At 71.5% G+C, this 57,671-nt stretch carries 37 protein-coding genes, 1 tRNA gene, 2 pseudogenes and 1 riboswitch (2 of these 41 running past the window's edge); of the genes and pseudogenes, 28 read left to right on the top strand and 12 right to left on the bottom strand.

Features of this window, described 5'->3' with window-relative positions; all coding sequences use genetic code 11:
- The 5 genes and pseudogenes from glmU to ACZ5PB_RS16515 all read right to left on the bottom strand — a co-directional run.
- Positions 1-140, bottom strand: partial view of a bifunctional UDP-N-acetylglucosamine diphosphorylase/glucosamine-1-phosphate N-acetyltransferase GlmU gene (gene glmU / locus ACZ5PB_RS16535; RefSeq protein ID WP_468691701.1) — the 5' end (the start) only. 1,309 nt of this gene lie to the left of the window's left edge; the window shows 140 of its 1,449 coding nt (coding positions 1-140); the start codon lies at positions 138-140; its stop codon lies beyond the left edge, outside the window.
- A gap of 112 nt (positions 141-252) precedes the next feature.
- Positions 253-324, bottom strand: a tRNA-Gln gene (locus tag ACZ5PB_RS16530).
- A gap of 108 nt (positions 325-432) precedes the next feature.
- On the bottom strand, positions 433-1,815 hold the full coding sequence (locus ACZ5PB_RS16525; RefSeq protein WP_468691700.1) for a sensor histidine kinase: 1,383 nt from the start codon (positions 1,813-1,815) through the stop codon (positions 433-435).
- 88 nt (positions 1,816-1,903) lie between these two features.
- A complete protein-coding gene (locus ACZ5PB_RS16520; protein WP_468691698.1) occupies positions 1,904-2,422 on the bottom strand; it encodes an SUKH-3 domain-containing protein in 519 nt (172 codons plus the stop codon).
- Between the two features lie 10 nt (positions 2,423-2,432).
- Positions 2,433-2,918: pseudogene (locus ACZ5PB_RS16515) on the bottom strand (YwqJ-related putative deaminase); the annotation flags it as partial.
- 606 nt (positions 2,919-3,524) lie between these two features.
- On the opposite strand from ACZ5PB_RS16515, the gene ACZ5PB_RS16510 reads away from it, so the two are divergent.
- The 3 genes from ACZ5PB_RS16510 to ACZ5PB_RS16500 all read left to right on the top strand — a co-directional run bounded on the left by ACZ5PB_RS16510 (position 3,525) and on the right by ACZ5PB_RS16500 (position 8,398).
- The gene (locus tag ACZ5PB_RS16510) at positions 3,525-4,511 is read left to right on the top strand and encodes an SMI1/KNR4 family protein (RefSeq protein WP_468691696.1); all 987 of its coding nucleotides are present in this window, start codon (positions 3,525-3,527) and stop codon (positions 4,509-4,511) included.
- Between the two features lie 7 nt (positions 4,512-4,518).
- Complete coding sequence (locus ACZ5PB_RS16505) at positions 4,519-7,326, top strand: SUKH-4 family immunity protein (protein WP_468691694.1); 2,808 nt, start codon at positions 4,519-4,521, stop codon at positions 7,324-7,326.
- Between the two features lie 184 nt (positions 7,327-7,510).
- Complete coding sequence (locus tag ACZ5PB_RS16500; RefSeq protein WP_468691693.1) at positions 7,511-8,398, top strand: cellulose-binding protein; 888 nt, start codon at positions 7,511-7,513, stop codon at positions 8,396-8,398.
- Between the two features lie 321 nt (positions 8,399-8,719).
- Here ACZ5PB_RS16500 and ACZ5PB_RS16495 read toward each other — a convergent pair whose 3' ends face one another.
- Positions 8,720-10,330 carry an MDR family MFS transporter gene (locus ACZ5PB_RS16495; protein ID WP_468692097.1) on the bottom strand — a complete coding sequence of 537 codons (1,611 nt, stop codon included), beginning with the start codon at positions 10,328-10,330 and terminating at the stop codon, positions 8,720-8,722.
- Positions 10,331-10,640: 310 nt separating this feature from the next.
- On the opposite strand from ACZ5PB_RS16495, the gene ACZ5PB_RS16490 reads away from it, so the two are divergent.
- The 4 genes from ACZ5PB_RS16490 to ACZ5PB_RS16475 all read left to right on the top strand — a co-directional run bounded on the left by ACZ5PB_RS16490 (position 10,641) and on the right by ACZ5PB_RS16475 (position 19,928).
- A complete protein-coding gene (locus tag ACZ5PB_RS16490; RefSeq protein ID WP_468691691.1) occupies positions 10,641-11,459 on the top strand; it encodes an ABC transporter ATP-binding protein in 819 nt (272 codons plus the stop codon).
- The gene (locus ACZ5PB_RS16485) at positions 11,456-14,056 is read left to right on the top strand and encodes an ABC transporter permease (protein WP_468691689.1); all 2,601 of its coding nucleotides are present in this window, start codon (positions 11,456-11,458) and stop codon (positions 14,054-14,056) included. The genes ACZ5PB_RS16490 and ACZ5PB_RS16485 overlap by 4 nt, the downstream gene beginning before the upstream one ends.
- A gap of 223 nt (positions 14,057-14,279) precedes the next feature.
- Positions 14,280-17,810 carry a transcription-repair coupling factor gene (gene mfd / locus ACZ5PB_RS16480; protein ID WP_468691687.1) on the top strand — a complete coding sequence of 1,177 codons (3,531 nt, stop codon included), beginning with the start codon at positions 14,280-14,282 and terminating at the stop codon, positions 17,808-17,810.
- Positions 17,811-17,939: 129 nt separating this feature from the next.
- Entirely contained in the window at positions 17,940-19,928 is a 1,989-nt protein-coding gene (locus tag ACZ5PB_RS16475) for an NACHT domain-containing protein (RefSeq protein ID WP_468691685.1), read from the top strand.
- A 127-nt stretch (positions 19,929-20,055) separates the two neighbouring features.
- Here ACZ5PB_RS16475 and ACZ5PB_RS16470 read toward each other — a convergent pair whose 3' ends face one another.
- Positions 20,056-20,238, bottom strand: a complete 183-nt coding sequence (locus tag ACZ5PB_RS16470; protein WP_468691684.1) for an antitoxin — start codon at positions 20,236-20,238, stop codon at positions 20,056-20,058.
- A 263-nt stretch (positions 20,239-20,501) separates the two neighbouring features.
- On the opposite strand from ACZ5PB_RS16470, the gene ACZ5PB_RS16465 reads away from it, so the two are divergent.
- Positions 20,502-21,191 carry an HNH endonuclease family protein gene (locus ACZ5PB_RS16465; protein WP_468692095.1) on the top strand — a complete coding sequence of 230 codons (690 nt, stop codon included), beginning with the start codon at positions 20,502-20,504 and terminating at the stop codon, positions 21,189-21,191.
- Between the two features lie 80 nt (positions 21,192-21,271).
- Here ACZ5PB_RS16465 and ACZ5PB_RS16460 read toward each other — a convergent pair whose 3' ends face one another.
- Positions 21,272-22,150, bottom strand: coding sequence for a DUF4190 domain-containing protein (locus ACZ5PB_RS16460; protein ID WP_468691683.1), 879 nt, complete (start codon positions 22,148-22,150; stop codon positions 21,272-21,274).
- Positions 22,151-22,394: 244 nt separating this feature from the next.
- Here ACZ5PB_RS16460 and ACZ5PB_RS16455 point away from each other — a divergent pair, with 244 nt between their 5' ends.
- The 6 genes and pseudogenes from ACZ5PB_RS16455 to ACZ5PB_RS16430 all read left to right on the top strand — a co-directional run.
- Complete coding sequence (locus tag ACZ5PB_RS16455; RefSeq protein ID WP_468692094.1) at positions 22,395-24,437, top strand: N-6 DNA methylase; 2,043 nt, start codon at positions 22,395-22,397, stop codon at positions 24,435-24,437.
- Between the two features lie 107 nt (positions 24,438-24,544).
- Positions 24,545-25,168, top strand: a complete 624-nt coding sequence (locus ACZ5PB_RS16450) for a hypothetical protein (protein WP_468691681.1) — start codon at positions 24,545-24,547, stop codon at positions 25,166-25,168.
- Positions 25,165-26,727, top strand: a complete 1,563-nt coding sequence (locus tag ACZ5PB_RS16445) for a protein kinase domain-containing protein (protein WP_468691679.1) — start codon at positions 25,165-25,167, stop codon at positions 26,725-26,727. Before ACZ5PB_RS16450 ends, ACZ5PB_RS16445 begins: the two co-directional genes overlap by 4 nt.
- Positions 26,728-26,890: 163 nt before the next feature.
- Positions 26,891-27,820 carry a class I SAM-dependent methyltransferase gene (locus tag ACZ5PB_RS16440; protein ID WP_468691677.1) on the top strand — a complete coding sequence of 310 codons (930 nt, stop codon included), beginning with the start codon at positions 26,891-26,893 and terminating at the stop codon, positions 27,818-27,820.
- A gap of 113 nt (positions 27,821-27,933) precedes the next feature.
- Entirely contained in the window at positions 27,934-28,962 is a 1,029-nt protein-coding gene (locus ACZ5PB_RS16435; RefSeq protein ID WP_468691675.1) for a glycosyltransferase family 2 protein, read from the top strand.
- Positions 28,959-31,832, top strand: a pseudogene (locus tag ACZ5PB_RS16430) (YfhO family protein); the annotation flags it as partial. The gene ACZ5PB_RS16435 and the pseudogene ACZ5PB_RS16430, both read left to right, overlap by 4 nt.
- A gap of 32 nt (positions 31,833-31,864) precedes the next feature.
- On the opposite strand, the gene ACZ5PB_RS16425 reads toward ACZ5PB_RS16430, so the two are convergent.
- Positions 31,865-34,567, bottom strand: a complete 2,703-nt coding sequence (locus ACZ5PB_RS16425) for a YfhO family protein (protein ID WP_468691674.1) — start codon at positions 34,565-34,567, stop codon at positions 31,865-31,867.
- Positions 34,568-34,690: 123 nt separating this feature from the next.
- Between ACZ5PB_RS16425 and ACZ5PB_RS16420 the strand changes: the two genes are divergently transcribed.
- From ACZ5PB_RS16420 to ACZ5PB_RS16400, 5 genes are all read left to right on the top strand, one after another.
- Positions 34,691-35,695 (top strand): glycosyltransferase family 2 protein, encoded by a 1,005-nt coding sequence (locus ACZ5PB_RS16420; RefSeq protein WP_468691673.1) that lies wholly within the window; start codon positions 34,691-34,693, stop codon positions 35,693-35,695.
- Between the two features lie 98 nt (positions 35,696-35,793).
- Positions 35,794-36,474 (top strand): SurA N-terminal domain-containing protein, encoded by a 681-nt coding sequence (locus ACZ5PB_RS16415; RefSeq protein WP_468691671.1) that lies wholly within the window; start codon positions 35,794-35,796, stop codon positions 36,472-36,474.
- Between the two features lie 66 nt (positions 36,475-36,540).
- A complete protein-coding gene (locus ACZ5PB_RS16410) occupies positions 36,541-37,581 on the top strand; it encodes a nucleoside triphosphate pyrophosphohydrolase (RefSeq protein WP_468691670.1) in 1,041 nt (346 codons plus the stop codon).
- Positions 37,582-37,619: 38 nt separating this feature from the next.
- The gene (locus tag ACZ5PB_RS16405; RefSeq protein ID WP_468691668.1) at positions 37,620-39,545 is read left to right on the top strand and encodes a tetratricopeptide repeat protein; all 1,926 of its coding nucleotides are present in this window, start codon (positions 37,620-37,622) and stop codon (positions 39,543-39,545) included.
- 39 nt (positions 39,546-39,584) lie between these two features.
- Entirely contained in the window at positions 39,585-41,954 is a 2,370-nt protein-coding gene (locus ACZ5PB_RS16400) for a tetratricopeptide repeat protein (RefSeq protein ID WP_468691667.1), read from the top strand.
- On the opposite strand, the gene ACZ5PB_RS16395 is transcribed toward ACZ5PB_RS16400, so the two are convergent.
- Entirely contained in the window at positions 41,941-43,194 is a 1,254-nt protein-coding gene (locus ACZ5PB_RS16395; RefSeq protein WP_468691665.1) for a cytochrome P450 family protein, read from the bottom strand. The two genes, ACZ5PB_RS16400 and ACZ5PB_RS16395, sit on opposite strands and share 14 nt — an antisense overlap.
- A 311-nt stretch (positions 43,195-43,505) precedes the next feature.
- On the opposite strand from ACZ5PB_RS16395, the gene ACZ5PB_RS16390 reads away from it, so the two are divergent.
- From ACZ5PB_RS16390 to ACZ5PB_RS16350, 9 genes are all read left to right on the top strand, one after another.
- Positions 43,506-44,639 (top strand): transglycosylase family protein, encoded by a 1,134-nt coding sequence (locus ACZ5PB_RS16390; protein WP_468691663.1) that lies wholly within the window; start codon positions 43,506-43,508, stop codon positions 44,637-44,639.
- 299 nt (positions 44,640-44,938) lie between these two features.
- Positions 44,939-45,135, top strand: a riboswitch (cyclic di-AMP (ydaO/yuaA leader).
- Between the two features lie 2 nt (positions 45,136-45,137).
- Positions 45,138-45,836, top strand: a complete 699-nt coding sequence (locus ACZ5PB_RS16385) for a transglycosylase family protein (protein ID WP_468691661.1) — start codon at positions 45,138-45,140, stop codon at positions 45,834-45,836.
- Positions 45,837-46,178: 342 nt separating this feature from the next.
- Positions 46,179-47,465, top strand: coding sequence for a phosphopyruvate hydratase (gene eno / locus ACZ5PB_RS16380; RefSeq protein ID WP_362418002.1), 1,287 nt, complete (start codon positions 46,179-46,181; stop codon positions 47,463-47,465).
- Between the two features lie 164 nt (positions 47,466-47,629).
- Positions 47,630-48,106: an FtsB family cell division protein gene (locus ACZ5PB_RS16375; protein WP_468691658.1), complete on the top strand. Its 477-nt coding sequence runs from the start codon at positions 47,630-47,632 to the stop codon at positions 48,104-48,106.
- Positions 48,107-48,210: 104 nt separating this feature from the next.
- Entirely contained in the window at positions 48,211-48,747 is a 537-nt protein-coding gene (locus tag ACZ5PB_RS16370; RefSeq protein ID WP_468691656.1) for a DUF501 domain-containing protein, read from the top strand.
- Complete coding sequence (locus ACZ5PB_RS16365) at positions 48,744-49,664, top strand: Ppx/GppA phosphatase family protein (RefSeq protein ID WP_468691654.1); 921 nt, start codon at positions 48,744-48,746, stop codon at positions 49,662-49,664. Before ACZ5PB_RS16370 ends, ACZ5PB_RS16365 begins: the two co-directional genes overlap by 4 nt.
- Positions 49,665-50,012: 348 nt before the next feature.
- Positions 50,013-51,419 (top strand): NAD(P)/FAD-dependent oxidoreductase, encoded by a 1,407-nt coding sequence (locus ACZ5PB_RS16360; RefSeq protein WP_468691652.1) that lies wholly within the window; start codon positions 50,013-50,015, stop codon positions 51,417-51,419.
- Between the two features lie 201 nt (positions 51,420-51,620).
- Positions 51,621-52,919, top strand: coding sequence for a class I SAM-dependent methyltransferase (locus ACZ5PB_RS16355; RefSeq protein WP_468691650.1), 1,299 nt, complete (start codon positions 51,621-51,623; stop codon positions 52,917-52,919).
- A gap of 159 nt (positions 52,920-53,078) precedes the next feature.
- On the top strand, positions 53,079-54,293 hold the full coding sequence (locus tag ACZ5PB_RS16350; protein WP_468691648.1) for a phospholipase D-like domain-containing protein: 1,215 nt from the start codon (positions 53,079-53,081) through the stop codon (positions 54,291-54,293).
- 126 nt (positions 54,294-54,419) lie between these two features.
- Here the strand turns inward: ACZ5PB_RS16350 and ACZ5PB_RS16345 are convergent, their stop codons facing one another.
- Positions 54,420-56,957, bottom strand: a complete 2,538-nt coding sequence (locus ACZ5PB_RS16345; protein WP_468691647.1) for an ABC transporter permease — start codon at positions 56,955-56,957, stop codon at positions 54,420-54,422.
- Positions 56,958-57,048: 91 nt separating this feature from the next.
- Positions 57,049-57,671 carry the 3' portion of an ABC transporter ATP-binding protein gene (locus tag ACZ5PB_RS16340; RefSeq protein ID WP_468692092.1) on the bottom strand. It continues 136 nt past the right edge of the window, so the window shows 623 of its 759 coding nt (coding positions 137-759); its start codon lies off the right edge, out of view — the gene reads right to left on this strand; it ends in the stop codon at positions 57,049-57,051.

The raw sequence follows: 57,671 nt of genomic DNA, 5'->3' as shown, positions 1-57,671 counted from the left end.
AGCTCGCGCGCAGCGGTGGTGACGTGGCCGACGAGCGAGCGCCCGCTGATCTCGTGCAGGACCTTCGGGGTGGCCGACTTCATGCGGGTGCCCTCACCCGCTGCGAGGACGACGACGGCTGCCGGGCTATTGGCGCTCACGGTGGTGCCCTTCGGCTTCTTCGGGGGTGGACCTCCGCAGGATACCGGGGGGTTACGGGACGGAAACGAGCGCGGGTCCCGACCGGTTGGTCAGGACCCGTTGTGCGCTGAGCTCCCCCGTCAGGACTCGAACCCGAACAGATGGCACCAAAAGCCACAGTGCTGCCAATTACACCACGGGGGACTATCACGGCTAACCGGACATCACGTCCGCCTGCCGGATGGGCACCCAACACTATGCCGTACGGAACCCCCTGGAAGCGACGTCAAAGATCGGCTCTTTCGGCGGGATTCACCCCTCGGCTCCGGTATCCCGCACCGCAACCGCCTCCGGTGCCGTGGCCACCTCCCGCACCGGAATCACCGCCGAGACGCGGAAGCCGTCCGCGTCGGTCGCCGCCGCGACGAAGACCCCGCCGAGGGACTGGACGCGTTCGCGCATGCCGATCAGGCCGTTCCCGCCGCTGGGCAGGCCGGGTTCGGCGGCGGTGGTGTCGGAGGGGCCGTTCTCGACCTGCATGGCGATCTCGCTGCCGCGATGGGCGATGCGCACCCAGGTCTTGGCGCCGGGGGCGTGCTTGTGGACGTTGGTGAGGGCTTCCTGGATCACCCGGTACGCGGTCTGCTCGACCAGGGCGCCGCAGGGGACCGGGTCGCCGTCGACGGAGAGTTCGACGGTCATGCCGGCCGCCCGGGACTGCTCGACCAGGGTGTCCACGTCGTCGAGGCAGGGGCCGCCCTCGGCCGCTTCGGCGGCAGCCGCCGCGGCGGCGCCGACCGCCGCCAGCGGGACCGGCGCCGGATCCGGCCGGAGGGTGCCGGCGACGGTGCTGGTGACGGGCTCCGGGGAGCGCAGGACGCCGAGCATCTCCCGGAGTTCGGTGAGGGCCTGGCGGCCCATGTCGCCGACCAGGGCGGCGTTCTTGACCGCCTTCTGGGGGTCCTTGAGGGCGACCGCCTGGAGGGCGGCGGCGTGTACGACCATCAGGCTGACGCGGTGCGCGACGACGTCGTGCATCTCCCGGGCGATCCGGGTCCGCTCTTCCGTACGGGCCCACTCGGCCCGCTCCTCCGCGCGGTCGGCCAGCAGCGAGAGCTCCCGCTCCAGGGAGTCCGCCCGCTCGCGCAGGCTCTCCATCAGCCGGCGGCGGGCCCCCACGTACAGCCCGAGCAGCACCGGCGGGGCGGTCATGCCGAGGGCGAGCACGAAGGAGAGGAGCATCGTGTAGCTGGTGCCGGGGTCGAACTCGCCGTCCGCCTCGCCCGCCAGCGAGCGCATCCGCACCAGCGAGACGATCAGCGTCCCGGTGAACGACATCCCCGCCAGCGCGGTCGTGATGCGGCGCGGCACGTCGGACGCGGCCAGCGAGTAGAGGCCCACCAGGCTCATCAGGAAGCCCATCTCGGCCGGTGTCACCGCCAGCGACACCAGCACCACCGCGATCGGCCAGCGGCGTCGTACGAGAAGGCTCGAACCCACCAGCAGCCCCAGGAGTATCCCCAGCGCCACCGGTATCCGCGTCTTCTCGGCGAAGCTCACGCCCTCCACCGCGCACTCGACGGCCGAGACCGCCGCCAGTCCTGCGTCGAGCACGACAGCGCGTCGTCGCTCCCACCACCAGAAGCGCGGACTGGTCAGGTCCGCGTCGTTCCGGTCTGCCCCCGTAACGGTCATACGGACCAGCCTACGGGCGGTGCCGGGGCTTTTTCCTGCGACTTCTCCGACCTGTCCGCACGGGCCGCGCACAGCCGGCGGCGCGCGGTCAGGCCGTGGTGAGGCGGTGCGGCCCGGCGCCGGTGATGAGGGTGGCCAGGGCCTGGTCGAGGGTGTGGCCGAGGAACCAGTCGCCGGTGTGGTCGAGGCTGTACACGCGGCCCTCGGTGTCGACGGCGAGGGTGGCGTGGGGCTCGTTGGTGGCGTGGTTCTCCTGGCCGAGGGGGCAGACCTCGGTGCCCAGCGCACGGCCCAGGTCGGCGAAGGTGCGGGCCAGGTGCAGCCCGTGCAGCGGGTCCAGGAGCACCGGGGTGGGGGCGATCTGGCGGCCGTGCCCCGGCGGGTTGATGTACAGGCCGCCGAACTCGGCCCAGGCCTCGACCGCCGCCGGGAAGACGCTGTGCCGGTGCCCCGCCGGGGAGACGTGGTCGCGCAGGACGTCCGCCCAGTGCTCCGCCTGCTTTATGTCCCAGCGGCCCGGCTGCCAGCCCGCCTCGCGCAGGGCGGCGTCGACCGCGACGGGGAAGCGGGTGGTGCTGGTGTTGGGCTGGTGGTGCGTGGGGGACATGAGGAGCGGGTCAGCCCTTCTCGGTGGTGGGGTCCACCGGGCGTACGCCGAAGTGGGCGAGCAGTGGTGCGCAGGAACGGCACGGCGGGGCGTAGCTGCCGTGCAGCGGGTCGCCGTCCTCGCGGATGCGGCGGGCGGTGAGCTTGGAGTGCTTGAGGGAGCGGCGGGCCTCGTTGGCGGTGAGCGGCTTGCGGGCGGCGCGCTTGGAGCGGCCGTGCTCGGCGGCGGCGAGGTGCCGGGACAGCAGGATGGCCTCGGGGCAGCGGCCGGTGAACCGGGTGCGCTGACCGCTGGGGAGGGTGTCCAGGAAGTCCTGCACCAGCGGATGCAGTACGGGCGGCCGGTCGCCCCTGCCCGCGGTGCAGGTGAGGGTGTCGGCGCCGCGCACCGAGAGGGCGGCGGCGACGGCGGGAAGTATGCCGTCGCGGCGGTGCAGGAGGGTGGGCGGCGGGGCGTCGGTGTGGTTGCTGCTCCAGGTGAGGCGGGGATCGCCGGATGGGGCGGGGGAAGCGGCGGCCGGGGATGCGGCTGCGGATCCGGGTGTGGATCCGGATGTGGATCCGGGCCCGGACCTGGGTACGGCTGTGGAGCCGGCGTCGGTGCGTGCCGGCGGGGTGCCCGACGGGTCCGCCGCTCCGGCGGTCGCGGTCGCCGTCGCTGTGGTCGTGGCTGTCGCTGTTCCCGTGGCTCCCGCTGATCCTGTGATGTTCGTCGTCCCCGTTGTCCGCATTGTCGCCAGTGCGGGTGCTTTTCCTGTTTGTGCAGTGCGCATGGTGGTGCGTTCCCTCCCTGCAATCCCCCGAGTTGCGGGGACAGCCTGCCAAATGTGCCCGGTGGTGCGGAAGCTGGGGCACTGGTTCGGGCGCGTCCCCCGCAAGAGGAGGGATGCGGAACGGGGTGCGGATGGCGTGCGCCGGGGGTGTGGATGAGGTGTGGGTGAGGTGCTGGGGCGGGTGCGGGTGACCGCCCGTGGACCGGCGGTGGACCGCCCGTTACGGGGGCGTCGTACAGGCATCGGAGCGGCCGTCCAGGGGCAGGACCCCCTGTTGCACCACCGCATAGGCTGTGGTGAATCAGCCAGACGCAGCAGGGGGCAACCGCCATGACGACAGGTCGGCTCGGGCAGTCCGCGCCACCGAACGCGGCCTACGCCGGGCAGCTCGTGAACTTCCCGGACCCCGTCCGGGCCGCCCGCCACCCCAAGGGTGTGCGGGTGGACGGGGACGGCTACCCGGTGTTCACGCCGTACGCGCGTGCCGCCGCCGAGATCGCCGAACCCCCCGAGGGCTTCGGCGTCGACGAGCTGCGGCTGACCGACTACGTGTCGGCCAACGCCGCGCTGCACGCCGAGGGCCACGAGCTGTGGGAGACCCTCGACCCGGTGGCCACCCCGCACGGCTGGACCTGGCACCACGTGCCGTACACCCGTCGCATGGAACTCGTACCGGTGGAGGTGAAGGCGCTGCTTCGCCATCACGCCGGGCTCGCGACGACCGCCGTGGACCAGGACAAGCGCGGCACGCGCCCGCTCCAGGAGACCCGTCCCGTCCACTTCGGACTGCCGAAGGGGACCGTCGCCGTCTCCGAGAGCCAGGTGCTCGGCGTGGAGGAGGACCTGGGTTACCGGCTGCCCGGTGCGTACCGGACCTTCCTGAAGGCGGCGGGCGGGTGCGCGCCCGCGGGGGCGGCGCTCGACCCGGAGCTGGGGCTGCTGGTGGACCAGCCGTTCTTCACCGTGCGGGACGAGGCCGGGGTCAACGACCTCGTGTACGTCAACAAGTGTCTGCGCGACCACCTCACCAAGGACTACCTCGGCGTCACCTTCGTACAGGGCGGGATCCTCGCCGTGAAGGTGCGGGGCGAGGGCGTCGGTTCGGTGTGGTTCTGCGCGTACGACGACGCGCGTGACCAGGACGGATGGTCGGTGCAGGAGCGGGTGGAGCGGTTGCTGCTGCCCTGCGGCGACGATTTCGACGACTTCCTGCAGCGGCTGGCGGGCAACCCGCCGGAACTGCAGACAGTGGCGGATCTGATGGTGGACGGCGGCTTCGCGCGCGCCGTCGCCGTATCGGTCTCGGACGAGGGGTGATTGTCCGATGGTGACTTTCGCGCAGGCGCAGGAACGTGCGGACGAGTGGGTCAACGGGGACGTGCCCGCGTACCAGCACCGGGAGGTGCGGGTACGGGAGTTCGACCTCGGCTTCGTGGTGTGGGCGGAGGACCGGGAGAACGGTCCGGTCTCCGACGGCGGCAGGCAGCGGCTGGTCATCGCCCGCGACAGCGGGGAGGCCACGCTGTGGCCGGAGATGCCGGTGGGTGAGGTGATCCGCCGGTACGAGGAGGAGTACGGAAGCTCCTCGGACGAACCGGAGGCGCCTGCTCCGGCGCCGCAACGGGTCGATCTGCAGCAGACGTCGTTCCTGCTGACGCCGCCGGAGTGGTTGCAGGAGGCGGCGGACAAGATGGGGATCCCGGACCGGAGGGCGGGGGGCTCGGAGGGTTCCGGTGCGGGTGCGGGTGCGGGTTCGGGCTCTGGGGCTGGTTCCGGCTCCGGTCCTGGGGCCGATGCCGGGGTGACGCCCTGGCCCGCCGCGGCGGGCGGGGACGCTTCCGCCGAGTACGAGCCGACGGCCTCCGACGGGGTGCCGGTGACGGGGTCGGATTCCAGCCACGGTTCCGCCGGTGCGGCAGGTGCGACGGGTGCGCCGTCGGCCGGGGCGACGCCGTGGGCCGGTACGGACACCAACTCCGACGCGGGCGGTGTTCCGCTGCCCGCCACGATGTTCGCGCCGCCGCTCGTCGGGGCGGACGACGACGACACGCCGCCGCCGGGGATCGGCCCGGAGGCCAAGACCTCGCTGCTGCAGGGCGGCAGCCAGCTGCCGAGCACGGCGGTGGCGCCCGCGTTGCCGGAATCGGCGGTTCCGCAGGGGCAGGGACAGGGGCAGCCGCAGCCGTTGCCGGGGAGCGGCGTGGGTGGTGCCTCCGGTGCTCCTGGTGCTCCCGGTACTTCGGGTGCGCAGCAGCCGTCGGCTCCCGGTGCGCCCGGAGCCCCGCACCGGCCCGGGCTTTCCGCCGGTGCCGAGGACATCGCCGATGCCGCGACCAGCAAGGCCACCCTGCCGCCCGGCGCCCGCCGGGGCGGTGGCTCGACGACTCCGCCGCCGCCCGGTGCTCCCGGCACGCCGGGTGCACGGCACGGTGTGGGTACGCCGTCGTCCGGCCCGGGTGCCCCTGGGGCGCCGGCCGGGGGCTACGTACCGACGGCGATGGTTCCGCACCTCGGGAACGAGGGGGCTCCTGGTGGCCCGGCGGCTCCTGGTGCGCCCGGTGGTCCCGGTGCGCCGCAGCCGCCCGGCCCGCCCGGCCCGCCCGGTGCCACTCCGCCTCCCGGCGGGGGAGTTCACCATGCCGCGACGATGCTGTCCCCGCCGAGCCACGGCGGCCAGGGTGTGCCCGGTGCTCCGCAGCCTCCCGGCCCGCCCGGCGCTCCTGGTGCCCCCGGCGGCGGCGTACACCAAGCGGCGACCATGCTGTCCCCGCCGAGCCATGGCGGTCAGGGTGGTCCCGGTGCGCCGCAGCCTCCCGGCCCGCCCGGGGCTCCTGGTGCTCCCGGTGCGCCTGGTGCGCCTGCCGGTCCCGGTGCCACTCCGCCCCCCGGCGGGGGAGTTCACCATGCCGCGACCATGCTCGCCTCGCCGAGCCACGGCGGTCAGGGCATTCCGGGTGCTCCCCAGCCCCCCGGCCCGCCCGGCGCCCCCGGGGCTCCCGGCGCGCCTGGTGCCATGCCGCCGCCGCACGCGCAGCAGGCACCGCCGCCGCACATGCCCCCGCCCCAGCCGCACCAGGCACACCAGCCGCCCCCGGGGCACCAGCAGCCCCCCGCGTACGGCTATCCGCCGCAGCAGCCGTCCGGGCTGCCGACGGTCGGTCCCGGCTACCAGGCCGTCCTGCGCTACCGCGCGCAGGACGGTTCCGAGCAGCAGCTGATCCGCCGCTCGGCGCCCGGTACCCCGCACCCGGAGTGGCAGATGCTGCACGAGTTGCGGGCGATGCAGGTGCCGCCGCAGCAAGTGCTTGAGCTGCACACGGAGTTGGGTTCCTGCGAGCTGCCCGGTGGCTACTGTGCGCGCATGATCCGGGAGACCTGGCCGCAGGTGCGGATCACCAGCGTTGCCCCGTACGGCACCGATCACGCCTCGCGCCAGCAGGGCATGCAGCACCTGCTGACCCATCAGGGCGAGCTGCACCAGGTCGCGGACGGGCCCGCGCGGCCCGCCCCGGTGCGGGCGCCGCTGCCGCACCCCAGTCAGCTGCCGCAGATCCCGCCGGTTCCGCCGGAGGGTGTCGCACACGAGCTGGCCTCGGCGTTCGGCCCGCAGGCGATCTTCCGCTTCGACCAGGGCGCGGTGTCGCGCCAGGGTGTGCCCGAGGCGGTCGCGGTGACGCTGATGTGGGCCGGGCTGCCGGTCGACTTCGGTCCGTTCTTCTGGGCGCAGGCGGTGCCGGGACAGCCGGTGCCGACGCTGGCGGAGCTCGCGCAGCAGCGCGGGGTGCAGCCGGCCTCGGACGCGGGTTCGTACCTCGTGATGGGTTCGGACTTCGGGCGGGCGATCTGCGTCCAGTACGGCACGGCGAACATCGTGGCCGTACCGGTGGAGGCGGGTCCCGGCGGGCAGCCGGTGCCGCCGCAGTTCGTGAACACGGGCCTGCCCGAGTTCGTACGCTCCCTGGCACTGCTGGGACGGATGTGGCGGCTGCGCTTCGGGCTCAACCCCGAGCAGGCGGGCCGCTGGACCGTCGACTTCCAGGCGCAGCTGGCCGCGCTGGACCCGGCGGCACTGGCGTCGCCGGAGAGCTGGTGGTCGGTGCTGCTGGAGCAGATGTGGGACGGACTGCTGTAGTGACGAGGTGATCGTCCGGTACGAGGCCGGGGCGCGCGATCCCTTCACGGGGTCGGGCGCCCCGGCTTTTTGCGTGCCGGGGCAGGGCCGGTTATCTGGTGGAGTGTCGCGTTATGGACACTGGAGTGCGATCCATCAGGATGTGCCGGAGTTCTTACGGAGACCGGAGTAAGGGGAAAACAGGATGAACGCATCGACGTCACCCCACGGCTTCACCACGGTGCGGGGCCGCGGCTACCGCCCCGAACAGGTGGACCGCCGGATCGCCGGCCTCTCCCGGGACCGCGACGACGCTTGGGAACGGGCGGCCCGGCTGACCGTCCTGGCCAAGCAGCTGGACGCGGAGGCGGACACCCTGCGGGAGCAGGTGGCGCAGCTGGCCCCACAGACGTACGAGTCGCTGGGCGAGCGGGCGCGCTCGATCCTGCTGCTCGCGGAGGAACAGGCGCAGGAGCTGCTGGACTCGGCCGCGGAGGAGGCGACGTCGGTACGTGACGCCGCCGGGACGGCCGCGCGCCGCGCACGGGACGAGGCCAGGGCGGCGTCCGACGCGGTGCGTGCGCAGGCGGAGGAGGCGGCCGGCCGGGTGCTGGCGGCGGCCCGCGCGGAGTCCGACGAGTCGCGGTCCGCGTCGCGCGCGGACGCCGAGCTGTGGCGGGCGGAGGCGACGGCCGCATGGAAGGAGATGCGCCGCCGCACCGACGGCATCCTCGCCGACCTCCAGAAGGACCAGGCGGAACGGTGGGACGAGGCGGAGCGGCAGATCGCGGAACGCGAAGCCGCCGCCGACGAGCACTTCGCCGCCCTGACGGCCAAGGCGGAAGCGGCCGTCGCCGCCGCGACGAAGGCCCTGGCGGAGACGGGCGAGGCGGCCCGCCACGGCCAGGAGGACGCGGAGGCGCGGGGTGCGGAACTGGTCGCGGCGGCCAGGGTCCAGGAGGAACGCGTCGTCCGCGAGACGGAACGCGTCCTGCGGGAGCACACGGAGACCCGCGAGGAAATGCAGGCGCACATGTCCCACATCCGCAACAGCCTGTCGACCCTCACCGGCCGCACCCCGGCAGAAGGCTGACCACCCGCGCCTGCGGCGGGCGATGCCCCTCCCCACCCCTTCCCGCTGTGCTGGATTTGCGGCTGGCGCCGCGCGGCGCTGGAAGCGTTGGGCGGTGTCGCGCCTGCGGCGGGCAAGTGCCCCTCCCCGCCCCTTCCCTAGACCGCTGGCCGCGGGGCCAGGGGTTGCTTACGCGCGGGCCGGTGGGTGGTTGCTCGCGCAGTTCCCCGCGCCCCTAGGTGCCTAGGGGCGCGGGGAACTGCGCGGCCAGCCAAGAACACACCCGCACATGACCACCGGCCGTGGCCGGGCCCGCCACCTCCCCGCCCACCCACGCAGAGCTCAGGCTTTGTGGGGTTTGAGGAGGGAGGGGCCCGGCGGGGTGTCCTCCGTGGGTGGGGTTTCCAGGTCCGGGAGGACCGGGAAGCGGCGGGGGGCCAGGAACAGCAGGGCAAGCAGGGCCAGGACTCCCGCCCCCGCCGCGCCCAGGTACACGTGGTCCACCGCCGTGTCCACGGCCCGCCGCAGGTAGTCCGCCGCCGCACCCGGCAGCGTCGACCCCGGGTCGGTCAGTGCGTGCGAGACTGAGTCGAGGTCTCCCGGCAGGCCGTCCCTGATCCCCTCCGGCGCCTGCGCCAACCGCCCCGCCAGCGTCGCGTTCGCCACCGCCCCGAACAGTGCCGCCCCCACGCTCTGCCCCAGCTGCCGGTAGAAGAGGATCGACGCCGTCGCCGTCCCGCGCTCCGACCAGCCGACCGTCGACTGCACCCCCACGATCAGCGGCAGCTGGAAGAGCCCGAGCGCGGCCCCCAGCAGCAGCATGATCAGGGCGGGCTGCCACGCCTCCCCGGGGAAGGGGAGCAGTGGGAAGGCCAGCAGGATCAGGGTGGCCAGCGAAATCCCGATGACCGCGGTCTGGCGGAACCCGATCCTCCGGTACACGTGCTGGCTCAGTGCCGCGGAGACCGGCCAGCTCAGGGTCATGATCGACAGCACGAACCCGGCCGCCGTCGGGTCCAGCCCGAGCACCGACTGCGCGTACGTCGGCAGGAAGACGGTCGGGGCGACCATCAGCAGTCCGAGCGCGCCCAGCGCGATGTTCACCGCGGCGATCGTGCGCCGCCGCCACACCCAGCCGGGGAGGATGGGCTCGGCGGCCCGCCGTTCGACCACCACGACGACCACGACCAGCACCGCGCTCGCCGCGAACAGCGCCAGCGACGGGGCGGAGAACCACGGCCAGACCACTCCGCCCTGCACCAGCGCCGTCAACAGCAGCCCGCCGCAGGCGAATACGGCGAGTGCACCGGGCCAGTCGATACGTGAACGTACGGGCGCACCGGTCCGTTCCCGGCGCCGGTCGTGCTCCGGTTCACGCAGGTACTTCGCGATCAGCCACATCGCGAGCGCCCCGACCGGCAGGTTGATGAGGAAGATCCAGCGCCAGTCCGCGTACCCGGCCAGCAGTCCGCCCACCGCGGGCCCGGCGACCGCCGAGACCGCCCAGACCGTGGACAGCCTGGCCTGGATCCTGGGGCGTTCCTTCAGCGGATAGAGGTCGGCGGCGATCGTCTGGACGGTGCCCTGGATGGCGCCGCCGCCCAGGCCCTGCACGATGCGGAAGGCGATCAGGGCCGGCATGTTCCAGGCGACGGCACAGAGCACCGAGCCGAGGAGGAAGAGCGCGATGCCGGTGATCAGGACCGGCTTGCGGCCGAAGGTGTCGGACAGCTTGCCGTACACCGGGAGGGTGACCGTGACGGCGAGCAGATAGCCGGAGAAGAGCCAGGAGAAAACGGTGAACCCGCCGAGGTCGCCGACGATCTGGGGCACCGCGGTGGAGACGATCGTGCCGTCGAGGGCGGCCAGCGCCATGCCCAGCATGAGGGCCGCGACGACCGGGCCGCGGCGGATGTCCCGTACGGGAGGGGCGGTTGGTTCCGGGGGTGTCAGAGGGGTGGGAGGTGTCGGAGGTATGTCGTCCGGGCTTCCCTTGTCTCCGCCGCTGCTGCCGTCCACCGAAGTCCCTTCCCTCTGCACGTACTTGTTCGGCCCAGCGTCTCATCCGCAGGTCGGGCGGGGGAGGGTGCAGAGCGGGTGGAGGACGCCCCGGGGTGCGCTCCACCCACGGGTTGAGGGGCATGTGGGGGGTTACCCCTACAGGGGTGGAGACCGGCTTCGTACCCCAGGCCGAGGTGTTCGCGAGGGTTTTTCCTTAGCTTGGTCATACGGGTAAGTACGGGATCGGATAAGGGGACTTCGTATGACAACGGCAGTGGGCGTAACCCAGTACGGGGGCACGGGTGGGCGTACGGCCGTTGCCGCCCGGGCGCGGCAGGTCGTCAAGGCTTACGGGGCGGGGGAGACCCGGGTCGTCGCGCTCGACCGCGTCGACGTCGACATGGCGCGCGGGGAGTACACCGCGATCATGGGTCCCTCCGGGTCCGGCAAGTCGACGCTGATGCACTGCCTGGCCGGGCTCGACTCGGTGACCGAGGGGGAGATCTTCCTCGCGGACACCGAGCTCACCGGACTCAAGGACAAGCAGCTCACCCAACTGCGCAGGGACCGGGTCGGGTTCATCTTCCAGGCCTTCAACCTGCTCCCGACGCTCAACGCGATCGAGAACATCACCCTGCCGATGGACATAGCGGGCCGCCGCCCCGACCCCGAGTGGCTGGCCCAGGTGGTGGAGACCGTCGGGCTCGCCGACCGGCTGAAGCACCGGCCGACCGAGCTCTCCGGCGGCCAGCAGCAACGGGTGGCGGTGGCGCGGGCGTTGGCGGCCCGACCGGAGATCATCTTCGGTGACGAGCCGACCGGGAACCTCGACTCCCGGGCCGGCGCCGAGGTCCTGTCCTTCCTGCGCCGCTCCGTGGACGAGCTGGGGCAGACCATCGTGATGGTCACCCACGACCCGGTCGCCGCCGCGTACGCGGACCGGGTGCTGTACCTCGCGGACGGCCGGATCGTCGACGAGATGCGCCGCCCGACCGCCGAGCGGGTCCTGGACAAGATGCTCAGCCTGGCCGAAGCCGGACGCGGCATGCCCGTGGCGCAGGAGCGGGGGCGCAGGGCATGACCGTCTGGAAGACCTCGATGCGCAACTTCTTCGCGCACAAGGGACGCATGGCGCTGTCCGCCGTCGCCGTCATCCTGTCGGTGGGCTTCGTCTGCGGAACCCTGGTGTTCACCGACACCATGAACACCACCTTCGACAAGCTCTTCGCCACCACCTCCGCCGATGTCTCCGTCGCGCCGAAGACGGACAAGGGCGACAACGCCGCGGCGAACTCCGGCCGCCCGCTCGCCCTCCCCGCCTCCGCCGTCCGTACGGTCGCCGGGGCCGACGGCGTGAAGGAGGCCGAAGGCACGGTCAGCAGCACGTCGGTGACCGTCGTCAACAGCGCCAACAAGAACATGGGTTCCGACACCGGCGCCCCGACCATCGCGGGCAGCTGGTCCGCCGGTGACGCCCGCTCCATGGACATCACCTCCGGGCACTCCCCGCGCGGACCGACCGAGGTCATGGTCGACGCCGACACCGCGGACAAGCACGGCCTGAAGCTGGGCGACGAACTGCGCACCATCGCCGTCACCGGTGACTTCACCGCAAAGATCAGCGGCATCGCCTCGTTCCGCACCACCAACCCCGGCGCCACGGTCGTCTTCTTCGACGACCGCACCGCGCAGCGGAAGCTGCTCGGCGGCCCGGACCGCTACACCGAAATCAGCGTCACCGCCGCCCCCGGCATCTCCGACGAGCAGCTGAAGACGAACGTCGGCGCGGCACTGGGCGCCGCCACCGGCGCCGCCGCGACCCCGGACACGTACAAGATCCTGACCAAGGCGGAGGCCGCCGAGGAGAACAAGAGCGACCTCGGCTCGTTCCTCGACGTGATGAAGTACGCGATGCTCGGCTTCGCCGGGGTCGCCCTCCTGGTCGGCATCTTCCTCATCATCAACACCTTCTCGATGCTGGTCGCCCAGCGCACCCGGGAGATCGGGCTGATGCGGGCACTGGGCTCCAGCCGCCGGCAGGTCAACCGGTCGGTGCTGCTCGAAGCGCTGCTGCTCGGCGTCATCGGCTCGCTGCTGGGCATCGCGGCCGGTGTGGGGCTGGCCGTCGGACTGATGAAGCTCATGGGCGCCGTCGGCATGAGGCTGGCCACCAGCGATCTGACCCTGAAGTGGCCCACCCCCGTCATCGGTCTGGTGCTCGGTGTCGTCGTCACCGTCGTCGCCGCCTACCTGCCGGCCCGCCGGGCGGGCAAGGTGTCCCCGATGGCGGCCCTGCGCGACTCCGGAACGCCCGGCGACAGCAAGTCCGGACGGATCCGGGCCGGAATCGGGGTGACCCTGTCGCTGCTCGGCGGGGCCGGGCTCTATCTGGCCGCGGAGTCCGCCAAGGCGAGCGAGGGCGCCCTCTTCTTCGGGACCGGCCTGGTGCTCACCCTCCTCGGGTTCGTGGTCGTCGGACCGGTGCTGGTGTCGTTCGTCGTCAAGGCGATCAGCGCCGTGGTGCTGCGGGTCTTCGGGCCCGTCGGACGGATGGCCGAGCGCAACGCGCTGCGCAACCCGCGACGTACCGGAGCGACCGGATCCGCGCTGATGATCGGGCTCGCCCTGGTGGCCTGCCTGTCGGTCGGCGCCTCCTCGATGGTCGCCTCGGCCACCGACGAGCTGGACCGCTCGGTGGGCGCCGACTTCACCGTACGGTCGAACAACGGGCAGCCCGTCCTGCCGCAGGCCCAGCAGGCCCTCACCAAGGCCGACGGGATCGCCCGCGTCACCCACTACAAGCTGGTCGACGCCAAGGTGACCGCACCCGACGGCACCACGGAGCGCAAGGCACTGTCCGCCACCGACCCCTCGTACATGCAGGACCAGCGGCGCGAGACCGTCTCCGGCGACCTGGCCGCGGCATACGCGCCGGGGGCGATATCGGTCGGCGAGGACTACGCGAAGCAGCGGAAGGTGAAGGTCGGCGACCCGCTGACCGTGGCCTTCCCCGGCGGGAAGAGCGCCCGGCTCAAGGTCGCGGCGATCACCTCCGACGACGTCAACGTCGACAAGGGGGCGATGTACCTCAACATCAGCACCGCCGCAGGCCACATACCCGCCGACCGGATGCCGCAGGACATGGCGCTCTTCGCGAAGGCCGCCGACGGCCAGGCGGACAGGGCGTACGCGTCGCTGAAGGCGGCGGCCGCACCGTACCCGCAGTACCGGGTGCTCAACGCCACCGACTACAAGGAGGACCTCCGCGCACAGATCGACCAACTGCTCAACATCGTCTACGGGCTGCTGGGGCTGGCCATCGTGGTCGCCGTCCTCGGTGTGGTGAACACGCTCGCCCTGTCGGTCGTCGAGCGGACCCGTGAGATCGGTCTGATGCGGGCCATCGGCCTCTCCCGGCGGCAGCTGCGGCGGATGATCCGGCTGGAATCGGTGGTCATCGCCCTCTTCGGCGCCCTGCTGGGCCTGGGTCTTGGCCTCGCCTGGGGCGTCGCCGCCCAGAAGCTCCTGGCACTGGAAGGGATAGCGGTCCTGGAAATCCCCTGGCCGACCATCCTCACCGTCTTCGCCGCCTCAGCCCTGGTCGGCCTCCTGGCCGCCCTGGTCCCGGCCTTCCGCGCGGGCAGGATGAACGTCCTCAACGCCATCGCCACGGAATAGCCCGGCCGGCCCGCCCCGGCCGGGAGTCCGCCCGGCCCCGCCCCGCGCCCGACAGCGCCCCACCGCGCCGCTTCCGCCAGCGGCTGTCGGTGGGGCGTCGTAGGCTGGGAGACCCCCGGCCCGTGAGACGTGTCGGGCGGCTCGCGTTGCCCGCTCCGGCCCCGCCCGGCGCCACCTGCGCGGCCACCAAGCCAGTTCTTACGCGTTCGGACGGAAGCCTTTCATGAGCCTGCACGGCCTGCTGGATGCAGTGGTAAGAGACGCGGCGCTCGCCGAAGCGGTGAAGGCCGCGGTCGACGGCAACCGCATGCACGTCGATCTGGTCGGCCCCTCCGCCGCCCGCCCCTTCGCGCTCGCCGCCCTCGCCCGGGACGCCGGGCGCCCGGTGCTGGCCGTCACCGCGACGGGCCGGGAGGCCGAGGAGCTGGCGGCGACGCTGCGCACGCTGCTGCCCGAGGACTCGGTGGCCGAGTACCCCGCCTGGGAGACGCTGCCGCACGAGCGGCTCTCGCCCCGCTCCGACACCGTCGGCCGCCGGCTCGCCGTCCTGCGCAGGCTCGCCCACCCCCGCCAGGACGACCCGGCGGCAGGCCCCGTCAGCGTGGTTGTCGCACCTGTGCGCTCCGTGCTCCAGCCGCAGGTCAAGGGCCTGGGCGACCTGGTGCCCGTGTCCATCAGGTCCGGGCAGAGCGCCGACCTCGGCGAGCTCACCGACGCGCTCGCGGCGGCCGCGTACTCCCGGGTCGAACTGGTCGAGAAGCGCGGCGAGTTCGCGGTCCGCGGCGGCATCCTGGACGTGTTCCCGCCGACCGAGGAGCACCCGCTGCGGGTGGAGTTCTGGGGCGACGACGTCGAGGAGATCCGCTACTTCAAGGTCGCCGACCAGCGCTCCCTGGAGGTCGCCGAACACGGCGTCTGGGCACCCCCTTGCCGCGAGCTGCTGCTCACCGACTCCGTCCGCGAGAAGGCCGCCGCCCTCGCCGAGGCCCACCCCGAGCTGGGCGAACTCCTGCACAAGATCGCCGAGGGCATCGCGGTCGAGGGCATGGAATCCCTCGCCCCGGTCCTGGTCGACGACATGGAGCTGCTGCTCGACGTCCTCCCCGAGGGTTCGATGGCGGTCGTCTGCGACCCCGAGCGGGTACGGACCAGGGCCGCCGACCTGGTGGCCACCTCGCAGGAGTTCCTCCAGGCGTCCTGGGCGGCCACCGCGGGCGGCGGCGTCGCGCCCATCGACGTCGGCGCCGCGTCCCTGTGGGGCATCGCCGACGTCCGCGACCGGGCGCGCGAGCTCGGGATGATGTGGTGGTCGGTGTCCCCGTTCGCCGCCGACGACGCGGACCTGGAGGACGACACCCTCAAGCTGGGGATGCACGCCCCCGAGATGTACCGGGGCGACACCGCGAAGGCGCTCGCCGACACCAAGGGCTGGCTGGCCGACGGCTGGCGGACCGTGTTCGTCACCGAGGGCCACGGCCCCGCCTCCCGTACGGTCGAGGTCCTCTCCGGCGAAGGCATCGCCGCCCGCCTCGACGCCGACCTCGCCGAGATCTCGCCGAACGTCGTCCACGTCGCCTGCGGCGTACTCGACACCGGCTTCGTCGACCCGGCCCTCCAGCTCGCCGTCCTCACCGAGACCGACCTGACCGGCCAGCGCACCGCCGCCAAGGAACTCGGCCGGATGCCCGCCCGCCGCCGCAAGTCCATCGACCCGCTCACCCTCCAGGTCGGCGACTTCATCGTGCACGAACAGCACGGCGTGGGCCGCTACATCGAGATGGTGCAGCGCACCGTGCAGGGCGCCACCCGCGAATACCTCCTGGTCGAGTACGCACCCGCCAAGCGCGGCCAGCCCGGCGACCGCCTCTACATCCCCACCGACCAGCTGGAGCAGGTCACCAAGTACGTGGGCGGCGAGGCCCCGACGCTGCACCGGCTCGGCGGCGCCGACTGGACCAAGACCAAGGCGCGCGCCAAGAAGGCCGTCAAGGAGATCGCCGCCGACCTGATCAAGCTGTACTCGGCGCGGATGGCCGCCCCTGGCCACACCTTCGGCCCCGACACCCCCTGGCAGCGCGAGCTGGAGGACGCCTTCCCGTACGCGGAGACGCCCGACCAGCTGTCCACCATCGCCGAGGTGAAGGAGGACATGGAGAAGTCGGTGCCGATGGACCGCCTGATCTGCGGCGACGTGGGTTACGGCAAGACCGAGATCGCGGTCCGCGCCGCCTTCAAGGCGGTCCAGGACGGCAAGCAGGTCGCGGTCCTGGTGCCGACGACACTCCTCGTCCAGCAGCACTTCGGTACGTTCACCGAGCGGTACGCCCAGTTCCCCGTCAACGTACGGGCGCTGTCGCGCTTCCAGACCGACACCGAGTCCAAGGCCACCCTGGAAGGGCTGAAGGACGGGTCGGTCGACCTCGTCATCGGGACGCACCGGCTGTTCTCGCAGGAGACCAAGTTCAAGGACCTGGGCCTGGTCATCGTCGACGAGGAGCAGCGCTTCGGCGTCGAGCACAAGGAGCAGCTGAAGAAGCTCCGGGCGAACGTCGACGTACTGACCATGTCGGCGACCCCCATCCCGCGCACCCTGGAGATGGCGGTCACCGGCATCCGCGAGATGTCGACGATCACCACCCCGCCGGAGGAGCGCCACCCGGTGCTCACCTTCGTCGGCCCGTACGAGGAGAAGCAGATCGGCGCGGCCATCCGCCGCGAACTCCTGCGCGAGGGCCAGGTCTTCTACATCCACAACCGGGTCGAGTCCATCGACCGCGCGGCGGCCAAACTGCGCGAGATCGTGCCCGAGGCACGCATCGCGACCGCCCACGGGCAGATGTCCGAGACGGCCCTCGAACAGGTCGTCGTGGACTTCTGGGAGAAGAAGTTCGACGTGCTGGTGTCGACGACGATCGTCGAGTCGGGAATCGACATCTCCAACGCCAACACGCTGATCGTGGAGCGCGGCGACAACTTCGGTCTCTCCCAGTTGCACCAGCTGCGCGGACGCGTCGGCCGGGGCCGCGAGCGCGGCTACTCCTACTTCCTCTACCCGCCGGAGAAGCCGCTCACGGAGACCGCGCACGAGCGGCTCGCGACCATCGCCCAGCACACGGAGATGGGCGCGGGCATGTACGTGGCGATGAAGGACCTGGAGATCCGGGGCGCCGGCAACCTGCTCGGCGGCGAGCAGTCCGGACACATCGCGGGCGTCGGCTTCGACCTCTACATCCGCATGGTCGGCGAGGCCGTCGCCGACTACCGGGCCGCCGTCGAGGGCGGCGAGCAGGAGGAGGCGCCGCTGGAGGTGAAGATCGAACTCCCGGTGGACGCACACGTCCCGCACGACTACGCACCGGGCGAGCGGCTGCGCCTCCAGGCCTACCGGGCGATCGCCTCGGCGAACACGGAGGCCGACATCACCGCCGTGCGCGAGGAACTCACCGACCGTTACGGCAAGCTGCCGGAGCCGGTCGAGAACCTCCTGCTGGTCGCCGGGCTGCGGATGCTGGCGCGGGCGTGCGGGGTCGGCGAGATCGTCCTGCAAGGGCCGAACATCCGCTTCGCCCCGGTCGAGCTCCGCGAGTCGCAGGAGCTACGGCTCAAGCGGCTGTACCCGCGCACGGTCATCAAGCCGGCCGTCCACCAGATCCTGGTGCCGCGCCCGACGACCGGGAAGATCGGCGGGAAGCCGGTGGTGGGGCGGGAGTTGCTGTCCTGGACCGGGGAGTTCCTGACGACGATCCTGAGCTGAGCGCCGGTGAAGGCCCGCGGTCCGTGCTCGGACCGCTCGCGCCGTGTCGTTCGTTGGTTCGTCACCCGCTCGCGCGCCCCTGAATTCCGGCAGGATGACTTCATGTCGGGCAGGGCGGGCGGGAGTTGGGTGAGCGGTCGATGGCCGTTGCGGCTCGGCGGGACCGTACTGGCCGTGGCCTGTCTGGTGTGGGTGCTGCTGGCCAAGCAGGGCCCGCTGGACTGGTCGCAGCGTACGGACATCGTCGCCATGATGGCCGGGGTCCTCGGTCTGCTGGCAGCCCTGGCCACGTTCCGGCGCCGGGCCGAGGACGACGATGCGGCGGCGGTGGCCGGGCTGGCGAGCGCGGTGCGGCTGGTCGGCGAGACGCAGTGGACGCACAGCCTCGGCGGCGACCTGACGCCGATCGACGTCACCTTCGTGTTCCGCCCGTACGCGCACGGCAGGGCGGCCCGGCTGCCCGCTTCGCCCGCGGGCCGGCTGGCCAAGGTGGTTGAGGACTACCGGGAGGTCAGGCCCCAGCGCCTGGTCATCACGGGCGAACCGGGCGCGGGCAAGACCGTACTGGCCCGCAAGCTGGTCCTCGAACTGATCAGGACGCGCGCGGACGACGACCCCGTACCCGTGCTGATCTCGCTTTCCGACTGGGATCAGGAAGAGGGCTTCGTCGAGTGGATCGTCCGGCGGGTGGAGCGGGAGTACGGGCTGACGCACCGGGCCGCCGAGTCCCTGGTCCGTGCGCACCGGGTGCTGCCCGTACTGGACGGCCTGGACGAGATGGACGCGGCCGGTGTTCCCGTACGGGACTCCCGCGCCACCAAGCTGCTCGCCGAACTGAGCCGCTACGCGGACCACACGGCCCCCGCCCCGGTCGTCCTGACCTGTCGCACCGGGGAGTACGACGCCCTGGAGGCGGACGGCGGGCACGTCCTCGACGCGGCCCGCATCGAGATCTCCCCGGTCGGGGCGGCCCAGGCCCGAGACTTCCTCGCCGCACGCGGCGCCGCACGCCGCCCCGCAGTGTGGCAGCCGCTCCTCGACGAACTCCGTGCCCGGCCGCACGGCGTGCTGGCCCGCGCGCTGTCCACGCCGTGGCGGCTGACGCTCGCGGCGACGGTGTACGACAGGGACGGCGACCCGGCAGAGCTGCTGGGTGCCGCGGCCCGGGGCGAAGCGGCGGACCTGCTGCTGGGCAGGTTCGTCGGTGCGGCGGTGGGCAGCACGCGGTGGGGGGCGGGCCGTCATGCGCCGGACTCGGTGCACCGCTGGCTCCGCTCGCTGGCGTTGTGCATGGAGGGCGGGGAGGGCGAGGAAGCCGGGGAGGCCGGGGCGGACGCGAACCTGGAACTGTGGGGGTTGTGGCCCCGGTTGCGCACGCGGAAGCTGCGGAGGGTCCTGGCGGCGGTGTATCTGCTGCTGGGCACGGCGGTTGTGACGTCGGGTCTGCTGGTCGGCTGGGACGGGTGGTCGTATCTGCTGGAGCTGGCCCCGGCCGTCGTCGGGACGCTGGCCCTGGTGCGGGGGGTGTGGAGCGCCGAGCCCTCGACGGGGGTTTCCGGTGTGCCGTACATACCGCCGTTGCGCAGTCCGCTGTGGCGGGTCGGCCTGCGGATCTCCATGCCTCTCTCGCGCAGCTGGGGCTACCTGATGGTCGTCCTCGTGCAGCTCGCGGGCGTCGGATACCTGTGGGTGGGGATGGGGGACCCCATATGGTCGCTGCTGTTGCTGCTGATGGTGGCCGCCAACCTGATCCTGCTTCCCGCGCGGTGGCTGGACGCACCGGCGGTCGGGCCCTCCGGCTGGGCCAGGTCCGGCCTGTACCTCGGTGTCGGGGTGGCGCTGGCGGTGGTGCTGCTGGCCGCGCAGGGGGACTTGGGCGCCGCGGTGTTCCCGGCCGGAATGGTCCTCTGGGTGGTGTCCAGTGGCCACGAGTGGGTCGAGTACGCCTACTGCCTGCTCACTCACCCCCGCCGCTTCCCCTTCCGGCTGGCCCGCTTCCTGGACTGGGCCACCGCCGCCGGGCTCGTGCGCACCTCCGGTACGGCCTATCAGTTCCGTCATCGCGAGTTCCAGGAATGGCTGGTGCGCCACCCCGGACCGGTCGGGCCCGCAGGCTGAACGTGCCCGCGCTCCGAGCGCGCAGGTCCGTGGACAACACACCGCCCGCGAGGCCGGGTTGACGCGGCCTCGCGGGCGGGGGTTCAGTGGGTCCGGCTCGGGGCCGGACCGGTGCCCGGTGTGCGGATCAGGGCGCCGGGTCGTCCTTCTTGTCGCCCGCGCCGAGCGCCTCCTCGGCTTTCTGCTGGGCCTTGTCCACCTTGTCGGCGTACTTGCCGCCGGTCTTCTCGTCGACCTCATCTCCGAGGTTGTCGGAAATTTCCTTGGCCTTGTCCTTGGCCTGGTCCTTGAAGTTGTCGAAGATCCCCATGGGCGGGCTCCTTCCACGGAAGAGGGCGGGACGTTTCAGACGCTACGCCGGGTCGGCGGAATGCGCGCGACGAGTGCGATCCGCTGCGATGTGTGGACTAGACCACATTTCGGTGGAATGTCGTGAGTCGAGCGGTTCGTTCTGGGCAGCCATTTCTAGGGTGGGGTGTTTCCGGTTCTCAACTCTCGGTGGGGCGGCGTTCCTTGATATCTCGTACGACCAGGAAGACCTGGAAGGCATTGTCGGCGGCGGGACTTGGGGCGGTGCTCGCGTGCGGGGCCGCAGGCTGTGGTTCGAGTGACCTCGTGGGGGGCGGGGGGACCGCGGGGCAGGAGGGGCCCGTCGGGAAGGCGGGGTCCGCACTGGCGGCCGTGGACACGCTGACGGTCAAGGGCCGGGCGCCCAAGACCGGTTACGAGCGGACGGAGTTCGGCCGGGCCTGGGCCGACACCGATGCCAACGGGTGCGGCACCCGCGACGACATCCTCAAGCGGGACCTGGGGAGCGTGAAGTTCAGCGACGGCAAGTGCAAGGTCTCCTCCGGGGTGCTGGAGAAGGATCCGTACACCGGTGGCCGGATCGAGTTCGTGCGCGGGCGCAGCAAGATCGACATCGATCACCTGGTGGCCCTGTCCGACGCCTGGCAGAAGGGCGCCCAGCAGTGGAAGCCCGCCAAGCGGCTCGCCTTCGCCAACGACCCGCTGAACCTGGTGGCCGCCGAGGCCTCGGCGAACCGGAAGAAGGGGGACGGTGACACCGCCACCTGGCTGCCGGACAACAAGGCCTACCGGTGTGTGTACGTCGCCGGGCAGGTGGCGGTGAAGCAGAAGTACGGGGTGTGGGTGACGGCCGCCGAGAAGGAGGCCATGAAGAAGGTGCTGGGCGGCTGCCCGGCGGAGAAGCTGCCCACCGGCGGGAATCCGACCGAGGCGACCGTCGGTAAGGGGCGGTAGGAGGAAAGTGGCGGGCCCGGCACCTCGAAGGTGCCGGGCCCGCCCGTCGTGTTCCTGACCGTGCGGCCGGGGTCGTCGGGTCAGAGCTTGAGGTCCCAGTGCGAGGACTTGAAGTCCAGGAAGCCGGGGGTGACCTCGACGGTCAGGTTCTTCGCCGCCGCCGGGGCGTCGAAGGCGTAGACCGCGGTGGCCTTCTTGCCCGGCAGGATCGATCCGGAGAAGCCCGCACCCGTCGTGTCGCCGTCGTAGATCTGCTCGGCGGCCTTGCCGTCCGCGCCCGCGCGGGCGTCGACCTGGGAGAGGGCGCTGTCGAACTTCTCGGTGCCCGTGTTCTCGATGGTCACGGTGACCTTGTACGCCTTGTTGCCCTGGGTGTGGCCGACGGCGTACTCCGACGGGGAGTGCTTGGAGGGTGCGGAGACGGTGACCTTCAGCTTGCCCGCGTAGTCGGCGGTGGCGCCCGGTGCGAGCGCCTTCGCGGTCTTGGCGCTGCCCTCGCCGCCCGCCTTGTCACCGGTGGCGTTGGTCGCCTCCTGCCCGGCGAGCGCCTTGTCGACCTCCTTCACCGCGGTGTCCACGGCCTTGTACGTGATGACCGCGCCGACCACCGACAGGATCAGCGCCACCAGGCCCAGGATCGCGCCGGTCAGCGCCACTCCCTTGTTGGTGGCCCCGCCGCGCTTGGCGCGGCCCCGGCCGCTGAGGCCCAGGACCAGGGCGATCAGGCCGAGGATGCCGGCGAGCCAGAACAGCAGCGGGATGACGCCGGAGAGCGCGCCGATGATGCCGAGGACGAGCGCCGCGGTGCCCAGTCCGTTGCGGGCCTGCTGCGGGGCGCCGTGCCCGTGGTGCTGGGGCTGCTGCTGCGGGGGCTGCCCGTACTGCGGGGACCCGCCGTACTGCTGCTGCGGGTACTCGGGGCCCTGCGGGTACGGCGACTGGTTCGTGTGCTGAGACATGGGTGTCCTCCGGACAGAGACAGAGCGGTATCGGCGCTCGGGACTTTCAGCCGCCCCGCGGTGTGATGGGTCAATGACAACAGAAGCTGTGAACCGAGTCAACATGATTCACAGGGATTGGTTGGTTCACGCTGTGAAGTGGGGTTGTCGGAGGAGGTCGGTATGCTCGGGTCCACAGCAGATGTACGGGAACGAGGGGGAGTGGCAGCCGGTGTCGACCGAGAACGCAGCAGACGCAACAGAGGTGACCGCCGCCGGGATCGCCCGGCTGGCCGGGGTCGGCCGGGCCGCCGTCAGCAACTGGCGGCGACGCCACCCCGACTTCCCCAAACCCGTCGGCGGCACCGAGACCAGCCCCTCCTTCGCGCTCGCCGAGGTCGAGGGCTGGCTCCGCGACCAGGGAAAGCTGGCCGAAGTACCGCTGCGCGAGCGGGTCTGGCAGCAGGTGGCGGGCCACCCGGCCGGGGCGGTCACCGCCCTCGTGCACACCGGCTGCGTACTGGCCCTCGTGCAGGACCGGCCGACCGAGTGGCTGAAGCTGACCGCCGTGTCCGACGCGAAGTGCGCCGAACTGCTGCCGGAGACGGTGGAACTGGTGCTGTTCGGCAGGTTCGGACCCGCCCCCTGGGCAGTGCCCGCCCTCACCGCGCACGACCTCGCCCCCTCCGTGCCGCTGCTGCGCGCCGCCGCCGAACTGGCCGCCGAGACCGGGGCGCGCAAGACGTACGAGTTCCTGCTCGGCAGGCACCTCGACGCCAACCCGCGTCAGTACACCCTCACCCCGCCGGGCCCCGCCGCCCTGATGGCAGCCCTCCTCGGCCGGCCCCGTACCGTCCTCGACCCCGCCTGCGGCGCCGCGTCCCTGCTGTGTGCGCTGGACGCCCCCGACGGGGAGCGGCCCGCCGCCCTGTACGCCCAGGACGCCGACCCCGACCTGGCCGCCCTCGGCGCCCTCCGGCTCGCCCTGCACACCGACGCCCGCGCCACCGAGGTGCGGGCGGCCGCCGCCGACAGCCTCAGGGCCGACGCGTATCCGCAGCTCACCGTCGACGCAGTGGTCAGCCACCCCCCGTTCAACGAACGCAACTGGGGCCACGACGAACTGGCCTACGACCCCCGCTGGGAGTACGGCTTCCCGGCCCGTACGGAGTCCGAACTCGCCTGGGTGCAGCACGCGTTGGCCCGCCTCCGCGAGGGCGGCACCGCCGTCCTGTTGATGCCGCCCGCCGCCGCGTCCCGCCGCTCGGGCCGCCGCATCAGGGCCGACCTGCTGCGGCGCGGCGCCCTGCGCGCGGTCGTCGCACTGCCGGCCGGGGCGGCCCCGCCCTACGGCGTTCCCCTGCACCTGTGGGTGCTGCGCAAGCCCGAGCCCGGTGCCCGGCCCGCCGCCGACCTGCTCGTCGTCGACACCGCCGACCTCTCGGCGGCGGGCCGCGACAAGCTGGACTGGGCGGCCCTGCACTCCGCGGTCGTCGACACCTGGCAGACGTTCGAGAAGGACGGCACCGTCCAGGAGCGGCCCGGGGTCAGCCGCTGCGTACCCGTCGTCGAGCTGCTGGACGACGACGTCGACCTGGCCCCCGCCCGGCACCTGCCGCCCCCGGCGGCGGGCGGCGGAGCGGCGGAACTGGCCTCCGTACGGGAGCGGCTGGCGGACACCCTGCGCCTGACGGCGGAGCTGAACCCGCAGCCCGGCACGGCACAGGAGGAGGCCGTGCCCGTGCACTGGCCGGTGACCACGGTGGGCGAACTGGCGCGCGCGGGCGCGCTGTCGCTCCGTACCGGCGGCACGGGAAGCGGCCCGGACGGGGCGCCCGTACTCACCGAGCAGGACGTACTGAGCGCGAGCCCCGCGTCCGGCGGCTCCGTGGAGGGGGCCGACGGGGACGCGGTGCTCACCGCGCCCGGTGACGTGGTCGTGCCGCTGCTCGGCGGCGGCGCGGTCGCCCGCGTGATCGACGAGGCGGGCGCCGGGGCCGTCCTCGGGCGCAACCTCCATCTGCTGCGGCCCGACCCGGCCGCCGTCGACCCGTGGTTCCTCGCCGGGTTCCTGCGCGGCACCGCCAACAACCGCCGGGCCAGCAGCTACGCCTCCACCGCCGCCCGACTGGACGTGCGCCGCCTCCAGCTGCCCCGGCTGCCGCTCGCCGAACAGCAGCGGTACGGGGAGCGCTTCCGCACCCTGGCCGCCTTCGAGGACGCGCTGCGCGTCGCGGGGCAGCTCGGCGAACAGCTGGTCCAGGGGCTGTACGACGGACTGGCGGACGGCTCGGTGCGGGCGGAGTAGAAGTCGTCGGATCCGTACAACCCTGGGGCCGTTGTCGGAGTCGCTGTATACGCTCGTCGTACCGTTCCCGCACGTCCCGCCGCGTGCCATTCCCTTCAGGAGCAGCCATGCACGGCCCCGGCCCCACCACGCCGCGCAGCCTGCCGAGTGCCGGTGTGCAGGTCGCCCTCCGGGTGGTGTTCGTCGTACTCACCCTGTGCAGCTGCGGCTTCCTGTCCTGGGCGGCGATGCTGCGGATCGCGGTGGTGCGGCGCAGGCCGATGGACTGGGGGCTGTTCGTCGCGGTCCTGCTGCTCGCGATCACCACCTTCGTGATCATCGGTGTGTACGGGAACGGCGAGGACGAGCCGCTCAGGGCCGTGGACTGGGTCTGCATGCTCGTGCTCCTGGGTATGGCGGCGGGCGTCACCACGCACTACCTGATCGCGGACATCCAGCACTACCAACGGCTGGCGTACGCACCCCCGTTGCCGCCGCACGCCTGGACGCAGCCGGTCCCGCCGGCGTACGGCTATCCGCCGCAGCAGCCCGTACAGCCGCATCCTCAGCAGTACCAGCCCCAGCAGCCCCAAACCCAGCACCAACCCCAGGTGCAGCCCCAGGTTCAGCCCCAGCCCCAACACCCCACGCCCCACCCGCCCCGCATCCATCAGGTCCGCGCCGAGCTGGACGAGCTGAGCGAGTTCCTGCGCAAGGACCGGCCCCAGGACGGCGACGGAGGTCTCCGGTGAACGGCCGTGTCATCGCGGGCCGTTACGAGCTCGCCACCCTCATAGGCCAGGGCGGCATGGGCCAGGTCTGGACGGCCTACGACCAGCGCCTGGACCGCCGCGTCGCCGTCAAACTGCTGCGCCCCGACCGGATGGCCGCCGCCACCGAGGCCGAGGACATGCGCCGCCGCTTCGTGCGCGAGTGCCGCGTCACCGCCCAGGTCGACCACCCCGGCCTGGTCACCGTGCACGACGCGGGCAGCGACAACGACGACCTCTACCTCGTCATGCAGTACGTCGAGGGCGCCGACCTCGCCGACCACCTCGCCGAACAGGACCCGTACCCCTGGCAGTGGGCCGTCGCGGTCGCCGCCCAGCTCTGCGCGGTGCTCTCCGCCGTGCACGCGGTGCCGATCGTCCACCGCGACCTCAAGCCGCGGAACGTCATGGTCAAACCGGACGGCACCCTCACCGTTCTCGACCTCGGCGTCGCCTCCGTACTCGACACGGACACCACCCGCCTCACCCACACCGGCACCCCCATCGGCACGCCCGCGTACATGGCGCCCGAGCAGGCGATGGGCGGCGCCGTCGGCCCGTACACCGACCTGTACGCACTGGGGGTGCTGCTGCACGAACTCCTCACCGGGGACGTCCCGTTCGCGGGCACCACCGCGCTCGGCATCCTGCACCGCCACCTCCACGAGCCGCCGCTGCCCATCCGGCAGGGCCGCCCCGAGGTGCCCGGCGCGCTCGAAGCGCTGGTGCTCGACCTGCTGGCCAAGGACCCGCAGCACCGGCCGGGCTCCGCCCAGGAGGTCTACGAACGGCTCGTCCCGCTGCTTCCCGCGTCGGGGTCGCCCGCGCGCGCACCGCGGTCCGCCGGGCCCCTCGACCCGACCCGGCCCTTCCTGCGCCCGCAGGCGCCGTGGCCTGACCGGGCGGCGACGGTACCGCCGCCGGCCCCCGTGATGCCGCCCGGAGCGCCGCCCGCACCGCCCTCCCGGCCCGATGTCGCCGCAGCCGTCGACGAGGTCAAGCAACTCCTCGGCGAGGGCCGCATCACCCAGGCCGTCGACATCCTGGGCGGGATCCTCCCGGCCGCCGCCGCCGAGCACGGCGAACGCTCCCCGGTGGTACGCATCCTGCGCAAGCAGTACGCGGCGACCCTGCTCGACGACGGCCAGTACCGGCGCGCCCTGCCCGAACTGCGCCGCCTCGCCGACGACCGGGCCGCCGAGAGCGGGCCCGCCGACCCGCAGGCGCTCCAGTTCCGGTACGACGCCGCCCAGTGCCTGGAGCAGCTCGGCGAACCGGCGGCGGCCCTCGCCGAGTACCGGGCCCTGCTGCCGTACTACGAGAACGCCTACGTCACCGGCAACGACCCCTCCCGCGCCCTCGAACTGCGGCTGCGCGTCGCACAGCTGCTGCTCGCCCTCGGTGATCACGGGGAAGCGGTACGCCAGTTGCAGGGGCTGCTGTACGACGCCGAGGGCGTGTACGGGGCGTACCACCCGCTGGTCGCGGAGGTGCGCCGGGCCCTGGAGCGCCAGCGGCAGCTCGGCGGCGGCCGGGGCTGAGAGCCGGTCGGCCCCCTTGGCGGTCCCGTCGGCCCACCGGCCCGTCCGTCGTCCGGCTGTCCGGTTGTCCTGACAAAGTTCCGGTGCGACCGTCACCCCCGGTTCGCCCTGCCGTCGCCCGAGGGCCACGCCCCCATCCGACGGGCCGTCTAGCGTCCCGCCCATGCCACTGCTGACCCACCCCCTCGCCCGCCGCGCCCTGCGTCCCTTCGCGGCCCTGGTCGACCAGCGCGTACGCACCCAGACCCGCACCACCAGCAACGAGGTCGCCGCACTGCGCGCCGAGCTCGACGTCCTCAAGAAGCAGAGCCACGCCGTCGGCATGCTGCTCGACCGCACGGGGCGGGGCGCGCACCGCATGCCCTCCGCCGAGCAGATCACCACGCTGGTCACCCAGGTGGCGGAAGTCAGCGGCAGCGCGCACGCGCGGCGGGCGGTGACGTCCGCGTTCCGGACCGTCGTGGCGCTCGAAGCACTCGGTGTCGGACGCCTCGCAGGGGGCACTTCCAACGTCTGCGGAAAACTCGCCACGATTCCGCTTCTGGCTCCGCCCAACTCCGACGTGCTGGAGATCGGCACCCTCCACGGCCTCTTCGCGACCGCCCTCACCCGAATGCTGCACCGCGAGGGGATCGAGCCCAGGCTGACCATCGTCGACCCGCTCATCGGCTCGCAGCTCCAGCCCGACGCGGTCCGCGACAACGCCGATCCCACCGGCACCCCGGTCCGCGAGGACGTGGTGCGGGCCAACCTGACGATGGCCGGAACCGCATTCGCCGCACAGCCCGACGGACCCCCGGCCGCCCGTATTTTCAAGGGTTTCTCGCAGGATCCGGATATCCGGGTGGCGGTTTCCGACCGGAAGTACGGAGTGGTCGTGGTGGACGGAGACCACTCCAGAGAAGGCGTGCTCGCCGACCTCCAATGGGCCGAGGAGATCGTCGCCGACGGCGGAATCGTGGTCCTCGACGACTACGGCGACGCGGCCTGGCCGGGCGTCCGCGAGGCACTGGAAACGCACCTGGCGAACGGGGGGTCACGACTCGTTCTGCGCGGTCGTGTGGCGACTTCCGCTTTTCTCCGCCTAATGTGAAGTGGCTCACACAGAGGCAACCGACTCGTCACTAACACTGTCTCGCTAGGCGACCAAGTATCCGCCGTAGAGATTTCGTGCGGAGTTCCAGTACAGACCGGAAGTGAGACCCCATGCGCCTGGCGGTCGTGGTGCCCTGCTTCAACGAAGAATCCGTGATCGAGTCGTTCGACACGAAAGTGCGGGCCGTTCTCGACTCACTTCCGGTCGACTACGAGATCTGTTACGTCGACGACGGCAGTTCCGACAACACCCTCGGACTGCTGCGCACGCTCGCGGAGAAGCACCCGGGCGCGCTTCGCTACACCTCCTTCAGCCGTAACTTCGGCAAGGAGGCCGCCATGCTGGCCGGCCTGCGCGACGCCACCGGCGACGCCGTCGTGCTGATGGACGCGGACCTCCAGCATCCGCCCGAGCTGATCGGGAAGATGCTGGAGCTGCACAGCCGGGGCCACGACCAGGTCATCGCGCGGCGCAACAGGGACGGCGAGTCGCGGCTGCGCCGCACCTTGGGGCGCTCGTACTACCGCATGGTCAACCGCTGGGTGGACGTCGAGCTCGCGGACGGCGTCGGCGACTTCCGGCTGCTGTCCCGCCGGGCCGTCGACGCCCTGCTCTCGATGCCCGAGCAGAACCGCTTCTCCAAGGGGCTGTTCTCGTGGATCGGGTTCGACACCGTCACCTTCGACTACACCAATGTGGAGCGCGAGGCCGGAGAGACGAAGTGGCGTTTCGGCGCCCTCGTCAACTACGGCGTCGACGGCCTCATCTCGTTCAACAACAAGCCCCTGCGCGTCGCCATTCACCTCGGTCTCGTACTCGCGGGAATGGCCGCCCTCTATGTGCTGTGGATCCTGATCAGCACCCTTGCGTTCGGTGTGCGCACTCCCGGATACGCGACGCTCCTGGCGGCGATCGTCGGCCTGGGCGGCGCACAGATGGTGATGCTGGGGCTGGTGGGTGAATACATCGGCCGGATCTATTACGAGACCAAGCGCCGCCCGCACTTCCTGGTGAAGGAAACGGCCGCGCCGGGATTCTCGGCAGCGCGCACCCGCGTCAACCCGGTGCAGACCACCACGCCGGCCACCGCACAGACCACCACGCACGTCAGCACGGGGAACAGGGAAAACGGGCAGTGACGTCCACGCAGTTCTTCCAGGTGTTCCGGTTCGCCCTGGTGGGCGCGGTGAACACCGGAACCTTCTACGCCTGCTATCTCGCCCTGCACCAGTGGCTGCCCTACTACCCCGCCTATGTGCTGGCCTTCATGATCAGCATGGTGGGTTCGTTCTTCCTGAACACGTACTTCACCTATCGCACCCGCCCCACCTGGCGGAAGTTCCTGCTGTTCCCGCTCACCAACCTGACCAACTTCGTCGTCACCTCGGTGGGTGTCTTCGTACTGGTCGAGTGGGCCGGCATGGACGAGCGGATCGCGCCGCTGGTGGCCGCCGCGGCGGCGATCCCGGTGACGTTCGTACTGTCCCGGCGGATCCTTACCCAGGGCGAGAGCCAGCACACCGACGGCACGGCGGAAAAGCAGGAAGCCGCCCCCACGCGCGCGTGGAGCTCCTCCGCCCTGCTGCGCCGTGCCACCGGTGAACGCGGCGTCGCCGTCCTCGCCGGACTCGCCGCCATGGCCGCGTACAGCCTGGGCATCGCCCTGCGCGGCACGTACCCCTTCGGCGAGCGGTCGCGCGCGGTCAACGACCTCGGCAACCAGTTCGTCCCGTACCACGCCCACCTGTGGGACCTCATGCACGGCGAGGCCCAGGGCGACCTGCTCTTCAACTGGAACAGCGGCTACGGATCCCCCTTCCTGCCGGACTTCTTCACCTACCTGACGAACCCGTTCTCCTTCCTCGTCGGGCTTTTCCCGCGCGACCTCGTCGAGCTCCCGGTCTTCCTCGTCACCCTGTTCTCGCTCGGCCTCGCCGCGACCGTCATGACCCTCTTCCTGGCCCGGCTGCGGCCCGGACCCGCCTGGCAGCGCGGTCTGCTCGCCGTCGGGTACGCGCTGTGCGCCTGGGTGGTCAGCGACGGTTACGCCGACCCCATGTGGATGTGGGGCCCGATCGCGCTGCCGCTCATCGGGATCGCCGCCGACTGGTGCCTGAAGGGGCGCCGCTGGGTCCTCGGCACGCTGATCGTCGCCCTGTGCTGGGCGGCGAACTTCTACACGGCGGCGATGGCCACCCTCGGTGCCGCGCTGGTCCTCGTCGTACGGCTGCTGCTGCGCGACGACATGCCCTGGCGCGCGCGTACGCGCGTGCTGCTGCGGGCCGCGGGCATGGCGGCGACGGGCCTGCTGCTCGTCGCACCCGTGATGATCGTGTCGTACGTCTCCAGCAAGGCGTCCCAGCCGGTCACGGTCATCCCGTACAAGGGAGCGCCGTCCCCGCTGCTCTACCTCGCCCAGCTCTTCCCCGGCGGGCGCACCGGAACCTCCGCGCCCGGCATCTGCTTCGGCATCCTGGGACTGCTGCTGCTGGCCACCTTCGCCTTCCAGCGGTCGGTGACGGTGCGCGAGCGGGCCCTGTGGTGGGGGCTGGCACTGCTGGTCGGGCTGTCGTTCGTGTGGAAGCCGGGCGTCCTGCTCTGGCACGGCCTGGCCATCCCGAACGGCAGCCCCTACCGCGCCACCTTCGTCCTCAGCGGCATCCTCACGATGATCGCCTGGCTGGCCCTCTCCCGCAGGCCCGCCCCGCGCGAGCTCCTCGCCGGGGCAGGCGTCCTGCTGGTCCTGGCGGCACTCGTCGCGGGCCAGCGCACCGTCGGCACCAGGACACTGCTGCTGGCATTCGTGGGCATCCCGGTGATGTGCGCGGGGCTGATCCTGCTCCGCCGGTACGGGGGAGCAGGCGGCGCCGCCGCAGGGCGCGGCGGAGCGGGCGACGCGCGGACGAGCGCGGTCACGGCCCGGCGGGCCCGGGTGTTCATCGCCGCCGGGCTCGGCTGCGCGGTACTGCTGTCCTGCGCGGCCACCGTCACCTCGGTGATGGGCGTACGGGACAAGATCGCCTGGTACGCGCCCAAGCGGACCTACGACGCCGAGACCCTGCGGATGCGCGAGGTCCTGCGCGCGGGCGACAACGCCCCCTGGCAGCGGGCCGACCCCGGCCCGCACGAGTACGCCAACAACGACCCGATGCTGCTCGGCGTTCCGGGCGGCTCCTACTACAGCAGCCACGTCCCCGCCGAGACCGCTCGCACCCTCCAGGCACTCGGCGCCGCCTGGTACATCGAGGGCCGCCACACCAAGAGCTTCAACGAGCCCGTCGGACGGGCCCTGATGGGCTCCACGACGTACCTCGCCGAGGAGCCCGAGGGTTCGCGCAAGGCGGTCCTCCGGCGGGCCGAGGCAGCCCCGCTGGTCACCGTACGGCGGCCGGGAGCGGACGTGCCGCCGGTGCACAAGGGCGGCGACGTCACCGCCTTCGACCGGCTGAACAGCGCGATCGGCGCACCCGTCTACGCGGTGCCCGACCTGCGCCCGCTGGCGGGCAACACCCCGGGCAAGCACGGGTGGCCCCTGCGCAAGGGCCACCGGGCCCGCTTCGAGCTGAGCTGCGCACCCGGCAGCACGGCGTACGCGCACGCCCCGTGGTTCGCCGGGCGGATCGCGGTCAACGGGGACAAGGGCGTGCAGTGGTTCGGGCGGGCCAGCAACATGACCGCCGCAGGCGTCCGCTCCCTGGGCGAGGTCCCGCGCGACGGCCGCCTCACGGTCGCGCTCACCGCGAGCAAGCCGGGCCAGAGCGTCCCCCGGCACCTCGTGGGCTGCCTGAACCAGGCACGCCTCCACACGGCCATCGCCGACCTGCACCGCAGCGCCCCGCAGCAGCTGACCATGTCCGGTCACGAGATCCGGGCCACGCTGAAGCCCGGGAGCGGCCAGGGCACGGCGGTCGTGGCGGTCCCCGCGGTCAAGGGCTGGCAGTGCTCGGTGAACGGCGGCAAGGAGTCCCCGGCCGCCTCCTTCCAGGGCCTGCTGGCCGTGCCGCTCGGCTCCGGGAGCACCCAGTTCTCCTGCGGCTACCGTCAGGCGGGACTCTCCGCAGGGCTGGTCGGGAGCGGCGTGGGGCTACTGGTGCTGGTGGGGGCGGCGGTGTTCGCGCGCCTGCGCCTGCGCAGGGCTCCGGCGGCACCGACCGCGCCGACGATCCCGACGATCCCGGCCGACCCGGCCCCGACCGCCGCACCCGCGCGCAGCCCCGGCGGCCGGAACACGCAGGACACCTCGCGCGAGCCCGCCTCCAGCGGGACGGCGAGCAGCCCCAAGTAGGAGCGGGCGGGGCGCGGCTCGGCGCCGTCGACCCCGCATCGCCAGCCGGCGATGCGGGGAACGGCCAGTACGGCGGTCGCGCCCTTGCCCACGGGGGCGGTCCGGGGTGCCGCGGCACCGGTCCCCGGCAGCACCACCCGTATCGTCCCGTCGCCCAGCTCCGCCGACGCCCCCGCCGCGCCCGCCCTCAACTCCCGTACGGCGGCAGCCAGTCGGTCCTCGCGCAGGCAGGCCACCTCCGCGCCCCGGGCCCCCGTCCCGCGCAGGGCGATGCGGACCCGGCCGTCCGGTCCCGCCGTTCCCACCTGCTGCATCGGGGCCCGCACCCGCCCCTTCTTCGCCTCGAAGCGGACGTCCGCCCGGTCACGGCCGGTCATCGGCCTGGCCGCCCCCTTGAACCCCGGTGCCCACACGAACACCGGCGCCCCCGCCGTGCACACCCCGGCCGTCCCCGCCAGCCGCTCGTACACCTTCGCCCCCAACAGCAACTCCTGATTGGCGAAGGCGGAGTGGCCGAAGCGGAGGTCCGAGCCGTCGGTGGGCCGCTGCGTCACCAGGGGCGCGGCGTCCCGTCGTACGACCGTGAAGTCCGTGTCGGCGCCCTGCCGGTACGTCGACCGCAGCCTCGCGCCCACCCCGAACAGGGCGTCCGTCACCGGGTTGTCCAGGCTGTGCGGGGCACGCCCGCTGCCGTTCCAGCCGTCGCCGAGCGCGCCCAGGGTCCGGGTCAGCACCTCGGACGTCATGCTGCTGTAGTACGAGGCGCCCTGCCCGCCGACCACCATCGCGTCGTTGTGCACGGTCTGCGTGCGGCCCGGGTCGGTGCGGTAGCGGGGCCAGCCGTCGACCCCCTCGATCACCCGGCTCTGCGCCGACTGCCGTGCCCCGTACGGGGCGTGGTCGTCCTGCGTGGCGACCCGCCGCTTCGCGCCCCACGCCGTCGTCAGCGCGGACTGCCCTACGGTGCACCCGACGAGGAGCACCGCGGCCACCACCACGTACACCCGCCGGGACGCCAGGGCCGAACCCGCCACGGGCCCCATCGACCTTGCCCGCCCCGCCCGCCCCAGCAGCACCACCGCCCCGGCCACCATCACCAGCCCGGCACCCAGCCCCACCCAGGCCCACCGCCCGGTGAACGAACTCCAGAGCCCCGCCAGCCCCACCAGGACCACGGCCCCCACCCCACCGGCCAGCGCCCGCCGCCCCGGCACCGTGTCCCCGACCGCCAGCCACGCCGCGATCACCAGCACCCCGCTCAGTACGAAGGTCTGGCGGTACGGGCTGCCGTTCGGCTCCGCGAAGGCGTGCCACGCCAGATGCGTGGGCCCCCACTGCATCGACACCAGCACCGCCACCACCAGCACCGGCCACCCCACCCGCACCCGCAACGCCACCCCCCGGTGGAACGGCAGCGCGAAAGCCAGCACCAGCACGGCCGAACTGACGTACATCGCGGGGGAGTTGAACCCGTACGTGCCCGGCAGCAGCCTCGCCAGCACATCCCCCCACCCGGCCGGCCGGAACGTCAGCCCCATCCCCGGATACGCGTGCCGCGTCCCCGCGAAGACGGTGAGCGGCACCGGCGCCGACACCCCGATCCCGAGCACCACCACCGCGCACGCCCGCGCCGCTGTCCGCAGCCGGGCGCGCACCGGACCCCCGTCGATCAGCAGCCGCACCCCCAGCACGAGCCCGGCGCCGATCGTCGCCATGTACGCCGTGTAGAAGTTCGCGGTCCACACCAGGGCGACCAGCGCCACCCCGCCTCCGAACCACACCCGCAACCGGCGCCCCGTGCGCACCCATTCCCCCACCACGCACAGCAGCGGGAAGCCGATCAGCCCGTCCAGCCACATCGGGTTGTACGAGGCCTCGATCACCGACCACCCGCACAGTGCGTACGCCGCCCCGAGCGCGCCCGCCAGCCACCAACGCCCGTATCCGTCAGCGGACTTGCGCGGTCGCAGCAGCATCAGCAGCCACGCCATCACCGCCGCCGCGACCGCGATCCGCGCCACCGAGGACACGTACACCGCGAGGTCGATCCGCTCGCGCGGGAAGAGCGCGACCAGCAGCGCGAACGGGCTCGACAGATACGTCCCGACGTCCGGCAGGAAGCTGGAGCCGTACCCCGACTGCCAGTTGACCAGCCAGCCGCCGTCCGCGCGCCCGTGCAGCACGTCCCAGAGATGGGTGTGGAAGGGGACGAACTGGGTGCCGAGGTCGTTCACGTTCCGGTTCATCGCCCCGAACGGCTGGCTGCCCGCCAGCGCGGAGCCCAGGCAGTGCGCGAAGGCGGCCACCCCGCCGGCCAGCAGCGCGGCCGCAGCGGCGGGACGCCCGCGCCGGGGCGCGGTCCGGTGCTCGGTCCCGGGGGCGGTTCCGGACGTGGCCCCGGACGTGGCCCGGTCCGCGCTCCGCGGCGCCGGAGACTTCTGGCGCGAAATGCCGATCATGGGTCCGACCGTAAACACGCGTACGGCCCTTTCACCAGCACCCCGCGATTCCGTTAACCGAATCGCCCTCCGCCCGTCACCCACCCCCTGAGAAAACGTCATCTGCCCGCGCTGCCATGGCACATGCTCATCTCCCTCGTCGTGCCCTGTTTCCACGAGGCGGACATCGTCCGGCGATTCCACTCCCATGTCGCACGGGAAATCGCCCCGCTCGCCCCCACCCACGAATTCGAATTCGTGTACGTGGACGACGGCAGCCGTGATGCGACGCTCGACCACCTCCGCGAGATAGCGGCCTCCGACCCGCGCGTCCGCTATGTGTCCTTCAGTCGTAATTTCGGCAAGGAGTCCGCCATGCTGGCGGGTCTGCGGCACGCCGACGGCGACGCCGTAGTGATCATGGACGCGGACCTCCAGCACCCGCCCGAACTCATCACCCGCATGATCGACCTCCATTCCCAGGGCCATGACCAGGTCGTCGCCCGCCGCACCCGCACCGGCGACCGCGTCACCCGCACCCTCACCGCCCGCGCCTACTACCGCCTCGTCAACCGCCTCGTCGATGTCGAACTCGTCGACGGCGTCGGCGACTTCCGCCTGCTGTCCCGCCGTGCCGTGGACGCCGTACTCCAGCTCACCGAATACAACCGCTTCTCGAAAGGCCTCTTCGCCTGGATCGGATTCCCCACCGCGACATTCGCGTACGAGAATCTCGTCCGCGAGCAGGGCCGCTCCAAATGGACCTTCGGAAAACTCCTCAACTACGGACTTGACGGCGTTCTTTCCTTCAACAACAAACCCCTGCGGGCCGCCCTCTATCTGGGACTCCTCCTCCTCACCTGCGCCATGGCGTACACCGCGTGGATCGTCGGTGACGCACTCGTCAACGGTGTGGAAACCCCCGGTTATGTGACGCTCCTCGTCGCCGTCACCGCGCTTTCCGGCGTACAGATGGTCATGGTCGGCGTGGTCGGCGAATACGTCGGCCGCATCTATTACGAGGCCAAACGCCGCCCGCACTTCCTGGTGAGCGAGACGAACACCAGCCCGCGCCCCGCCCCCGGCGCATCCCCGTATCGCGGCGACTCGTTGGTCGAATCAGTGGCCCGGACCACTCCGGCTGCCTAACATCAACTCCGCAAGGCCAGTTCGCCCGCCCGACGTAGCCCCGCCGACCTTCTCCGACCCGCACGACGCCGCACGATCACCGCCCCGGGAGGCACCCTTTGCACCGCCGCACGCGCACCCGCACCACGCTCCTCCTCTCCGCCGGACTGCTGGTCGCAGCCCCCCTCCTCACGGCGTGCGGCAACGACGCCCATCCCGGAGCGGCAGCCCTCGTGGGCGGCGAGCGCATCGAGGTGTCCTCCCTGCAGAGCCAGGTCAAGGACGTACGGGCGGCGCAGGCGAAGACCCCGCAGGCCGTCCAGCTGGTCAGCAACACCGGACAGCTGGGCCGCGCCAAGCTGCACGGCATGATCTTCGCCAGGGTCGTCGACCGCGCCGCCGCCGACGCCGGCCTGACGGTCACCCGCAAGGAGATCCAGGACGCGCGGGCCGCCGCCGTCGGCTACGAGGGCGGCGAGGACAAGGTCGCCGCGAAGCTGCTCGGCCAGGGCTTCGCCCCGGACCAGATCGAGCAGGCCCTGCGCCAGGAGATCCTGCTGAGCAAGCTGGCCGCCGCGAACCAGGCGGACCTGGCCAGCCCCGAGGGCCAGCAGAAGGTCACCGCCGTACTGGTCAAGGCCTCCAAGGCCCTGCACATCAACGTCAACCCGCGCTACGGCGCCTGGAACGACGAGCAGATCGGCCTCGCGGCGAAGCGGACCCCCTGGATCACCCAGAAGACCAAGAGCAAGGAGGCCCAGGCGGCGGACGAGGGCGGCGCCCCGCAGCCGCAGCAGTAGCCGCCTCCAGGGGGCGGCCGGATGGACCGGGTACGGGCGGTTCCGGCCCCCGGGTAACGTCGACCCGTGACCGAAACACCCGCCGCCCCCGGCCGTATCGTCCTGCTCACCGTCAGCCACCGGGTCGCCCCCGGCCTGCTCTCCTGGCCCGCCTGGCAGGCCCTGCGCGCGGCGGACCGGGTCGTGTGCGCCGACACCGAGCACCCCCAGCTCCCGTACCTCCACGAGGCGGGCGTCACGGTCGGGCACGGCACCCCCACCGCCGACGAACTCGTCGCCTTCTGCGCCGACGGCGACCGCACCGCCGTGGTCCTCACCGCCGGGGACGGCGCGAGCGAGACGCGCCTCACCGACGGCCTGGCCCGCCTCGCGGGCTCGAACCGGGTGCAGATGCCCGACCTGGAACTCCTCCCCGGCTCGTACGACCTGCCCGGCGCGCGCCTCCTCGACCTGGTCCACGTGATGGACCGGATCCGCCGCGAGTGCCCGTGGTCCTCCCAGCAGACCCACAAGGGCCTCGCCAAGTACGGCATCGAGGAGGCGTACGAACTCGTCGAGGCCATCGAGACCGAGGACCGCACCGAGCTCCGCGAGGAACTGGGCGACGTACTCCTCCAGGTCGTCTTCCACGCCCGCATCGCGCAGGAGGCCACCGGCGCGGGGGCGGAGGACGGGGACCGGAACGGGGACGGGGACGGCGAGGACGGCGAAGGGCCCTTCTCCATCGACGACGTCGCGGCCACCCTCATCGACAAGCTCATCCACCGCCACCCGCACGTCTTCGGCGACGAGACCGCCGAGACCCCCGCCGACGTCAAGGCCCACTGGCTCCGCACCAAGGCCATCGAGAAGCAGCGCGACTCGGTCACCGAGGGCATCCCCCTCGCCCAGCCCGCCCTGGCCCTCGCCGCGAAACTCTCCTCACGTGTACGCAGCGCGGGACTCGACGTGGCGCCCCCGGCGGGCGACGGTGGAATCGGCTACGAACTGCTGGCCCTTGCCTCCCGCGCGGAAGCGGAGGGCGTGGACCCGGAGACCGCACTGCGCGCCGCGTCCCGCGCCTACCGGGACGCGATCCTCGCTGCCGAGCGGGCGGGAGCTCAGTAGGCTGGCGGGTGGCCGTTCTAGTGTCGTAGGGGGCGTGTGTGGCAACGGAGTTGGGCGAGCTGGCGGACTGGCTGGCGCGGGCATCGGGACACGCCCTCTGGACCCTGGTCGAAGGCCGCGTGGGGCAGTTGATCGCGGACAGGTACGGGGCCGTCGAACTTAAGAACTTCCACCGGCGGTACGGCACGTCCCCGGAGCGGTGGCGTGCCTGGCTGTCCGACCTGGAAAAGGCCGACGGCGAAGTGGTCGAGCAGATCCGGCAGGCCCTGCGAGAGGAGGCGCCCGGACTCAAGCCCGGCGCGGCCCCGCAGCCCTCGCCCCCGGAGATCACCTCCATCAGCAACACCCTCTCGGGCCACACTTCCTATGGATCCGTGTTCCAGGTCGGCTACGCCGGAACCGTCGAGCACCACATCGCGGGCGACCACGTCGGCTTCCACAACAACACCATCAACGGCCAGGTCGTCGGCGTACAGAACGTCACCCACCCCACCCACCCGACGACCGGCCCCAGCACCGGCCCGCACGACTGGCGCCCTGTCCAGGACGTCACCGCCGCCGAGTTCGGCGTACGCCCCGCCCGCCGCGCCCCCGGCCTGACCCATGCCCCGCCGTACGTCGCGCGCGACTGCGACGCCGCCCTGGCCGACGGACTGGCGGACAACGGCTTCGTACTGCTCCTCACCAAACCGCTCTCCGGCACCTCGTACACCGCCTGGCACGCGGTGAACCAGCTGGACGGATACCAGCTGTACGCCCCCGAACCCGGCGCCGACCTGCGCCCGCTGCTGCGGAGCGAACCCGGAAAGTACGTCCTGTGGCTGGGCGAACTCGACGGCCACCTCGGCCAAGGCGGCCTGGAACCGGGCGTGTTGGCGCGGCTGAACGCCCTGGGGGCCGTGGTGCTCGCGACGATGGACATCGACGCGTACCGCGAGCGCCGCACCGACCGCGTGGTCACGCTCGCCCACACTGTCGAGGTCCCGCACCGGTGGAGCGCCGCCGAGCGCAAGCGAATGGCGCACTGCCACGACCCCCGCGTGCCCGAGGCCTGTGAGCTCGCCGAGACCGAGGGCATCGCCGCGTACCTCGCCTTCGGTCACTACCTCCGGGACGAATGGCAGCACCGGAGCACCCCCGGCGCCCACCCAACGGGCCACCGCCTGGTCCGGGTGGCCGTTGATCTGGTGCGCTGCGGTGTACGGGAGGCGGTCTCCTGGGACCTGCTGAAACGCCTGTACGCGTGGTTCGATGCCGAATCAGCGGCTCTGCAGGCAGAGCCGCTCGACGAAGCGCTCGCCTGGGCCACCCGCGACCACTTCGGTGTGCCCGGTCTGAGCCTGCTCGTCCAGGGCACCGCCCCGGGCACCTATCGGGCCCACGGCGCCCTCACCACCGACCTCCTGCCCGCACCGGACGAGGTGTGGCTCCGCATGATCGTAGAGGCGGCCCAGGAGAGCGGACTCGACCAGGTCGGCCTGGTGGACCGTTTCTCCAGCGTCCTGCGCCCGCGCGCGAAGGCGGGAGACCTGGACGCCATGATCATGCTCGCCAAGTTCCGGGAAGGTGCGGAAGACCCCGCGGAGGCGGAGCACTGGTACCGCAAGGCGGCGGACGCCGGAAGCGTCGAGGCGGCCGGAGCTCTGGGCGAGCTGCTGCTCGACCAAGGCTCCGACGAGGCGGGTGCGATCGGCTACCTGGAGTCCGCCGCGAGCGCGGGCAACCGGAGATCGGCAATCCTGCTGGGCAGGTTCCTGCGCGAGCGCGCCGACCACTGGCTGAGTGCGGCGGCGGAAGCGGGCAACGGTCACGCGGCACTCGAACTGGCCTGCCTCCACCTCGCTCGCGGCCGGATGGCCGACGGCGTACGAGAACTGACCGAGGCCGCCGAAAGCGGATACTGGCCCGCCGTCCAGACCCTCGCGGAGCTGCGTGCGGCGCTGAAGGGAAGCACGGCTCAGTAGGCTGACAACAGGGCCGTTCTAGTGCTGTAGGGGGCGCGCGTGGCAACGGAGTTGGATGTCCTGGCGCACAGGCTGGCGCGCGCCGCGAAGTCCGCCGAGCGGGACCTCGTCCGCAGGAAGCTGGAGAACGCGGCCGACGGAACGGGCACGACCCATGCCCTGACATTGCCGAGCATCGACGCCGGTGAAAAGCACGGCAACTGGCGGGACTGGCTGTCGGACCTCGAAGAGGCCAACCCCGACAGGATCGCGCAGGTACGCGGGATCCTCGACGCGCTCGACACCCAAGGCAGCCACGACACCGGCGATGCCCGGGACACCGCGCGGGAATGGCCCGAGAAGCCCTTCGGTGTCGACCTCCCCGACATCCACGTCCCCCCGTCCGTGACGCGTGCCGGCTACACCGTCCCCATCCACCACCAGGTCGAGGGCGACTACGTCGACCTCACCGGCAACGACCTCCACGGCGGCGACCTCATCGCCGTCCAGAACAACTACTCCCACACCTACTCCCACCCCACCCCGCCGCCCGCCCCGGAGGACTGGCGCCCGGTCGCCTCGGTCGCCCCCACCGAGTTCGGCGTACGCCTCGCCCGCCAGGTCCCCTCGATGCCCGCCATTCCTTCGTACGTCACGCGCGACCGCGACGCCGAACTCCTCGGCAAGCTCCAGCGCGGCGGCCTCGTCCTGCTCCTCGGCAAGCGGCTCTCCGGCATCTCGTACACCGCCTGGCACGCGGTGACCCAGCTCGACGGACACCGGATGTACGCCCCCGAACCGGGTGACGACCTGCGCGTCCTGCCCGGCACGCTCAGGACCCAGCTCGGCGTCTTCCGCCCGCTGGCCGTCGGGGCCGACGAACCACGGCCGGCCAAGTACGTCCTGTGGCTCGACGAACTGAGCGGGCATCGCGGTCAACGCGGCCTGACCCAGAACCTGGTGACCCAGCTGACGGCCCTCGGCGCGGTGGTGTTCGCGACCATGGACGCCGACGACTACTACAAGGACCGCACCGAACGCGTGCTGTCGATGGCGCAGACGGTCGAGCTCGACCGGCGCTGGAGCCGTCAGGAACTCGCGCGGGCGGGGGAGTCCCCGTACGACCCCCGGCTGAGCGAGGCGTGCGAGCAGTACGGAACCGAGGGCGTCCCGGCCCATCTGGCCTTCGGCCACCTCATGGACGAGGAGTGGCAGCGCCCGGGCAACCGCGACAAGCACCCCCGGGGCCGCCTCCTGGTCCAGGCGGCCGTGAACCTCTTCCGCTGCGGCGTACGGCACCCCGTACCGGAGGCCCTGCTCGTACGCCTGCACGAGAAGGCTCCGTCCAGGGACTGCGACCTCTCCCGGGAGTCCTTCGACGAGGCACTCGCCTGGGCAACCGCCGACCACTTCGGCGTCCCCGGCCTGAGCCTGCTCGTACCGGGCCCAAACCTCGGAACCTGGCGGGTGCACGGGGCGCTGACCGCCGAAGCGGAGCCGGTGTCCGCCGAGGTCTGGGAACACGTACTCGCCGAAGTGACGGACATGGATGGGGTCGACCGGGACGCTCTGGAGGCCGGGTACTGCGCATTCCTGCGCCCGCGCGCGGAAGCCGGAGACCTGACCGCCATGACCGCACTCGGAAGGTTCATGTCGGACATCACCGGGGCCATGGACTGGTACCGCAGGGCGGCCGACTCCGGGAGTGTGGAGGCCGCCGCCGAACTCGGCGCGCTGCTCGCCGAGGGGCCAGGTCATGAGCAGGAGGCGGTCAAGTACCTCGAAATGGCCGCGAAGGAGGGGGACAACGAGGCCGCCTGCACGCTGGGCCTCATCCTGCGCGACCAGGCCGAACAATGGCTCGGCGTCGCCGCGGACGCCGGCAACTCGGAGGCCGCCTACCGCCTCGGCAACATGCTGGTGGGCACCAGCAGCGTGGACGAAGCGCTGCGCCGCTACCGTCAGGCGGCCGAGGGAAACTACCGAGACGAGGCCGCCGCCAACCTGGGAGGCCTCCTCCTCGACGCGGGCGATCCGAAAGAGGCCGAGTACTGGTACCGCGTGGGCGTACTCGCCGGAGACACCAGGTCCATGCACAACCTGGCGATGCTGCTCAGCCGCCGCAAGGACAAGGCGTCCCGCGCGGAAGCCGTGCTCCTCTACCGGCTGGCCGCCGAGCAGAACCACCCGTACTCCAAGAACAACCTCGGCGCGCTGCTGATCAGAGAGGGAAACCGGAGCGAGGGCTGCGATCTCATCCGAGAGGACGCCGAGTCCGGCAGCGCCTACGGGGCCTACCAGTGGGGGCAGTTGCTCCTCCAGGACGGGAATTCGGCGGAGGCTCGCAGATGGCTCCGCAAGGCCGCCGCCGGGGGCCACTTCGCCGCACGTGCCGCCCTGGAGGGCCTTGAGGAGGTCAACGAGGCGTGAAGGCCACCGGCAGCACCCGGAGCCCCCGCATGATCAGCCCGCCGCGCCAGCGCAGTTCCTCCGGGGCCACCGCCAACTCCAGGTCCGGCAGCCTGCGCAGCAGAGTGGCCAGGGCGGTCTGGCCCTCCAGCCTGGCGAGCGGGGCGCCCAGGCAGTAGTGGATGCCGTGGCCGTAGCCCAGGTGCGGGTTGTCCTTGCGGGCGAGGTCGAGGACGTCCGGGCCGTCGAACTTCGCCGGGTCGCGGTCGGCGGCGGCCAGTACGACCAGCACCGGATCGCCGACGGCGATCGGCACGCCACCGATTTCCAGCGGCTGCGTCGCATAACGCCACGTGGCCATTTCCACCGGCCCGTCGAAACGGAGCAGTTCCTCGATACCCGTTTCGAGAAGGGCGGTTTCGCCGCGTTCGAGGCTTTCCTGGAGAAGGGCCTTCTGAGCGGGGTTCTTCATCAGGGCGAGTGCCCCGTTTCCGACCAGATTGATCGTGGTCTCGAAACCCGCGAAGAGAAGCACGAAACACATCGCGACGGCTTCTTCTTCGGTGAGGTGCTCACCGTGGTCGCTGGCCCGGATCAGACCGGAGATCAGGTCGTCCGCCGAGTCGTCGTCCCCCAGCGTCTCGCGCTTGCGGTGGATCAACTCGGCGAGGTAGTTGCGGATCTTCTTCACCGACCGGGCGACCCCGCCCCTCGGGCCGCCGCCGTGCCGGATCATCATGCCCGCCCAGTCGCGGAAGTCGTCCTGGTCCTCGCGGGGGACGCCCAGCAGATCGCAGATGGCGTAGATCGGCAGCGGGAACGCGTACTCGTGGATGAGATCGGCCTCGCCCTTTGCCGCGAACCGGTCCAGGAGGTCGTCGGCCAGCTCCTGCACCCGGGGCGCGAACTCCGCCACCCGGCGCGGGGTGAACGCCTTCGAGACGAGCCGCCGCAGCCGGGTGTGGTCGGGCGGGTCGATGTTGAGGAGATGCGTCATCAGATTGGCGCTGCGCTCCCCGGGGATACCGGTCTTGCTCTTGCCCGCCGCGTCCTCGGCATGGTGTGCCGGATTCTTGCTCAGCCGCTGGTCGGCGAGCGCCTGCCGAGCGTCGGCGTACCGGGTGACCAGCCATGCCTCGACCCCGCTGGGCAGAGTGGTCCGGTGGACGGGTGAGTTCTCCCGCAGCCAGGCGTACGAGGGATACGGATCGGTGGCGAACTCCCAGGTGAAGAGTTCGGGAGTGGGGTGCGGCGTGTTCACGCCACGACGTTACCGGGCGTGCTCACAAGGGGCCCGCCGAGCCGGTCCGCCGGGGCGGGGCGGCATATTCCGTAAGGCAGGAGTAATCGGCGGCGGGCCGTCCAGTTGACACTCCGTCAGCAATGTGACCTTCGCGTTATCTGCACTGCATTGACTTGTGACGGGTGTTCGAGTGCCGCTACCTTCACACGCGACTCGGCAGTTACGGCCGGAAGCCGAGTCATCGTCAGCTGAAAGGCAATCGCATGCGTACCGGGAACGGTCGGCACCGTCGTCCGCGTCAGGCACCCGCTCTCATCGTCGCGGCCGGGGTGACCGGATCCGCAATCGCGATTCCGCTCCTCGGGGCGACCAGCGCGGGAGCGGCCGAGGCGGGGACCTGGGACCGGGTCGCCGAGTGCGAGAGCGGCGGCATGTGGAGCGCCGACCTGGGCAACGGGTACTACGGCGGGCTCCAGTTCTCGCAGGAGAAGTGGGACCAGTACGGGGGCGGCGCGTACGCGTCGCGTCCCGACCTCGCCAGTCGTTCGCAGCAGATCAGGATCGCGGACAAGGTGCTGGCGGCCGAAGGGCCGCAGGCGTGGCCCAGTTGTGCCGTCATATCCGGGCTCGCGCCGGGCGGTGGGGCCGGCTCCGGTTCCGCTTCCGGCGGAGGGTCGGGTTCCGGCGGGGTGGACGCCGCCGATCCCGGTACGGGGTCCAAGGACCCGTCCGCACCCGCGGCGGGGTCCGCGCGACCCGGCACGCCGGACGGCGGGCAGAGCGCGCGGCCGGACGAGTCGACCGGCCCCGCGCAGTCGACCATCCCGGCCAAGCCCATCGAGCCGGCCCAGCCGGTCCAGCCGACCCCCAGCACCAGCGTGTCGCCGAGCACGGGCGCCGACGCGGGCACGGGCGCCACCCCGAGCACCGACCCGGCCACCGGCACCGACCCGGCCGCCACCCCCGGCACCGACCCGAGCGCCGACCCCTCGGTGCCCGGCACCATTCCGAGCACGCCCCTCCCCGGCACGCCCCTCCCGAGCACCCCCGCCCCCGGCACCCCCGCCCCCGACCCCACCGCCTCCGCCGGCGGCGACGCCGCCCGGGGCGACGGCAACGGCAGCGGCAAGCACCGGGGCACCCCCGCCCCCGAGAACTCCCTTCCCGGTACGGACGGTTCGGCGAGCCCCTCCGAGGGCCCCGCCACCGACCCCACCGCCCCGCCCGCGACGGACGACCGCGAGTCCGGACGGCACGCCTCCCGAGGGGGCGGCAAGTCCCCTGCGGGGCCCGTCGTCGAGGACACGTACACCGTGCGTCCCGGTGACAACCTCTGGCACATCGCCGACGAGGCGAAGCTGCCCGGCGGGTGGCCGGCGCTCTACGAGGCCAACCGGACCGAGCTGGGCGACGACCCGGACCTCATCCGCCCTGGCCAGCACCTCGAACTGGGCGAGAAATAGCCACCCGGCAACCCGGAAACCGTCACAAAACACGGGTAGTTCAGGGGTGAATGTCCGGTTCTGCGCGAGTGAGACATGAGTCTCTTCGCCCCAACTGGCGTGTCGCTGCCGGGAGCTCCTGCTGCGCCCCTTCTGACCTGCGTAAACGAGGGTTGGAGGAGGGCAAGGAGGGGTGAGATGTCCCCGATGTGCCTCTTTGAACATCGGGGACTCCTGTGTTTACGGTCGTCCTCGCTCGCCACCGGTGAGCACCGGTACCCGTCACGCCGAATCCTGCCGACGGGGCCCGGGAGCAGTCGTCGCGTAAAGCGCCGTAGGCAGGAGCGGGGGACCCAAGGTAAGTGCCGGGCCCGGACGTTGAGAGACGTACGGAAACGGCTAGGGGTGAAGTCGCCGAGCGGAACGCAGTCATGACGGATGCGGACCGGGAAAGCGACCGGGCGAACTCACAGCCCGAACCCGACAGCTCACCTCGAAGGCGTCGGTGAGGAGATATCCATGTCGCTTTTCAGCAAGGGCAAGCACCGCCGTCCGTCCAAGGCCACCCGCGTCGCCGCCTACGCCGGCGTCGCCGGTGTCGCGGTAGCCGCCCCGCTGATGGGGGCCTCCACGGCCTCCGCCGCCTCCGTCGACACCTGGGACGCCGTCGCCCAGTGCGAGTCGGGCGGCAACTGGTCCATCAACACCGGCAACGGCTACTACGGCGGTCTGCAGTTCTCGCAGTCCTCCTGGGCCGCCGCGGGCGGCACCCAGTACGCCCCGCGCGCCGACCAGGCCTCCAAGGGCCAGCAGATAGCCACCGCCGAGAAGCTGCTCGACATGCAGGGCCCGGGTGCCTGGGCCTGCGCGGGCGCCGGCAACCTGAGCAACGACGGTGTCGACCCGGGCGTCAGCACCGGCTCGGGCTCCGCCAAGCAGTCCGCCCCGAAGGTGGAGAAGAAGCGCGAAGAGGCGCCCGCTTCCCGCAGCGAGACCCGCCAGGCCCCCAAGGTCGAGGTCCCCAAGGTCGAGTCCAAGGCCGGCGGCCAGATCAAGAAGGGTGACGGCGAGTACAGGGTCAAGTCCGGCGACACTCTCTCGAAGATCGCCGAGGCCAAGGGCGTCAAGGGCGGCTGGCAGCACCTCGCAGACCTGAATGAGGACGTCGTTTCCAACGCCGACCTCATCTACCCGGGTCAGCAGCTCCACCTGAGCTGACCCCCGTGGGGGCGGCGGCCCACCCCCGCCGACCCCCATGCCGGACCCCGGCCAGGCGCGACTTCCCCCCGTACGCGCCCGGCCGGGGTCTTTTACGTCCACCGATACGCAGGGGTACGCACGCCTTACGTACAAAAGGTGAACGCAGGGATCACGGACAGTGAGAAGTCAGTAGGTCCTTCGTCCTGTATTACAGGCATTCGGGCATCTTTTCGTCCCACGGGACGGTCGATCGGCTGGCCGATGGCTCCGGTCCGGTTAGGCTCTTGTCGCAAGGCCGAAAGCGACCCTGCACCGTGCGCCCCCAGCGGCGCCTCCCCAAGCGTCACATCCCATAAGGAGATGCTCGTGCCGTCCATCGACGTCGTCGTAGCCCGGGAAATCCTGGACTCCCGAGGCAACCCCACGGTCGAGGTCGAGGTCGGCCTCGACGACGGCAGCACGGGTCGTGCTGCTGTCCCGTCCGGCGCCTCCACCGGTGCCTTCGAAGCCATCGAGCTTCGTGACGGTGACCCCAACCGCTACATGGGCAAGGGTGTCGAGAAGGCCGTCCTCGCCGTCATCGAGCAGATCGGCCCGGAGCTCGTCGGCTACGACGCGACCGAGCAGCGCCTGATCGACCAGGCGATGTTCGACCTCGACGCCACCGAGAACAAGGGCTCGCTGGGCGCCAACGCCATCCTGGGCGTCTCCCTCGCCGTCGCGCACGCCGCGTCCGAGGCCAGCGACCTGCCGCTGTTCCGCTACCTCGGCGGTCCGAACGCGCACCTGCTGCCCGTCCCGATGATGAACATCCTCAACGGTGGGTCGCACGCCGACTCCAACGTCGACATCCAGGAGTTCATGATCGCCCCGATCGGCGCGGAGTCCTTCTCCGAGGCCCTTCGCTGGGGTGCCGAGGTCTACCACACCCTCAAGAAGGTGCTGAAGACCAAGGGCCTGTCCACCGGCCTCGGTGACGAGGGCGGCTTCGCCCCGAACCTGGAGTCCAACCGCGCCGCGCTCGACCTCATCGTCGAGGCCATCAAGCAGGCCGGTTACATCCCCGGCGAGCAGATCGCGCTCGCGCTCGACGTCGCCGCCTCCGAGTTCTACAAGGACGGCAAGTACGAGTTCGAGGGCAAGTCCCGCTCGGCCGCCGAGATGACCGAGTACTACGAGGAGCTCGTCTCCGCGTACCCGATGGTCTCCATCGAGGACCCGCTGTACGAGGACGACTGGGCGGGCTGGGCGGTCCTCACCGGCAAGCTGGGCTCCAAGGTCCAGATCGTCGGCGACGACCTCTTCGTCACCAACCCGGAGCGCCTGGCCCGCGGCATCGAGGAGAACTCCGCGAACGCCCTGCTCGTCAAGGTCAACCAGATCGGCTCGCTCACCGAGACGCTGGACGCCGTCGAGCTCGCCCAGCGCAACGGCTTCAAGTGCATGATGAGCCACCGCAGCGGCGAGACCGAGGACGTCACCATCGCCGACCTCGCGGTCGCGGTGAACTGCGGCCAGATCAAGACCGGCGCCCCGGCCCGCTCGGACCGCGTCGCCAAGTACAACCAGCTGCTGCGCATCGAGGAGATCCTCGACGACGCCGCGGTGTACGCCGGCCGCTCGGCGTTCCCCCGCTTCAAGGGCTGAACCAGTCAAGGCCGGACCAGTCGAGGCTGAACCAGTCGAGGAGCGATCACCTCCAGAGCTGATCGCTCCTCGTAGCCCCGGCCGGCAGGCCAGTCGTCCCTACGTCCCCGGCCACGGTCCCGTACCGTGTCCGGGGACGTAGGCGCGTGACGGGGAGGCGGCAAGTGGCAGGCAAGGACCGGTTCTCCACGACGACCAGGCTGCGGCTGCTCGGCGAGCAGACCGCCGCCCGGGTCTACCGCTCCCAGACCCGCCGTCAGGCCCGCCGCTCCCGGCTCACCGGCCGGGCGGCCCTGCTGGTCCTGGTGATGTGCACGCTGGTGGTCGCCCTCGCGTACCCGATACGGCAGTACTTCTCCCAGCGCACCGAGATCGCCGAGACCGAGCAGGCCAAGAACGAGGCCGAGCGCCGGGTCGAGCAGCTGCGCGACGCCAAGGCCAGGCTCCAGGACGACGCGTACATCGTGCGGCTCTCCCGCGAGCACCTTCACTACGTGAAGCCCGGCGAGACCGGCTTCACGGTGTACGACCCCGAGGCGGGCGGCGCCACCCGCCGCCCCGGCGAGGGCGACGCGGCCGACCAGCCCTGGTACTCGAACGTGTGGGGCGGCGTCGACGAGGCCGACCGGCAGGAGCCGTAACCGGGCCCGGCACGCACCCACCCGCACCCGTACGGACCTCCCCGGCCCCTCGGGGGCAGCAGCAGAACCCGTAGAACCTCGCAGACACACGACAGAAGGCACGCATGGACACCCCGCCCCCGACCACGCCCCGCACCGAGCCCACCGAGAGGGACATCGAGGCGTTCAAGCTCCAGCTGGGCCGCCCGCCGCGCGGGCTGCGCGCCATCGCGCACCGCTGCCCCTGCGGCAACCCGGACGTGGTCGAGACGGCCCCTCGGCTGGAGGACGGCACGCCGTTTCCCACGCTGTACTACATGACCTGTCCCAGGGCGACGGGCGCGATCGGCACCCTTGAGGGCTCCGGCCTGATGAAGGAGATGCAGGCGCGGCTCGCCACCGACCCCGAGCTGGCGGACACCTACCGGGCCGCGCACGAGGACTACCTCAAGCGGCGCGACGCCATCGAGGAGCTGGTGGGCTTCCCGAGCGCCGGCGGGATGCCCGACCGGGTGAAGTGCCTGCACGTGCTGGTGGGCCACTCGCTGGTCGCAGGACCCGGCGTGAACCCGTTCGGCGACGAGGCCCTCGCGCTGCTGCCCGAGTGGTGGGCCAAGGGCGCGTGCGTGACGCCCTGCGCGGACGCGGAGGCCGCCAAGTGACCCGGGTCGCCGCCATCGACTGCGGTACGAACTCCATCCGCCTGCTGGTCGCCGACGCCGACCCGGCGACGGGTGAACTCGTCGACCTGGACCGGCGGATGACCATCGTCCGGCTCGGCCAGGGCGTGGACCGGACCGGGCGCCTGGCCCCGGAGGCGCTGGAGCGCACCTTCGCCGCCTGCCGCGAGTACGCGGAGATCATCAAGTCGCTCGGGGCCGAGAAGGTCCGCTTCGTGGCGACCTCCGCGTCCCGCGACGCGGAGAACCGCGACGAGTTCGTCAGCGGGGTGCTGGAGATCCTGGGCGTCGAGCCCGAGGTGATCACCGGGGACCAGGAGGCCGAGTTCTCCTTCACCGGTGCCACCAAGGAGCTGGCCGGCAGCGGTCAGGAGTACCTGGTCGTGGACATCGGCGGCGGCTCGACCGAGATCGTGGCGGGCCGGGAGTCCGTCGAGGCGGCTCGGTCCGTGGACATCGGCTGCGTACGGCTGACCGAGCGGCACGCGCCCGCGAGCCCCGCGTCCCCGTACGAGGTGGCCGCGATCCGTGCCGACATCGAGGCGGCGCTCGACCTGGCCGGGCAGAGCGTGCCGCTGGCCGGGGGCGGGCGCACCCTGGTGGGGCTCGCCGGTTCGGTGACCACGGTGGCCGCCATCGCGCTGGGGCTGCCCGAGTACGACACCCGGGCCATCCACCACTCCCGGATCCCGTACGCGAAGGTCCGCGCGATCACCGAGTCGCTGATCGCCGCCACCCACGACGAGAAGGCCGCGATCGGCCCGATGCACCCGGGCCGGGTGGACGTCATCGTGTCCGGGGCGCTGATCCTGCTGGCCCTCATGGAGCGGACCGGGGCGGCGGAAGTGGTGGTCTCGGAACACGACATTCTGGACGGGATCGGCTGGTCGATCGCCTGACCCGGAAGCTCACCAAACGAAGTTCGTGAAGTTCTTCACAAGGAAAAGGGGCCCGATGGGCCCCTTTTTTCGGTCCCAGGGCCGGTCGGACGGGCCGGACGGCCCTAGTGCGTGCATTTCGGACCGTTCCGGGCGTGTGACATATGTATGAAGCGGATAAGTGGTCCAGTGGACGCGAGAGGCCATCGGGCCTGCTGGGGAGGGGTTTTCAACGACTCCCGGGGTGGTGCGGTTCCCCGTCCGGTCATGACCTGAGTCACGTGGGCCGCGGAGTGTAACAGAGGGGTCCGCAGACCTTGTGAAGGGGCTCACGAGGTACCCCCTCGGACGGGGTGGATACTCGATTGCATGAGCACCACGGAGCGTCCCAGGATCCTCGTAGTAGGCGGTGGGTACGTAGGCCTGTACGCGGCACAGCGCATTCTCAAGAAGATGCGCTATGCGGAAGCGACCGTCACGGTCGTCGACCCGCGCTCGTACATGACCTACCAGCCCTTCCTGCCCGAAGCCGCCGCCGGCAACATCTCGCCGAGGCACGTCGTCGTACCACTGCGACGCGTCCTTCCCAAGGCCGAGGTGCTCACCGGTCGGGTCACCACCATCGATCAGGACCGCAAGGTCGCCACGATCTCGCCGCTCGTCGGCGAGGCCTACGAGCTGCCCTTCGACTACCTGGTCATCGCCATGGGCGCGGTCTCGCGCACCTTCCCGATCCCCGGCCTCGCCGAGCAGGGCATCGGCATGAAGGGCGTCGAAGAGGCCATCGGTCTGCGCAACCACGTCATCGAGCAGCTCGACAAGGCCGACTCGACGCACGACGAAGAGGTCCGCCGCCGGGCGCTCACCTTCGTCTTCGTCGGCGGTGGCTTCGCAGGCGCGGAGACCATCGGCGAGATCGAGGACATGGCCCGCGACGCGGCCAAGCAGTACAGCAACGTCTCGCGCGACGACATGCGCTTCGTGCTGGTCGACGCCGCCGACAAGATCCTTCCCGAGGTGGGCCCGGAGCTGGGCCGCTGGGGCAAGGAGCACCTGGAGAGCCGCGGCATCGAGATTCACCTCTCGACGTCGATGGACTCCTGCGTCGACGGCCACGTGGTGCTCAAGAACGGCCTTGAGGTCGACTCCAACACCATCGTGTGGACCGCCGGCGTCAAGCCGAACCCGGCCCTGGCCCGCTTCGGCCTGCCGCTCGGCCCGCGCGGTCACGTCGACACCCAGGCCACCCTCCAGGTGCAGGGCAGCGACTACATCTGGGCCGCGGGCGACAACGCCCAGGTTCCGGACCTGGTCGGCCGCAAGGCCGGCAACCCGAACGCCTGGTGCCCGCCGAACGCCCAGCACGCGCTGCGCCAGTCCAAGGTCCTCGCCGACAACGTGGTCTCCGGCATGCGGGGCTTCCCGCAGAAGGAGTACAGCCACGCCAACAAGGGCGCGGTCGCGGGTCTCGGCCTGCACAAGGGCGTCGCGATGATCGTCATGGGCAAGATGAAGATCAAGCTCAAGGGCCGTCTCGCCTGGTACGCCCACCGCGGCTACCACGGCATGGCGATGCCGACGTTCAACCGCAAGATCCGCGTGCTGGCCGACTGGACGCTGGGGATGTTCCTCAAGCGCGAGGTCGTCTCGCTCGGCGCCATGGAGACTCCCCGCGAGGAGTTCTACGAGGCCGCCAAGCCCGCTCCGGCTCCGGTCGACGCGGTGAAGGTCCCGGCCGCCGCCGAGCCCAAGAAGGCCGAGGTCAAGGCGTCCTGACGCCCGGCCGGCCACACCCGCAGTAACCCTTCCGAAGGGGCCGTCCGCCATCCGTGGTGCGGACGGCCCCTTCGGCATACCCCCGCAGATGTGCATGTAACGGCCATGTATTTTGCCTTCTCGTTGCCGGAATCCGGGATGCGGGGGCCGCCCGCCGGTGTTATTCGAGAGGTACGTCGATACGACACGGAGGTGTGCACCATGGCCGATGCCGCGCAGCGGCTGACCACTCTTGCCGAGGAACTCCTCTCCACCCCGCTCCCGGTCCGCATCCGCGCCTGGGACGGCAGCGAAGCCGGACCGCCCGGCGCCCCCGTCCTGGCCGTGCGCGACCGCAGGGCGGTGCGCCGGCTGCTGTGGAAGCCCGGCGAACTGGGCCTCGCCCGCGCCTGGGTGGCCGGTGAGCTCGACATCGAGGGGGACCTCTACGAGGCCCTGGACCGGCTCGCCGGTCTGATCTGGGAACACGACGGCGACGACGGGCAGAAGTCCGTGCACCCGGTCCGCGACCCCAAGCTGCGGGCCGCCGCCCGCGAACTGCTCAAGCTGGGCGGGCCGCTCCCGCCGCCGCCCCCGCCCGCCGAGGAACTGCGCCGCCACACCGGACCGCTGCACACCAAGCGCCGGGACAAGGAATCCATCAGTCACCACTACGACGTGGGCAACGACTTCTACTCCCTGGTCCTCGGCCCCTCCATGGTCTATTCCTGCGCCTATTTCGCCGACCCGACCGCCACCCTCGAAGACGCCCAGCACGACAAGCTCGACCTGATCGCCCGCAAGCTGGACCTGAAGCCCGGACAGCGCCTGCTGGACGTGGGCTGCGGCTGGGGCTCGATGGCCATCCACGCCGCCCGCACCTACGGCGTGCACGTCACCGGGGTCACCCTCTCCACCGAACAGGCCGCGTACGCCCGCAAGCGCATCGCCGAGGAAGGGCTCACCGACCGCATCGAGATCCGCGTCCAGGACTACCGCGACGTCCGTGACGGGCCGTACGACGCGATCTCCTCGATCGGCATGGCCGAGCACGTCGGTGCCGTCCAGTACGCCGAGTACGCCGCCGACCTCTACGCGCTCCTCAAGCCGGGCGGCAGGCTGCTCAACCACCAGATCGCCCGCCGGCCGGTCGCCGACGAAGGGGCCTACCAGGTCGACGAGTTCATCGACAGATACGTCTTCCCGGACGGCGAACTGGCCCCCGTGGGACGGACCGTGGAACAGCTGGAGGAGGCCGGGTTCGAGGTCCGCGACCTGGAGTCCATCCGCGAGCACTACGCGCTGACCCTGCGCCACTGGGTCGCCCGCCTGGAGAAGAACTGGGACGCCGCCGTCCGCACGGTCACCCCCGGCAGGGCACGCGTCTGGCGCCTCTACATGGCCGCCTCCGCGCTCTCCTTCGAGCGCAACAGGATCGGCGTCAACCAGGTGCTGGCGGTGCGCCCGGAGCGCTCCGGCGCCTCGGGGATGCCGCTGCGCGCCCGTGTGTGGGGTGAGTGACCACCTGAGGGAGAACGCCGGGCTCCGCTCCTGACGCGGATAGGTTCGGAAGTTGCGGAACTCCGTGCTCCGAGGGCCCAGAGGCCCCGAGCGCGGAGTTCTCCGTATTTCTCGCCCTGCGGGGCACTTTCTGTACACGTCAGGAAAGAGGGGATCGACGTGCAGCAGCACCGGAAGCACGCGCGGACGAAGCGGATGTGGCTGTGGGGAACGGGAGCCGCCGTGGTGGCGCTCGCCGTGCCGGTCACCGCCTTCGCGGGCGGGGCCGACGAGGCGGCGGCAGTGACGACGACCGCGACGTTCAACGACCCGGCGGGCGACAGCGCGGCCCAGAGCCGGATCCGGGACCATGTGAAGGGCCTCATCGAGGGCGCCCCGGCAGGATCCACCATCACCGCCGGGCTCTACTCCTTCACCGACACCCAGGTCTCCGGCGCCCTCGCGGACGCCAAGCAGCGCGGCGTCAACGTGAAGATCGTCATCGACAACGCGGCGACCGGCGACGGCGGCCAGTACAACGCCCTCAAGACCGCGCTCGGCACCGACCAGTCCAAGGGCTCCTTCGTCACCAACTGCGGTGTCAACCGGGGCTGCATCGGCTCGCGCGAGCTGGTCGCGGGCTCGGGCGACGGCTCGATCAACCACAACAAGTTCTGGCTGTTCTCCGAGTCCGGCGGCACCAAGAACGTCGTCGTCCAGGCCTCGGCCAACATGACGAGCCTCCAGCGCACCGACCTGTTCAACAACGCGGTCACCCTCGTCGACGCCGGGCTCTACGGCGTCTACCAGGACTACTTCGCCGATCTGGCGACCCGGAAGGTGAACAACGACTACTACAAGACCCCCTCGGCGGGCGCGTACAAGACCTACTTCTTCCCCCGCAAGGAAGCCGCGGGCAAGAAGTGGAACGACGACGCCTCCACCGACACCGTCTCCCTGATCCTCGGCAACGTCGACTGCAAGGCCGGCACCGAGGTGCGCGTCGCCGCCAACCTCTTCTCCCGCCGCGAGGTGGCCGAGAAGCTGGTGTCGATGACGGGCGCGGGCTGCAAGGTGATCATGGCCAACGACGGCGGTACGGCGATGAGCCCGGACGTCTCCAGGATCCTGGCGGGCAAGCTCACCGAGCGCGTCGAGTGCGCGGAGGCCCGCCCCGGCAAGAACCCGGTCGGCCTGCACTCCAAGTACATCCTGGTGAACGGCAGTTACGAGGGCAGGGCCGGCCGCAAGCTGGTCTTCACCGGCAGCCACAACTACAGCTACGCGGCGCTGCGCGCCAACGACGAGACGCTGCTGAAGATCGACAACGCGGCGCTCTACGACCAGTTCAAGGAGAACCACGCGAAGATCATGAGCTACTGCAAGGGCTCCTGACCCGGGCACGTACGGAGCTCGTACGGGAGCACATACGGAGCACGTACGAAGGCGGCCCCCGCGACGTGTGCACGTCGCGGGGGCCGCCCCTGTCCCTGACTGTCCTGCCCGTCCTGGCGTCCCGGGCTACTCGGCCTTGATGGCGGCGAGCATGTTCAGCCTGGCGGCGCTGCGGGCCGGCCACATGGCGGCCAGTACGCCGACCACGCCCGCCAGCACCAGGAAGATGCCGATCCGGTCCCACGGGACGACCAGGGAGTAGCCGACCACCTGGTCCTTGACGGTCTGGCCGATGGCCCAGGCCAGGAACGTACCGAGGACCACACCGACCACCGCGCCGAACACCGAGATCACCACGGCCTCCAGGCGGATCATGGTCTTGACCTTGGTGCGGGCCAGACCGATCGCCCGCAGCATGCCGATCTCCTGCTGGCGCTCGAAGACGGACATCGCCAGGGTGTTGACGACGCCGAGCACGGCGATGATCAGGGCCATCGCGAGCAGCCCGTACATGATGTTGAGCATCTGGTTGACGACGCCGCCGAACTCGTTGCGGATGTCGTCGCTGTCCATGATGACGATCGCCGGGTTCTTGCCGAGGGAGTCCACCAGGGACTGCGCGTTGGCCGCGTTCGCGCCGCCGTCCATGGCGACGTACGCCGAGTAGATGAGCGGCTCGGGGGTGTGCCGGCTCAGGCCCTTGGCGTCGACCATGATGCCGGAGATGAACTCGTTCTTGGCGTAGATGCCGCCGACGGTGAACTTGGCCTTCGTGCCGTCCTCGTAGGCCAGGTCCAGCTTCTGGCCGACCCGGTAGCCCTCCTCCGTGGCGGTCTTCTCGTCGACGCCTACCTCACCGCGGTCCAGACCGCCCAGCGAACCCTTGACGACCGGGAGGTTCAGGACCTTCTGCACGTCACCGGGGGTGACGCCGACCGCGTTCTGGTAGGAGTCGCCCGGGCCCTTCAGGGAGCCGAACTGCTGCGGGGAGGAGGCGGTGACGCCCTTCGCCTTGGCGAGCGCCTCGATGACGGTCTTGTCCATGGAGGACTTGTTGGCCATCGAGACCATGTAGTCGGCCTTGACCACGTCGGTGGTCTGCCGGTCGATGGCCTGGCCCATGGTCACGCCGAGCACGGTGAGACCGGTGACCAGGGTGAGGCCGATGGCCAGCGCGGAGGCGGTGGCGCCGGTGCGGCGCGGGTTGCGGACCGAGTTCAGCCCGGCCAGCTTGCCGGAGACCTTGAACACCCGGTGCAGCAGCGGCCGCACCAGGGCGATCACCGGCCGCGACAGCAGCGGAATCAGGATGATGATGCCGATCAGCGCGAGGAAGGCGCCGCCGCCGATGAGTATCCGGCCGGTCTCCTTGCCCATGGCCGCGCCGCCGACGACGGTGGCCGCGCCGAGGGCGGTGACGAGGGCGCCGATGACGTTCCGTACCACCAGGGACTTCACGGACGGGGTGGCGTGCACGCTGCTCATCGCGGCGACCGGCGGGATCTTCGCGGCCCGGCGGGCGGGCAGCCAGGCGGCGAACATCGTGATCAGCACGCCGACGGCGAGGGAGGCGAGCACCGGGGTCAGACCGATGACCAGCGGACCGGACGGCAGCTGGGCGTCCATGGCGTCCATCACCGGGCCCAGGCCCGAGGCCATGCCCAGGCCGAGCGCGAAGCCGATCACCGAGGCGATCAGTCCGACGATGCCGGCCTCGGCCAGGATCGAGCGGGTGATCTGCTTGCGGGAGGCGCCCACGGCGCGCATCAGCGCGAGTTCCTTGGTGCGCTGGGCGACCAGCATGGTGAAGGTGTTGGAGATCAGGAAGACGCCGACGAACAGGGCGATCCCGGCGAAGCCCAGCAGAACCTGGGTGAGGGTCTTGGTGCCTTCGGTGACCATCCTCTCCTCCTCGGCGGCGAGCTGCGTGCCGGTCCGCACCTCGGCTTCCTTGGACACCAGCGGCTCGATCGCCTGCTGGAGCGCGGCCTGGTCGGTGCCGGCCTTGGCGGTGACGGTGGCCGAGGCGAAGTAGCCGGGCTTGAGGAAGAGGTCCTGGGCGGTCTTCGTGTCGAACAGCACCAGGCTGCCACCGGAGTTGACGGCGCCCTGGTCGGTGGTGAAGACACCGCTGAGGGTGTACTCCTTCACCGGCCGGTTGGTGGCGACGCGGATCTTGTCGCCGACCTTGTAGCCGCCCTTCTCGGCGGTCTTGGTGTCGAGGGCGATCTCCCCGGCGTTCGCCGGGCCGTTGCCGCCGGTGAAGGCGTAGCGCCAGTCCTTGCCGTCCTTGCCGGGGGCGAAGTTCCCGCCCTTGTTGGACCAGCCCTGGGCGATCAGCTTGCCCTCGCGGTTCGCGGCGCCCGCGAAGCCGTCGACGGCGCCGGTGACGTGCTCCGCGCCGGGCAGGGCGGCGATCTTGTCGAGCTGGGCCTGGCTGATGCCGGGCCGCTGCTCGGCGGCGTCCGCGGGGGTGCCGTAGTCGGTGATGCCGACGGCCACCTTGTCGAGCCCCTTGCTCGACTGCTGGCGGAAGGCGTTGTGGAGGGTGTCGCTGAAGATCAGGGTGCCGGAGACGAAGGCGACGCCGAGCATCACGGCGAGCACGGTCATCAGCAGCCTGGCCTTGTGCGCGAGCACATTGCGCAGGGCGGTGCGGAACATGGGAGTTACGTCCTGGAGGGTCGGGAAGCCTGGATGGGGGAGGGGCCGGAGCGCTGCGGCGCACGGGGCCCCGGAAAGCCGGAGCGGGAGGTCAGCTCGTACGGCCCTTGGTGTCGAAGTCCTTCATCCGGTCGAGTACGCCGTCGGCGGTCGGGTGCAGCATCTCGTCGACGATGCGGCCGTCGGCCAGGAAGATGACGCGGTCCGCGTAGGAGGCGGCGACCGGGTCGTGCGTGACCATGACAACGGTCTGGCCCAGCTCCCGTACCGAATTGCGCAGGAAGCCCAGCACCTCGGCGCCCGAGCGCGAGTCCAGGTTTCCGGTCGGCTCGTCGCCGAACATGATCTCCGGGCGGCTGGCCAGGGCACGCGCCACGGCGACGCGCTGCTGCTGGCCGCCGGACAGCTCGGAGGGGCGGTGCTTGAGCCGGCCGGAGAGGCCGACCATCTCGATGACCTTGTCCAGCCAGGCCTGGTCGGGCTTGCGGCCCGCGATGTCCATCGGCAGCGTGATGTTCTCCAGCGCGTTCAGCGTCGGCAGCAGGTTGAACGCCTGGAAGATGAAGCCGATCTTGTCCCGGCGCAGCTGGGTCAGCTGCTTGTCCTTGAGGGCGCCGAGCTCGGTCTCGCCGATCCGCACCGAACCGGAGGAGAAGGAGTCGAGGCCGGCGACGCAGTGCATCAGCGTCGACTTGCCGGAGCCCGACGGGCCCA

This window comes from Streptomyces sp. NPDC032721 (assembly GCF_055579625.1).
Note: the sequence above shows the minus strand (reverse complement) of the source record. Positions and strands in the feature narration are given on the sequence as shown.

Bases quoted from the DNA above. Each gene is read 5' to 3' on its own strand.
- ACZ5PB_RS16525 (WP_468691700.1), bottom strand. From the start codon at position 1,815: ATGACCGTTACGGGGGCAGACCGGAACGACGCGGACCTGACCAGTCCG.
- ACZ5PB_RS16520 (WP_468691698.1), bottom strand. From the start codon at position 2,422: ATGTCCCCCACGCACCACCAGCCCAACACCAGCACCACCCGCTTCCCC.
- ACZ5PB_RS16510 (WP_468691696.1), top strand. From the start codon at position 3,525: ATGACGACAGGTCGGCTCGGGCAGTCCGCGCCACCGAACGCGGCCTAC.
- ACZ5PB_RS16505 (WP_468691694.1), top strand. From the start codon at position 4,519: ATGGTGACTTTCGCGCAGGCGCAGGAACGTGCGGACGAGTGGGTCAAC.
- ACZ5PB_RS16500 (WP_468691693.1), top strand. From the start codon at position 7,511: ATGAACGCATCGACGTCACCCCACGGCTTCACCACGGTGCGGGGCCGC.
- ACZ5PB_RS16490 (WP_468691691.1), top strand. From the start codon at position 10,641: ATGACAACGGCAGTGGGCGTAACCCAGTACGGGGGCACGGGTGGGCGT.
- ACZ5PB_RS16485 (WP_468691689.1), top strand. From the start codon at position 11,456: ATGACCGTCTGGAAGACCTCGATGCGCAACTTCTTCGCGCACAAGGGA.
- mfd (WP_468691687.1), top strand. From the start codon at position 14,280: ATGAGCCTGCACGGCCTGCTGGATGCAGTGGTAAGAGACGCGGCGCTC.
- ACZ5PB_RS16470 (WP_468691684.1), bottom strand. From the start codon at position 20,238: ATGGGGATCTTCGACAACTTCAAGGACCAGGCCAAGGACAAGGCCAAG.
- ACZ5PB_RS16460 (WP_468691683.1), bottom strand. From the start codon at position 22,150: ATGTCTCAGCACACGAACCAGTCGCCGTACCCGCAGGGCCCCGAGTAC.
- ACZ5PB_RS16450 (WP_468691681.1), top strand. From the start codon at position 24,545: ATGCACGGCCCCGGCCCCACCACGCCGCGCAGCCTGCCGAGTGCCGGT.
- ACZ5PB_RS16440 (WP_468691677.1), top strand. From the start codon at position 26,891: ATGCCACTGCTGACCCACCCCCTCGCCCGCCGCGCCCTGCGTCCCTTC.
- ACZ5PB_RS16435 (WP_468691675.1), top strand. From the start codon at position 27,934: ATGCGCCTGGCGGTCGTGGTGCCCTGCTTCAACGAAGAATCCGTGATC.
- ACZ5PB_RS16425 (WP_468691674.1), bottom strand. From the start codon at position 34,567: ATGATCGGCATTTCGCGCCAGAAGTCTCCGGCGCCGCGGAGCGCGGAC.
- ACZ5PB_RS16420 (WP_468691673.1), top strand. From the start codon at position 34,691: ATGCTCATCTCCCTCGTCGTGCCCTGTTTCCACGAGGCGGACATCGTC.
- ACZ5PB_RS16385 (WP_468691661.1), top strand. From the start codon at position 45,138: ATGTCGCTTTTCAGCAAGGGCAAGCACCGCCGTCCGTCCAAGGCCACC.
- eno (WP_362418002.1), top strand. From the start codon at position 46,179: ATGCTCGTGCCGTCCATCGACGTCGTCGTAGCCCGGGAAATCCTGGAC.
- ACZ5PB_RS16370 (WP_468691656.1), top strand. From the start codon at position 48,211: ATGGACACCCCGCCCCCGACCACGCCCCGCACCGAGCCCACCGAGAGG.
- ACZ5PB_RS16360 (WP_468691652.1), top strand. From the start codon at position 50,013: ATGAGCACCACGGAGCGTCCCAGGATCCTCGTAGTAGGCGGTGGGTAC.
- ACZ5PB_RS16355 (WP_468691650.1), top strand. From the start codon at position 51,621: ATGGCCGATGCCGCGCAGCGGCTGACCACTCTTGCCGAGGAACTCCTC.
- ACZ5PB_RS16345 (WP_468691647.1), bottom strand. From the start codon at position 56,957: ATGTTCCGCACCGCCCTGCGCAATGTGCTCGCGCACAAGGCCAGGCTG.